This window comes from Psychrobacter sp. ANT_H56B (assembly GCF_008369245.1).
In the GTDB taxonomy this organism is placed as follows: Bacteria; Pseudomonadota; Gammaproteobacteria; order Pseudomonadales; family Moraxellaceae; genus Psychrobacter; species Psychrobacter cryohalolentis.
Genome location: NZ_VOBF01000008.1, coordinates 1 through 57,671, shown reverse-complemented (window position 1 = coordinate 57,671; position 57,671 = coordinate 1). Strand labels below are relative to the sequence as shown.

Genomic DNA, 57,671 nt, shown 5'->3' with positions numbered 1-57,671 from the left:
ATGGCTAACGAACGTACTTTATCTATCATCAAACCTGACGCAGTCGCTGGCAATAACATCGGCGCTATCTATGACCGTTTTGAAAAATCAGGTCTAAAAATTGTTGCTGCTAAAATGATGCAACTTGATGATAAAAAAGCGGGCGGTTTTTACGCTGAGCACGCTGAACGTCCATTTTATAACGACCTAGTGTCATTTATGACTTCAGGTCCAGTATTGGTGTCAGTATTAGAAGGCGAAAATGCGATCGCTAAGCATCGTGATATCATGGGCGCTACTAACCCAAAAGACGCCGCTGAAGGCACCATTCGTGCTGACTTCGCTAGCAGCATCGATGAAAACGCGGTTCATGGTTCAGATTCTGCTGAATCAGCTGCACGTGAAATCAGCTACTTCTTCAATGAAGAAGAAGTGTGTGCACGTACGCGTTAATAGCAGTTATTATTGATAGCCGCTTTTATGCATAATAGCTGTTATGCATAATAACAGTGCTAATTAATAATTAGTGTAGCGAAACGGCTTATATCTTTTGGTATAAGCCGTTTTAGCTATTATAATAGTCTCACTATGTGTTGAAATTTTAGTGTTGAAATTACAACTTTTCTCCCTCATTATTAGTTTTATATAGCGTTATCAATCCTTTATCAGCATATTGCTTTCAGTTTTTGGTAAAAAATGCGCTCATAACGGATTGCTCATGCACTCATATATTGAGTACGTCTAGCAACACCCATCTCAACAATTGCATCGCTCATACCAGTAGATGCAAAAAGGTTATTTATTATGTCAACTGCTCAAAGCCCTATTCAAACTGACGTCCAACATGTACCTGCTAAGACTACTAAGAGTATAAAATTAGTAGACGAGGCGCAGGCGAAAACCAATCTACTAGGTATGACACAAGCGCAACTGGCGGAATACTTTAAGAGTATTGGTGAAAAGCCGTTTCGCTCGACGCAGGTCATCAAGTGGATATATCAGCAGGGTGTCACTGACTTTGAGCAAATGACCAATCTAAGTAAATCTTTACGTGATAAATTGTCAGCCAATGCCTGCGTCATTCCGCCAAAAGTGATTCATCGTCAATACAGTGATGACGGCACGCGTAAATGGGTATTTGAAGTCACGGGTGGCTCGTTGGTCGAGACCGTACTAATTCCCGCAGATGACAGCAAATTAAACGGTCGTAAAACCTTGTGTGTCTCCTCGCAAGTCGGCTGCGCGCTGGACTGTAGCTTTTGTAGTACGGGTAAGCAGGGCTTTGAGCGCGATTTGACGGCGGCTGAGATTCTTGGACAATTATGGGTGGCAAATGCTTCTTATATGACTGATGAAAATGATAGTTTAGAAAATGTTGATCATAGTTTATGGGAAAACAACGTTACCAACGTCGTCATGATGGGCATGGGGGAGCCGTTACTAAACTATCGTCCTGTTGTCAGCTCGATGGAATTGATGCTCAGTGACCATGCTTATGGTTTATCAAAGCGCCGTGTCACTCTATCCACCTCAGGTGTGGTACCAAAGATGTATGAGTTGGCACAGGAGCTTGACGTGGCTTTAGCAATTTCATTACATGCACCAAATGACGAGTTGCGTAATGAATTAGTGCCGATTAATAAAAAATATCCATTAGAGCAGTTAATGGCAGCGGCGAAAAATTACGTTTTTGACGTGAACCCGCGCCACAAGAAACACGTGACCATTGAATATGTGATGCTAGATGGTGTCAATGATAGTAATGAGCATGCTGAGCAATTGGTCGCATTGTTGGGTGATTTACCAAGTAAGATTAACCTGATACCGTTTAACCCGTTCCCTCATGCAAATTACGATAAGTCGAGTAATAATCGTATTCATGCTTTTAGTAATATATTAAGTGAAGCTGGTTTTGTTTGTACCATTCGTCAAACGCGCGGCGATGATATTGACGCCGCTTGTGGGCAATTGGTAGGGCAAGTCGCTGACAGAACGCGTCGCTCAGCCGCTTGGCAGCAAAGTATTAAAGACCGCGAAAATATCTGATGAGATAGTGAGACTGACTGCGCAATTTTTTTCTGGAATATAGATGTTGAGCTGTCTTTTTTGCATCAAAACGGTAATAAAATGTAGTCGCCAATGCTGACGCTAAGGGAACAAGACAATTAATGACAACTAAATTGTACTTATGGAGGCTAAATCTATTAAACTGATGCCTCGATGATCGAACGCATTAATTCAGCGCATTGAATCACAGTTTTATGATGGCGGCTATAATGACTTCTAAAAATTCTTGTCAGTTCAAGTATCAAACATCTCTTTCTCATGCAGCGAGGCAGTTGGGCGCTACAGTTTTTGTTAGAAAAAGCGCTCATCGTGTATTGCTTGCTGGCACGCTAAGCGCTTTATTGATTTCTGGTTGTCAAAGCACGCCAACTAACGATCTAATAACGGGCACGCCTTATCAAACCTCAACGCAACCCAATGACAATCGCAAATTGGATCAGCAAGAAATTGCTCGCGTTCGAACGACACTTGCTGCACAATATATCCGCAAAAACGAGCTTGATGCTGCCCAAAGACAGCTCGAAAAAGCCTTTGCTGCCGATAGCCGTCATGCACCCGCCTATGATATGATGGGCGTTTTGTTGCAGCAAGAAGGCAGCCGTCTTAATCTTGAAAAAGCGGATCAATACTTTAAAAAAGCCATTGCGCTCGATAAAGATTTTGATCAAGCTCACAATAATTATGGCGTGTATTTATCGCAAATGAAGCGTTATAAAGAGGCAGCTGAGCAGTTTGAAATCGCTGGTGCTGCCCTTGGTTACGAAGGTCGTATTGGGGCGTTAGAGAACTTAGGTCGTACCTACCTTCAGCTCAATGACCATCCTGCAGCGGCAAAGGCTTTTTTACGTGCTCTAGATGGCAATCGAAATAGTATCATTGCCCATATTGAACTGGTTGATTTATTACTTGAGCAGCAGCGTATTGAGCAAGCACAAAGGCTCTATGATGAGACATTGATGCTGGTGCAAGGGCAGGGCACTAGTCCGCGCTTGCTCCTACAAGGTATCAAATTGGCGGCAGCACAAAAAAACATCAAGACACGCCAACAATTGGCACAGCAACTTTTATCTGCTTATCCATTAAGTGATGAAGCAAAACAACTAAAGACTTGGCTTAACAATCCAGAGGCACCATGGAAATGACCACCCCATCATCAAACACAAACTTTAACGCTCAGGGATCATTTGGTGCCATGTTGCAGCAAGCTCGCAAAGCTAAGCAAGTAAGCTTGGACGACGCGGCAAATGAATTGTTTATTTTAAAACGTCACCTGCAAGCGTTAGAAAATGAAGATTTCGCAGATTTACCGCAAGTGGCGTTTGCGCGCGGTTTTGCGATCAACTATGCCAAATATTTGGGTCTCGACCCAGTCAGAATAGCCAGTAGCTTTGATGCCGCTTACCCAAATGAACTGAAATCGCGTTTGGCTAATAATACTCAGTCGCCATTGCAGCCTATGGGTACGCTACAGCGCGATACACACAATCGTATTCGCTTTAATCCGCTACTAATTATCGCAGTGATCGGTGTCATTATTTTAGCGATTTTCCTATTCCGTATGGTTAGTAATGCCAGCAAGGAAAATACCGAGCAGCCTATATCTAGCTCTGAAGATATCTCAGCAGTAGAACAAGCACAAGGCGCAGCTATTAATACCGATGTTACAGGTGTTAGCGCTTCAGGTTCAGCACTAAACTTGGGCGGTGGCGACGTTGCTCCTGCCACTTTGGATGTTAAGCTGACGGATGCTGCTGTCGTCACTATTACGGATGCTACTGGTAGCAGCTTGATCGCGGGCTCGCAGAATGCGGGTAATTATCAGTTATCAGGTATGCCACCTTTTAACGTACAGATTGATAATATTAATAACGTGCGTTTAATGCTCAATCAGCAATCTGTCGCTTTAAACAGCTATGCAAATGGTAGCCAAGCCAGTTTTGAATTGGCACCTTAATTTATTGATTGGTTCAGTTTTTAAAGTAAATATTATTACCTTGGTTTTATTGTTATTCTCGTTTTTACTGCTTTCATGAAAGGGTTTGTCTATGTCAACGTCAGCGCCTATTAACCGTCGTCTTACGAAGAAAATATATGTCGGTGATGTCGCGATTGGTGGTGATGCGCCGATTAGTGTGCAAAGTATGACCAATACCGATACCTGCGATGTGGCAGCGACTGTTGCCCAAATTGAGCGCTGTGTTGAAGCAGGCGCTGATTTGATGCGAGTTTCTACTCCCACGATGGATACCGTTAAAGCGTTTGGTGAAATTCGCAAGTTGGTCAGCGTACCCTTGATAGCAGATGTGCATTTTGACCACAAAATTGCTTTAGCCGTTGCGGCAGCGGGTGCAGATTGTTTACGTATTAACCCAGGCAATATCGGTAGTGACGCTAAAGTACGCGAAGTAGTCGCCTGTGCCAAGCATTACAATATTCCTATTCGTATCGGTGTTAATGCTGGCTCTTTAGAAAAAGACATTCAGCGTAAGTATAAAGAGCCAAATGGCGCAGCGATGCTCGAATCGGCAATGCGTCATATTGATATATTAGAACGTCTTAATTTTGATCAATATAAAGTATCGGTTAAAGCCAGCAACGTATTTTTGACCATGGATGCCTATCGTTTGATTTCAGCACAAATTGATAATCCTCTGCATTTAGGTGTGACTGAAGCTGGTGTTTATCGTACTGGTTCAGTCAAATCTGCTATCGCGCTGGGTGGTTTATTATTAGACGGTATCGGTGATACGATACGTATCTCCTTAGCTGCAGAGCCAGAAGAAGAAATTAAGATTGGCTTTGATATCTTAAAATCGCTCAATATTCGCTCTAATGGTGTCAATTTCATTGCTTGTCCAAGCTGCTCACGTCAAGAGTTCGACGTGATTAGAGTGATGACCGCGTTAGAGTCGCGTTTAGAGGATATTCGTGAACCAATGAACTTATCGGTGATTGGCTGTAAGGTAAATGGTCCAGGTGAAGCGAAGGAAGCTGATATCGGTATTGTTGGCGCCGCACCAAAGTCTCTGGTCTACCGTATGGGCGAAAAAAGTCATCTGATTGATACAGATAATCTGGTTGATGAGATAGAAGGTATGGTACGCGCCCATGCAGAAGAATTGGCAAAAAAACGCGAAAACGAGATTATACGTGTTAGATAATAAAGCGTTTTATTAATAAAAATTATAGAGCTGTTTGTTAAAAATTAAAGGACATAACCGTACCATGATTAAAGCGATTAAAGGGTTTAATGATATTTTGCCTGCACAGTCTGCAAAATGGCTGTATCTAGAGTCTATATTGGCTAATGTGCTAGGCAGATACGGTTATGAGCATATTCGCTTGCCTATTGTTGAGCAAACCGATTTGTTTGCTCGCGCGATCGGCGGTGCTACGGATATCGTTGAAAAAGAGATGTATAGCTTTACCGATAAATCTGATCCACCAACGCCGCTTACCTTGCGTCCTGAAGGTACGGCAGGGGCAGTACGAGCGGTAAATGAGCACAATCTACTACGCGGTGATACGCCTAAGCTTTGGTATATTGGTCCAATGTTCCGCTATGAACGCCCACAAAAGGGTCGCTATCGTCAATTTCATCAAATAGGTGTTGAAAGCTTTGGTAGTGCCTTACCAGACGCTGATGCCGAGCTGATTGCGATGACTCATTTGATGTGGCAAGAGCTGGGTCTAAAAGATGAGATGCGTTTGCAACTAAATAGTCTGGGCGAAATTGATGAGCGTCATGCTTATCGTGAAGCGTTGGTCACCTATCTGACCGATAAGCAAGAGCAGTTAGATGAGGATAGTAAGCGTCGCCTGACGACCAATCCGCTACGTATTTTAGACAGCAAAGAAGCCAGCACCCAAGCCCTATTGGTAGATGCGCCTAAGCTTGCTGACTTTTTAGGTGAAGAAAGCGTGGCGCATTTTGAGCAAGTACAAGCTTATTTAACGGAGCTTGGTATCAACTTTGAAATCAACCCGCATCTGGTGCGTGGTCTTGATTACTATAATAAAACTGTTTTTGAGTGGGTTACTGACAAGCTTGGTAGCCAAGCGACTGTCTGTGCTGGCGGTCGTTATGATGGCTTGGTTGGGCAGCTAAAATCTGCTGATAACCGTGATGGTAAAGGCGATAATAAACCGGTTAAATCTGAACCTGCAGTTGGTTTTGCCATGGGGCTTGAGCGTTTATTGCTTCTTATGGAAGTTGTCGCGCCTATTGCTGATATGCCTGCTTGTGATGTATTTGTGGTCGCCCATCCTGAGGTTTATAGTGCGGGTATTAGTTATGCTCAAAACCTGCGTTATAGCCGTCCAGATTTGCGCGTCAAAATGGCAAGTGCCACCAGCTTAAAAGCACAAATGAAAAAGGCGGATAAGTCAGGTGCTGCACTGACCATTATTATCGCCCAGCAAGAGCTGGATGATAAAACCATTAGCATCAAAGATATGCAAACTGGCGAACAAAAAACAGCAGCGCAAGATTGGCTGTCGGATAAAGATAACTTTTCTCGCCATAAATAGTAGTGAGCGTAGCATTAGCACTTTAATATAAATTGATCAGGTAAAAGTATATGGCTCTGACCCCTAATTCGCCGAATGCAGACAACTCAATGCAAGCGTTAAAGCAGTATGGCAGCTATATTGTCACCGCGATTTTATTGGCGTTAGCCGCTTATTTTGGCTGGACTTATTGGCAGGATAATCATGCACGTGTCGATACCGTTGCAGCCGATCAATATGCGGATATTCAACGTCTTAATGAAGAAGTTAGCTTGGCATCGCAAAATCCTGATCTAGAAGCGGAAGCAAAAGCATCGTTAGAGAAGAGTCGTACTCAGCTAAATAAGAACATCGATACTTTAGTTGGCACTCATGGAGAATCGGTCTATGCTTGGCAGGCTTTAATGATTAAAGCGCGTCAGCAAGTTGACAATGATGATTTTAAGGCAGCAGGCGATACCTTTAAAAAAGCATTGGCGATTGATTTGGGTGATGCGGGTCTAGAGGCAATTACCCGTTTGCGCTATGCGACCACACTTTTGGCAGCAGGCGATGCAAAAGCAGCATTAACAGAAGCCAGTCGTGATATGCCAAGCTCATTTGAAGCCAGTCAGCAAGAATTATTGGGTGATATTTATTTGGCACAAGACAATACAGAGTCAGCGATTAAATCCTATAATAATGCTTGGAGCTTATTACGTGAGCGTCAAGAAACTCGCGCAGTATTGGCATTGAAAATGGAAAGTTTGGGTATCGTCCCTGAGCCTATCGCTGAACAAACTGGCCTTATTCAAGAGTCTACGGCCACATCGCAAGCACCAGTGAGCGAAGATTCAGTAGCAGCCAATACCGGTGCTGGTGCATAAAATATTAGTGCTAAATATTCGGCAATAAAGACTTAGTATTAAAAAATTGAGTACTAATTTCGATAGAATAGACATGGTAATACCTCAAACCGTTCTACAAAGGAAGTAGCCTAATCAGTCGGAAGTAATATGGTGGTAACTAATACTTATTTGTACTAAGTTATTATCGTTTTTTATCACTGATTAAATGCTAATTTATTAATGATTAATTTATTTGTAGTGAGACCTATAATGACTCAAGCTATTCGCTTTAACAAAATCATCAAAGCCAAGACCATGCGCTCAACGGCCATGCATGTAGCCGTAATTGCAGTGATGGCAACTGCGGTCATTGGGTGTAATCGAGGTATCAAGCCAGTCGTCAACGACCCTGTAAAATTGGTACAAATCGTGCAACCTGTTAGCGTATTGCAGCCGGTTTTTAGTACCGACCTTGGTAATAAAAACGTCAGTAAAAAAGATCCGCTTACTTTGCAAGTCGGTTATGCCAACTCGCAAATCGTTACTGCCTCGCGCGGTGGTGATTTGGTGGGTTTTGACAAAGCTGGTCAGCGTTTATGGTCAGTAAATGTTGGCGACCAGATTACAGGTGGTGTTGCGATAGACGAGCTAAGCCAAACTGCTATTATTAGTACTCGTGGCGGTCTGGTTATGGCATTTGATAGCGTAACAGGTGCAAAACGCTGGCAGCAACAGCTTACTGGTTCAGTGCTAACGCCGGCGCTCATTAGCAATAACCGCGTTATCTTGTCAGCCAATGATGGTTTTCTACATGGCTTATCGCTGCAGACCGGTCAGTCAGTTTGGCAGTTTGCTACCCAAGTTCCAGCGATTAGTGTGCGCGGTAGCGCTGCACCAACGTTATTAGATGCTAAGACGGCGTTGCTAGCGACTGCCGATGGACGCTTGCATGCTGTCACGGTAGATAATGGTTTGCCGCTATGGTCAAGACGCGTTGGTGTGGGTACAGGCAGCAGCGAAGTTGAACGCATGAGCGATGTTGATGGTATGCCAATTGTAGATAACAATCAGTTATTTGCCATTAGTTATAGTGGTCAGTTACTCGGTATTGATTTGGCATCGCGCCAAGTGATGTTTGTTAATGAGCTTGCCAGTTTAAAAGCGCTTGCAGTCAACAATCAGCAAGTGGTTGCGACAAGCTTAGACGGTAAAGTGGTTGCTTACAACCGCAGTAATGGTGCTGTTCTATGGGAAAGTGAAGAATTGGCCTATCGCCATTTGACTAATCCTGTGATGATTGGCAACTATATCGCAGTAGGTGATTTTGATGGGGTTGTGCATTTATTTGACCCAGCCACTGGTAAGATTGTCAGCCGTGTACAGACCAAAGGCGCATTGACCAATTTGCAAGTGCAAGGCAGCCGTTTGATAACTCAAAGTACTTCAGGTCAAGTAGCGATTTGGCAGTTGGCACGCTAATCTTAATGACTTGCAGTCCTATTTAATGAGCATTTTTCTATATTGCTCATTAAATAGGTCACTTAATAGTAAAATGAACAGAAAACGCTGCATAGTCAGTGTTTAATGCCTTGTAAAATTGCTTGTTTACATATCGGCTTTCGCGTACGCTATGCGACCGGTGCATTATTGGCGTTATCTATATATAATAGTGACAGATAATATCCATATATGATGCATTCCTCTGAATATCATTTATTCATTGTAAGATAGCCAAGAACTATTTTCTGGCTATCGTTTTATCTTATCATTCATTTAAATTTTCGGTCAACGGCTGCTACTTTTTGCTTTTTTATAACGGTAAATTTACGTTGTAAAAGAGATTGTATCTAAGTAGTTGCACTGTCCGTCATTGTGCCTTTCACTGAGAGTAACCCATGAGTATCAAGCCTGTGGTCGCCTTAATTGGTCGTCCAAACGTCGGTAAATCCACCTTATTTAATCAGTTCACTAAAAGTCGGCAGGCATTGGTTGCTGATTTGTCAGGATTGACTCGTGACCGTCAATACGGTGATGCGACCTACGAAGACAAAGCTTTTATTGTCGTTGATACCGGTGGTATTGGTGAAGCGGACGATGGCAGAGGCGATATTGATGATTATATGTCTGAACAGTCGTATACTGCTATTCATGAAGCCGATATCATTGTATTTGTGGTTGATGCACGCGCAGGGATGATTGGTGCTGATGCTGAGATTGGTAAGTTTTTACACACCCTTGGCAAGCCTGTATATGTCGTTGCCAACAAAGTCGATGGCGTGCATGATTCGGCGCCTGCTGAATTTTATGCATTAGGTCTAGGCGAACCATATCCAATGGCGGCAAGTCACGGTCGCGGTGTCGGCAATCTGCTTGAAGTATTAACCGCTGATATGCCTAGTCAAGAAAATGTGGTTGAGCCAAGAGGTTTGAAACTTGCTATTATCGGTCGTCCAAACGTCGGTAAATCGACGCTAGTCAACCGTTTGCTTGGTGAAGACCGTGTTGTCGTCTTTGATATGCCTGGTACCACTCGTGATAGTATCTATATCCCATATACGCGTGAAGGTAAAGATTACGTATTGATTGATACGGCTGGTGTTCGTCGCCGCGGTAAAATCGATGAAAAAGTTGAGAAATTCTCAGTTATCAAAACCTTACAAGCGATTGAAGACTCTAATGTAACCGTTATTGTTATTGATGCTCATGAAGGTATTGTCGATCAAGATTTGCATATGATTGGCTATGCGCTGGACGCAGGTCGTGCGCTAGTGGTTGCGATTAATAAGTGGGACGGTTTGACTGCCGATCAAAAGAACTATATCAAAATTGAGATGGATCGTCGTTTCAACTTTATCCCTTATGTAAAAGTCCATCAAATCTCAGCATTACATGGTACGGGCGTGGGTAATTTATATCCGTCTATTTTGCGTGCTTATCAATCGTCAATGTTTGAGGTATCAACTAACCGTTTGACGCAGATTTTGCAAGATGCTGTTACTGCCAATCCACCGCCAACGGTCGCTGGTCGCCGTATTAAGTTGCGTTATGCGCATATCGGTGGACACAATCCGCCCGTTATCGTCATTCATGGTAATCAAACTGGTTCGTTACCTAAGAGCTATCAGCGCTATCTTGAAAATCAATTCCGTCAGGTATTCAAGTTAGAAGGCACGCCACTAAACGTGGTCTTTAAACTGAATGAAAACCCGTATGCTAATAAAAGCGATACGCCAACCAAAGCCAAAACCCAACAACTGCGTCAACGTGAACGTAATCGTGCGCAGAAATTTACCACCAAAGATAAGCCGAGATTTACCAACAAAGATAAAAAGCGTTAATGTAATCATATTTGCGCTTTTGGGTAGTAGTAGCTAGCCGATAAAAATCCTTTGATACTATCTATCAGGCTTTTTAAATGTGCTTTGTCATGACGGCTGTATCAGTTGTCATGGCATTTTGCAATTTAGGGCACTATTCATTAATTGCCTTAAAATATCAATTTTCACTTATAACCGCTATAAAATACCTGTACTATAATCAAAAGTTGTCTAACTCAGTTGAGTGATATGAACAACCGCCCGCATCAAACACTTCCTACGCTTATCTGGCACTCTATCATGCAGACCATGGTTTTGGCTGTTTTGGCAGGTCTATTAGTGTCCTTTATTTATGGCTTTGTTCACTATTACAAAGACACGCGCCAGCATATTCAGGATTTAGCGACATTACTGACTATCAGCGCATCGATAGCAGATTCCACCGATATCGTCGATGAACAAATACATTTTTTATTAGAAAAAGAGCAAGGCATTGAGAGTATTTTATTTTATACCACCTCTCAGCCTATTGTTGAAGCCAATCAATTAAGAGATGATTGGAAAAATGCGCTATTTGCTAATACAGTCAGCTTTAACTATCCAGTTGTTGGCGATCCTACTAATAAAATTATTTCACCTAAAGAAGATGCTTTGGTTGGTTATCTGAATATCACTTTAGATGTGGCGACGCTGCGTGAGAATTGGATTAAAAAGAACCTACTGCTATGGCTTATGACAACGCTATTGGCGATTATTTGGGCGTTGTTTATCCTGCGTAAGCTGAATTGGCCGTCAAAAGATATCGCTAATCTGACGGCAGCTTGCGATATAGTTATAAAAAATCCAGATATTGAGCAGTTACCTCTGATTCAACAGCGTTTTGAGTTTCAGGAGTTGGTACAGATTAAACAGGCTTTTATTATCCTATTTGATCGCCTACAAATTGCAAAGCAAGATTATCATGCACTTGCGGCTTTCGAGCAACAACTGCATCATAAAGATGTGTCGCTTGATGTGCAGCTACATAATTTTCAAAGTATGATTACCCATGAGCTAAAAACTTCATTAAATGCGATCGTTGGCGGCTTACAGCTACTAGATGATGAAAAGTTAAATCACGAGCAAAGAGACGCGGTTGATATTATTCGAGAGGGTAGTGAAAAGCTGGTCTTAACCTTAGATCAAATTATTCAGTTAAATCAAATCCAGAAAGGTCAAATCAGCCTACATGTGCACGAATTTAATCCATTGCAACTAATCGCTGACTTATTGGCAGAGTTTGAGCCAACTATTAAGAAAAAGGGCTTAACGTTAATCAGTCATATCCATCATAATGATTATATCCTCGAAGGCGATGCTGAAAGAATACAGCAAATTTTAGCGATACTGGTCAGTAACGCCATGAAGTTCACACCAGCAGGTCAAATCACTATTACGTCGCAACTGACCCATTTTGATAACAGCAATCGCTGGCAGATTATCGTAAAGGACACTGGTATCGGGATTGATAGCAGTTTTATTGAAGATATTTTTAATCCATTTTTTCAGGTGGATTCCTCGCAAACTCGTCAATACGAAGGGTCGGGAATTGGTCTGCCAGTGGTTAAGCAAATGGCTCAGCTGATGGGGGCTAGCATTGAAGTGGATAGCACTTTAGGTATTGGTACGAATTTTACAGTTACTATTCCCATGTCTAATCAACACCATTCTCAACAACAGCAACATCTGCGTGGCTTAAAAATTATTTATTACTATTATCATGAGAAAGGATTGTTGGTAGATCAATTACAGCATTTGGGTGCTGATGTGGCCTGCTATCAACATGAGCAACTGGTTATCGATGAGGTACATGCAAAGCAATTTGACATGCTGATGTTTGCAGAAGATGTGTTCCCCAGAAAAGCAGCTTTATTAGCGAGTCATATTCGTGCGGCTGAGACAGAATATCGAACGTTACTGGTGTTTTGGTATCCACAGCAGCAAGCAAAACATTTAGCCGATTTTGAGTTTGGTCTAAAGGCTGCAGGTATAGACTACTGCGAAGTTGCCAAATACGAAGACAAAGCGTTAAGTGATTTACTAAAAAGCTGGCTGACATGGTCATAAAAATAGCTAGAAATATAAAATTTTAGACATAAAAAAGACGCCTCGATATGAGACGTCTTTTTTATGTTGAACTTCATGATAAAAGCATTATTTCAAAACGATATCATTGTGCTTAAAATAAGTTCTGGGTCCAACGAGAAAAACGTTGCCAGATACGGCTCATAAAACCTGATTGCTCAATGTCGCTTGTCGCAATCACAGGCACAGAAGCCACTGCTTTGCCATCTATCACAGCCATCATTTTACCGATTTCTTGACCTTTTTTGATAGGCGCTTCTAAGCTTTCAGGAATATCGACCACAGTAGTGATTTTATTCTTTTGAGTCTTAGTGGTCAAAATCTGCAAATTATCACCAGTCGCTACTTCTATCTCTTTTGCTTCACCAAACCAGACAGGAACTTTGCTGACAAACTGACCAGCAGGTGCTTGAGTAACCGTTGTGAAGTGTCCAAAACCCCAATTGAGCAACTCACGCGACTGATCAGCACGTGCTTGCTGACTTTCAGTGCCCATAATGACAGAGATTAGGCGCATACCTTCACGGTTGCTCGAGGCTGCTAAGCAATACCCAGCTGCATCCGTATGTCCTGTTTTTAGACCATCAACAGTAGGGTCGGTAGCGAGTAGGGCATTACGATTACCTTGAGTAATACCGTTATAGGTAAACTCTTTTTCTGAATAAATACTGTAGTAATCGCCGCTGTTTTTGATAATGGCGCGTGATAGCTTGGCCAAATCTAAAGCAGACGCTTGGTGACCCTCATCAGGCATACCAGTGGAGTTGACGAAATGGGTATTCTTCATACCAATCTTTTGCGCTTGCTCATTCATCAAGATAGCAAACGATGCTTCGCTACCAGCGATATGCTCAGCCATTGCTTTTGAGGCGTCATTACCTGATTGGATAATAATACCGCGTAGCATATCGATGACACTTGCGCTCTTATTCACCGGTACATACATGCACGACTGGCTACTACTGCCACGGCACCAAGCACTTGGACTCATCAACACCTGATCGGTTTCTTTGAGGTCGCCTGAAGCTAAGCGCTGTTCAATGATATAACTGGTCATCATTTTGGTCAAAGATGCTGGCGGCAAGGATTGATTGGCATTTTTCTGTGCCAAAATTTCACCCGTGTTATAGTCCATTAATACATACGCAGTATTTGCCATCTCAGGCGGCTGTATGGCTGCACTTGCCATCACTGCACCCATAGAAATACTGACACCCACTACCAGCTGCACCAGCTGTTTTTTCACACGCTTTACTGTCATAGATTGTTACACCGCATCATAAAACCAAATGTATCTGTCGCTTGTCCCCAACACCACTACCTTTACACAATCTTTGGCAGACTATGTCAAATCTCAGGTTAAACCATGGATTTTTTGAGAGTAGAGGAGACTAAAGCAACGGACATAAAATTAACGCCTTATCTTAGCAAAATGCCGCCCGATGGGGAAACGATAAATACAATAAAATAAGACGTTATTAAAAATAGAGTGAATAATTTTATAAACTTCACTCATAAAAAAGCTTGCTGCTATCCTTATTATTTAATAAGGATAGCAGCAAGCTTTTTGTAGCGAGTCAACTAAATAAACACTCAGCACTGGCTTATATAATACCTATTTGACCACTTTATACAGATATTAAAGAGATAAGAAAGTAGATTGTTATCGTTAATTATGGCGATCTTTACCTCTTTAACCTCTTAATATGGCTTAAAAACGTATTTCGATAACATAGCGTATCAATAAAGGGCTACTACTAATATTCAGCATTCGCTAAATCTTCACACAATGCTTTATTGTCTTGCTTAGAAAATCCCATCGTCCAGCTACGAATACCTTGCAGAATTTGACGATAATCTTGCTGAGTAGATAAGTACTGGATAGCTGCTTTTGGGTCTTCTAATGATGGCATCAACTCATGAAGCTGCACGTTATAAGACTTATAAAAACGTTGCTTTTGCTTACCATTTAGCATCGGCGGGCATATCTCTGACAGCACTTGCATAACCGCAATTTCATGTTTTGTGATATTGATACCAGATAAATCTAAAGGTATGGTCGTCGCAGAATTGGGTGCAGCATTTGTGGCTTGAGACAGCATCGCAATAGATGTTATCAATGCTGCTAGCCCGACTTTTGAGGCACTTCTTGCCAACACAGAAGTCATAGATAATATCGATTGATTTTTCATTCAGTATCACACTCGCTTATCTTTATTTAATGGTGCTATGTTAATGGGTAAAAAAACAAATGTCACATAAAATATTGATTTATGTGTAGAGATATTGTGAGCTAAATCAGCTCTCCAGCAACATAGCCGTATTATAAACCGGTAAGTTACCTCAACATAAAAGTATAAGTTGTAAATGTTGTGGGTTGTAGCCTACTGTAACCTCAGCGCAGGTTTCTAATGCTGAAAAATAGGGGTCTTGCTATGGGAAAATCATTCAATAAACTACGTTATTATGCAAATTATGTATAAAGAGTGGGTTCGTCTCAATAGTCTATTAGGGTATAATCGCCCGAAATAATCATAGCTATTTACTATGTAAACAAACATAGATGGGCAGTATAAATAACTGATATAGCTTTGATTGTTATGCTTTTAAATAGAATGATATTAGTAGCAATAGCAGTGATTATAGCAACTTTACGCAAATAACGTAGATAAGTGGATGAACGGTCATTCATAAATAGATTGAGTAAATATGAAGATTTTAATGAGCAATGACGATGGTGTTTATGCACCAGGTTTGGTGGCACTATATGAGGCATTATCTACTATTGCCGAGGTCATGGTGGTTGCGCCAGCTAGCGAGCAAAGTGGCTGCGCTAGTGCCTTAAGTATCACCACACCCTTATATACTCATCAATTGCCTTCTGGTTTTATTGCTGTCAATGGCACACCATCGGACTGTATTTATCTGGCATTGAACGAAATATATTCTGACACAGATTTTGATTGTGTGATTACGGGGATCAATTCAGGTGCCAATCTTGGTCAAGACGTTTTGTTTTCAGGCACTTTTGGGGCGGCATTAACTGCTCAGTTATTTGGCATACCCGCTATTGCGACCTCATTGGTAGGCGGTGGGGCAAAAAGCAGTGAACAGGAATGTGAGCGTCATTATCAAATGGCAGCAAGTGAGATTGTGAAATTATTGACAGATACGCCAATATTGGATATTTGCAAAAATTTGCCCTATCACGTATTAAACGTTAATATTCCTGATGTGAGTAATGCTGATGAGATTAACGGTCGCAAAATGACAGCTTTGGGGCATAGGAAAATAGCGCGTCCTGTCCATCATGTGGTAGATCCACGCGGGCGAGATGCATATTGGTTATCACTACGCAAGCGTCAGGATATATTGGCAGATAATACGGATCATGATTCGTCTGGTACTATTATGACTGATGATCAAGCGGTTGCCGCAGGTTACATCAGTCTGTCGCCTGTACGTTTGCACCATACGCCAGCTGCCACACTCGATATGCTATCAGCGTTGGTCTTATAAATTGAGTGAGTTATTATTGCTTATTTTTTAAATAGCAGTCTTATAAATGCTGGTCTTATAAAGTGTTAATTTGATGATGAGCGCTATGATAAGTAGCAAGACATTAGAAAACTCATTTATTATCCAATGATTAATGATGATATCTGAGACATTAAACGGTATAACAGTTAGCAAAATGCTTGTGAGTCACACAAGGAGTTTGTACGTAACATAAAGAATAGGAAATCTTGTATGAAGAAGCTTATTGCTGGATCGCGATTTATCACAGTGGCATTGCTGGGCACGATGGCTGCTGCCACAGTAACGATGGTAGGCTGTGCCACCAAACCCACTTACCAATCAGCCAACCAAGCGGGACCGAAGATTATTACCAATAATCAAGGGGTTCCTAACTATCATCGGGTGCAGCGCGGCGATACGGTCAGTCAAGTGGCAGCGCGCTATAATCTCAATTACCGTCAAATTGGTTCACTGAATGGCTTAGACAGTAAATACACCATTTATAGTGGTCAGTGGCTCAAACTATGGCAAGGTGAGCCGGCAAGTGCCAATAATAGTAATCGCTACAATGCTTCGAACAATAACTCTGCCCCTACACAGCCAACCTATACACCGCCTGTAACCAGCACGCCCAACTATTCACAACCGCCCGTCTATGAAGTGACTGCCAATGCAACGTCAGGCTATGAGTATCCGACTCGCAACCAAATCACCCGTAATTTTGACGCTGCATCTAGCACGATGGGCATGTGGTTTGCTGGTAACGTAGGTGATCCGGTGCAAGCAAGTCAATCAGGTACGGTTCTTTATTCGGGCAACGGTCTGCCAGAGTATGGTAACTTGATTATGATTCGTCATAGTGACAACTATATCACTGCTTATGCACATAACAGCCAGCTGTTGGTTAAAGAAGGCGATAGCGTTCAGCGCGGTCAACGTATCGCGAATATGGGTAATAGTGGTCAGACCAATCAAGTGGGTTTGGAATTTCAAGTACGCTTAAATGGCAACCCTATCGATCCACGAGCGGTACTAGGGCGTTAAATTTATTATTGTTTGGCGCTTAAATGGAATTATCTAAGCCACATTGCACTTTACTTACGGATACTTGAGACCTCTTATGCGATTAAATAAACACTACCTTGCCTTTTTCCCTGCCTTAGTAATGGTTGGTTGTACCAGTCAGCAGGCGATGCAGCAACCTAATAAGCCAGTTCGTCAAGGTAATGTGCAAATTACCCAGACTCAAACCATTCAAGTGAAGCCGACTCCAGCACCGGTCATTAAACCAACACCCGCAAAGCCAAGCTACAATAGTTTTTCTGATTGGAAGTCTGATTTTTCTATGCGTGCCATTTCATCAGGTCATGATGCTGCTACGGTTCGTCGTCTGCTCGATTCTGCTTATTTAAATCAACAAGTCATCTCGCTTGATTCAGGACAGCCAGAGTTTTCAAAAATGCCATGGGAATATGTCGATTCTGCGGTATCAGATGGTCGCGTCAGTACTGGTAAGCGTAAGTTCGCTGAGCAACGCACGTATTTATCGCAGTTACAGTCGCAATATGGCGTCAATGCAGAAATCATTGCCGCGATTTGGGGCATGGAGTCGTCATACGGCGTAGTAACGGGTAATAGTAGTATTCCAAGCTCGCTAGCCAGCCTTGCTTATGATGGGCGCCGTCAAGAATTTGCCGAAACTCAGCTATTATCACTAGCAACACTATTACAGCGCGGCGATGTGTCTTGGTCACAGCTTGATGGCTCTTGGGCAGGCGGTATGGGGCAGACGCAGTTTATCCCTGATACGTGGCTTAAGCATGGGGTTGACGGTGATGGTAACGGTCACCGTAACCCATGGTCGACGGGCGACGCCTTGGCATCTACTGCTAATTATCTGAGCAATTCAGGTTGGGTACGTGGTTTGGCACCATTTTATGAAGCAACCATTCCGTCATCATTTGATTACACACTGGTTGGTACTAAGCAGCCTGCTGCTAGATGGGCGTCGATGGGCGTCGATACCATAGCCGATGTGTCCTTGGATGGTAACACTCAAATGGAGTTGTGGCTGCCAGCGGGTAAAGAGGGTCCAGTACTGCTACTCAGTCCAAATTTTGATGTCATAAAAGTCTATAACAATTCATCAAGCTATGCCCTTGGTGTTAGCTTATTGGGTAAAGCGCTGATTGGACAAGGCGGTTTACAAAAGTCATGGCCACGTTATGAGCGCCCGTTATCGACGTCGCAAGTACGCAATTTACAACAGCGTTTGACAAGCTCAGGCTATGATACAAAAGGCTCTGATGGTATCGTAGGTACCAATACTCGCAATGCGTTCCAGCGCTGGCAAGCAGCCAACGGTCAAACGCCAGATGGTTTTATTACTCAGCGTAGCGCGTCTTCACTGGCGGGGTGGTGAGATAGGTTGAAATCACTATTTTTGGATAATCGTTGTTTTCAAAGGTTGTTTAAAAATAACGATGTTAATAAATAAAAAAACTCCGTTTTATAACGGAGTTTTTCATTGTATAAGGATAACAGCAGCAGTTTTGATGTTTAGGTATTTAAATAGTAATGTTAAATTCAAACAATTCAAACTCTGCACTCTCAGCGATAATACCTTCATCTACGCTTGCTGTAATCGCACCAATCACGGCACTCACTTTTTGCTGGCGCTTGTCCTTATTAAACAGTCGCCAATCACCAAGGACATAGCGAGTTTTACCCTCATTACTTTGGTGGATTTCAGGACGATGGGTATGACCATGTAGTAGGGCGTCAAAGCGATAAATAGCTTTATTCACTGCTGCTTCATTAACATCCATGATATGTGCCGCTTTATTGGCATTATTTTGCTGACTCTTTTGCCGCATATTATCAGCAATCGCCAAGCGTTTTTCTAACGATTTATTGAGCAAATACCACTGCGTCAAACGATTACGCATTACTTTACGAAAAAACTGATACTTTTTATCATCAACGCATAGTGCATCACCGTGTTCTAAGCGATAGTTTTGCTGTCCAACGGTTAAGGTATACGGCTCATAAATAAGCTCGCCACCGAATATATTACAAAAAGGCTGCCCTAACAAAAAATCGCGATTGCCGTGCATGACCAAAATCTCGCAGCCAGCTATCCGCAGTTTCTTTAATTTAATGATAAGTGGTGTGAGCCAATGTTTTTGTCGTTCCTCTTCGGATAAAGACAAATAAAAATCATCCCCAAGCCAGACTTCAAACCAGTCACCTAATATAAATAGGCGTTTTAGCGCAGGCAGAGCAAGGCAATCATCAAGCAGCGCTAAAAAAGCCTGCACTAAGGCAGGCTCTTCAGGCGATAAATGCAAATCGCTAATCAATACTTGTCGCACCTCATGAGGGCGGGTGGTAATTAGATGGCTGAAACTTTGCATTTATCCTTATCCTCATAACTTTAAACAGTAACGACTCATAAGCTTTCACTGATTCATCGCTACTGAGTAATAACTATTGAAGAATGATTACTGAGTGATGATGGTGGCTGAATTGATAACCACTGGCTCTTTTGGTACATCAGCATGCATGCCGAAACGACCGGTTGGGACGCCACGCATTTTTTCGATGACGTCCATACCGCTTGTTACTTTACCAAATACGGTATAACCCCAACCTTGCATGTTTTTGCCAGAATGGTTTAAGAAATCGTTGTCTTTTACGTTGACAAAAAATTGGCTAGTCGCTGAATGCGGATCTTGCGTACGCGCCATAGCAATCGTGCCAGCGTCGTTCTTCAGACCGTTGTCTGCTTCGTTTTCTACAGGCTTGTTGGTGGCTTTTTCATTCATGTCAGCGTCCATTCCACCGCCTTGAATCATAAAGCCGTCAATGATGCGATGGAAAATCGTGCCATCATAATGACCAGATTTTACGTAGTTTAAAAAGTTTTCAACGGTTTTTGGTGCTTTTTCTTCATTGAGTTCGATAGTAATGTTACCCATTGAAGTCTCTAATTCTACTAATGGCATGTTGCTCATGGTTGTCTCCTGAGTGTTGGCGTTGGATGTTGAATTGGGCTGAGTTTGTGAAGCGATCGTACTATTAGTACTAGCGCAACCTAGTATAAATAAAGGGGCAAATAAGCTGGCAAACCCGAATGTTTTGATCGCATGCATAGATCTTCCTTTTAGCTTATAACAGTCAATCTTAATTTAGGTGCTAGTCTAACGGCTTTTTTATGCGATGTCATGTATCAGGCTGTTAATGGCTTCGCAAAAGCTGATAGAATGACGCAACTTTGTTTTTCTACAGTCCGTTTAAGATAAAAACCATAACTAATTTGTATGATAACCAATTATAAATTGCTTAGGAGCAATGATGAATGAGTGACAACACCAGTAGCAACGCCGTAAAAGATGAACGAAAAAACGACTTTATTCGTAATATTATTCGTGATGATGTTAATGCGCAAAAATACCAACAGATTGTCACTCGTTTCCCACCTGAGCCCAATGGTTACTTGCATTTAGGTCATGTTAAATCCATCTGTCTAAACTTTGGTGTGGCTGAGGAGTTTGGCGGTATCTGCAACCTGCGCTTTGATGACACCAACCCAACCGCAGAAAAGCAAGACTTCATTGATAACATTGAGAATGATGTAAAATGGTTGGGCTTTGAGTGGGCAGGAGAGGCGTACCATGCTTCAGGATATTTCGACCAACTTCATGCTTGGGCGATTCAGCTGATCAAGCAAGGCGATGCTTATGTAGATTTGCAATCGCCTGAGCAAATCAAAGAAAATCGTGGCTCATTTAATGAAGTAGGCACAGCGTCGCCACATCGTAATGCCAGTGTTGAAGAAAATTTGCAACTTTTTGATGATATGAAAGAGGGCAAATATGCTGAAGGTAAAGCAGTGCTACGTGCCAAGATTGATATGGCAAGCCCTAATATGAACCTACGTGATCCTGTTATCTATCGCATTATGCATCAAGCACATCACCAAACGGGGGATAAATGGCGCATCTATCCGATGTATGACTTTGCTCATCCATTATCTGATGCGCTCGAAGGCATTACCCATTCATTATGTACGTTAGAGTTTGAAGACCATCGTCCATTTTATGACTGGGCAATAGAAAAAGTTGGCTTTGAGCAACCACCGCATCAATATGAGTTCTCTCGTCTAAATGTTGACCATACATTGACCAGTAAACGCAAATTAAAGCAGCTGGTTGATGAAAATATCGTTAGCGGTTGGGATGATCCACGTATGCCGACGATTGCTGGCATGCGTCGCCGTGGCTATACACCAGAAGGTTTACGTGATTTCTGTGAGCGTGTTGGTGTAACCAAAGTAGACAGTGTTGTAGACTTTCGCTTATTAGAATTTAGTATTCGCCAATCATTAGAGACGACCACAGGTCGCGGTATGGCAGTGCTTAAGCCATTAAAAGTGACCATTACCAACTTTAGCGATGCTGTTAGCAGTTGGGAGTCGCAAAAGGCCGACACCGTTCAAGCTCGTTTTGACGATGCCTCGCAGACTTTATGGTTAACTCAGCCCAATCATCCCAATGTCGATATGGGTGAACGTGAAATTCCATTTACTGAGACCATTTATATTGACCAAGGCGATTATGAAATTGAGCCGCCAGCAGGTTATAAGCGTTTATCACCAGAGAAGAATGAAATTCGTCTGCGTAATACCTATGTATTGGCCGTGACGGAGCATATTTTAGATGATAACGGTAACGTGGTTGAACTTAAAGCAACCATTGATCCGGCGACTTTGGGCAATAATCCTGAAGGTCGTAAAGTTAAAGGCGTGATTCATTGGGTATCGGCTAGCCAAGGCGTTCCAGCAACGGTGCGCATGTATGAGCAGCTATTTAGTGTCGAAGACCCAAGTGGCGTCGCTGACGTCCATCAAGCCTTGAATCCTAACTCATTGACTGAGCTAAATGCTGTAGTTGAGCCATCATTGGTCAATGCAGATGCTGGGACGCGCTTCCAGTTTGAGCGTGAAGGTTACTTTATCTCTGATAGCGAAGATCATAGCAGTGACAAGCCTGTCTTTAACCAAATCGTAAGCTTACGTGATAGTTATAAACCCGCTTAATTTATCATTAGCGCAGTTCATATTTATTGTAAGAAAATACTGAACAATAGTGGTTTGCAATGTTGCCCATTTCTAGTACGCTAGGGATGGGCTTTTTTGTGAATAAGTATAAATTTTAATCGTAGATGGTGAGGGTATTAAAATGGCAAAATTTTTAAACAGCAGTGGCACGACTTATCATTTAGAAGAGTTGATTAAAAATGCGTCTGATAGATTGATTATTATTAGCCCCTATCTAAAGCTTAATGAGCGTATCAAAGAGCTGTTAGAAGATCGTAATCGTCTCAAAATTGATATCCGTATCGTTTATGGTAAGAATGATTTGCACCCAGAAGAAATAAACTGGCTCAAAAATCTGACTTTTATTCGCACCAGCTTTTGCAAAAACTTGCATGCAAAGTGTTACCTGAACGAAAATGAGTGCATTATTACTAGCTTAAACCTTTATGAATTCAGCCAAGTAAATAATAATGAAATGGGCGTACTGATTTACCGTAATGAAGATGCCAAACTCTATGCCGATACTTATGAAGAAGCCCAGCGCATCATTCGTATCAGTGATGAAGTCAGAATGTCACTTGAAAAAATAATTGAGCCTAGTAGTAGCGTTGATAACAACCTTGGTTCTGAGAGTGCTTCTCGAGTCCCTACTGAAACTAATTCTGCTAAACCTACAGAAATAGCAACACCTAATTATTCTAAGTTAACGACGGCAAAGCTTGCCAAAGAGCTGGGCTTTAAAACCCAAGAATTAAACGATAAATTACTGACAGCGGGATATTTGCAAGAGCAAGAAGGTGAGTTGTTATTAACAGATGCTGGGCGTGCCGCAGGTGGTACGAGTAAGCGTGGAAAGTTTGGTGAGTTTTGTCTGTGGGATTCAGGGATGGTGATATAAAAGTCTACTTAACTTCTCACTTTTTAGCTCATTACTTTGTTTTCAAAGAATAATTTTGCTACATTCGTGTTAGTAATAAAAGGAATAACCGCATTACAATCCGTCACAAGACATTCATAACCAGTTTGTTAAGATAAAGTCAGTTTTTTTGTTGAGATGCTTGGTAGATATTTTAACCGCTGAGTATGTCGTTGATAATAAGAGAGCGCGTAGATAGCATTCGATAATAGCGCTCGTCACAATCATAAATAAGGAATCAAGCATGGCACATTTACGTTTAGGCGATACCGCACCAAATTTTGATGCAACCACCACCGATGGTGATATCAATTTTCATGAATGGGCAGGTGATAATTGGGTAGTTTTCTTCTCACATCCAGCCGATTTTACCCCAGTATGTACCACTGAGCTTGGTCGTGCTGCTGCCCTAAATGGCGAGTTCCAAAAGCGCGGTGTGAAGCCAATTTGTATCTCTGTTGACGGTATCGATGACCATCATGCCTGGGCAAAAGATATCGGTGAAACTCAAGGTACTGAACTGAACTTCCCAATCATTGCTGATCCTAATAAAGAAGTGGCTGAGCTGTATGACATGATGCATCCAAATGCAGACAGCACGCATACCGTACGTAGCGTCTTTATTATTGACCCAAGCAAAAAGATTCGACTAACGCTGACCTATCCTGCTAGCTGTGGTCGTAACTTTGACGAGATCCTTCGCGTGATTGACGCACTGCAATTGTCTGATGAATACAACATCGCAACGCCAGTAGACTGGAAAGATGGTGATGACGTTATCATTCCGCCAAGTGTTAAAAACGAAGATATCGCTGCCAAATATCCAAAAGGTCACACAGAAATTAAGCCGTATTTACGTATCACTCCTGCACCTAATAAATAATAAGCTGGAGCATCTGAGCTTGATGAAGAGATGATTTAAAAAGCCCCATAATGCAAAATTGTGGGGCTTTCTGCTATTCAGCTTAACATCAAAGCATCAGCTAAATAAGGCTTTGCTATGATGAACAGAGTACGCTATAACTAGTAAATCAAGTATGCATGATTTAGAGATGAATCGTTATCGTTAATATTTGAGTTAATAGAGCATTTGATACTTGATGACACAACAATCATAATAAAGTATAGCAGCGCTAAGCCGCTTTTAAGCCCACCTTACAAGGAGTTTTTATGAAAAAATTATATGTCACCCGTACAGCACCTAATCCACGCAAAGCACTTATTTTGCTAGCATCAAAAGGTATCGATATTGATGATATGGATGACCTCGATGTGATTGATATCGATTTTGCTGCCAACGAGCAAATGTCAGAGGCATTTACCAAAATAAATCCCATGCAAACCGTGCCTGTTTTGACATTAGATGATGGTACTATACTCAATGACTCGCAGGCAGTGTGCGAATATCTCGACCGTGTTTATGGTGAACGCTCGGTGATGGGCAATGATGTGGTACAGCGGGCGCAAGTATGCTCTATGCGCCGTATCTCCGAATTTGAGGTGCTATATAACTTTATGCTCGCCTTTCAGCATAGCCACCCATCAAAAGCCCAGCGTGTTGAGCAAGTACCAGAGTTTGTCGCGCCATCTATCGCACGTGCTGTCAAAGCATTAGCATATTTTGAAACCCTGTTGGAGGGTCATGAGTATCTGGTCGGTGACCAGCTGAGCTTTGCTGATATTGTGCTGTATTTGGGTTTAGATTTTGGCAAAGTCCTGCAAGTAAATCCCAATGAACAGGGCGACAATCTTGCCCGTTTTTACCAAATGATGAACGAGCGTTTTAGCATCAAAAACATGGCAAAAGCCAAACCTGTTCATGAAGAAGATTAAAGTAATAAATTTTTTAAAAATGTAATGATAAGCAGCAACAGCTTTGCGTAACGAGGATAATTCCTAACGACGCAGGGCTGTTTTGCTATGGTTAACATTAAAAATAAGATAAGCATATATGTGAAATTTACTATGAATCTATAAAATTAAACACTTCGTTACACCCATATCACTTATGAGCGCTATAGTGGTCAGATTATTACCCTTTTATAAGCATCTTTTTAAATGCCCTTTGAATAATTTGACTGATATCCCTCTTATAATTGTGACAGTCAGATTTTGTAGATTAAATGGGTCAAAAAGTTGAATTAAAAAGCATAACTGCAAGGTATGATCTTCATGACACTATCTTTTAAATCCGCCCTATTGCCAAGTATGCTAGCGATAAGTCTGGCATTAAGTGCTTGCCAAGATGCTTCTGTTCCAACGGATGCAAACCTCGAGTCAGCTGATACCAATGTTAGCACTGCAGATGCTGATATAGTGAATAATAATGCCACGTTAGCTAAGGCGAGCGAGATGAGTGCTGAAGAACAAATGATTGAAAATCTTGCGCGTTATCGTTGGACACTACTTGATATCGATGATAAAAGTGGTGGACCTGTCATAACGACGCTTGTAGATATTAAGAACCAAGTAATGCTGTCGTTTAAACAAAACCAAGGTCATAACACCCTGAATTATGGTGTAGGTTGTAACACTATGAGTGCAGGTTATGAGTTGAAAGGTCATACGTTAACGACAGAAGACAGCATGAGTACCAAAATGCTATGCGAAAATCTAAACAAGGCAGAAAATCGTTTAGATACTTTGATGCAGGGTACTAGTGAGCTCAGTGTCACTGAGGGTGATAGCCCAGTCCTAACGCAAGTGACCAGCAATGCGGTCACTTTGACTTGGAAAGGTAGGTTGACGTCACAAGCCAAGTACAATAGTAAAGGTGAGACTGTATTTTGGGCCGTAAATGCTAATGAAACAGTGTGCTCTGATAATAGCTTAGAGATGTGTTTGCAAGTGAAACCAGTCACTTATAATGATCAAGGTATTAAAGTCAGTGAAGGCAAGTGGTCTGCATTTAATGGTGAGATTGATGGCTATGAGCATGATGGTAAGCATGATGAAGTGCTACGCCTACAACGTTATCAATTAGACAGCGATAAGGTATCAGAAGGTGAAGAATATGCCTATGTATTGGACGCCGTTATTGAAAGCTCAGTCGTAGAATAGGGCTGATTGGTTATTAACGAATGAATACATCAAGTAGTGACATTAAATATTGATAATAAAAAACACGCGCCATTTGAACGCGTGTTTTTTTATGCTTGCTTAATTGTTTTAACGCAAATTACCTAAGTCTTCTTCAGTTAAACGCCAGCGTCCCTTTTTCTTAGACGCACCGCGCCCGCGCATAGCACTGTTTAATATCAATTTGTTCATTGAATGGCTTGAGTGCGCATGACAGATGGCGCAGGCAAGACCGTCTGCCGCATCTTGTTGTGGTACAAAATCCAGAGACAGTATCCGGCACACCATTTCTTGTACTTGCTCTTTTGCTGCTGCGCCATAGCCGCAAACGGCTTGTTTGATTTGGCGTGCAGTATATTCTGAAACTTCCAGATCTAGGGCTACCATTGCTGCAATGGCTGCGCCACGTGCTTGCCCAAGTTTAAGCGCTGAATCAGGGTTTTCTGCCATAAATACTTGTTCGATTGCCGTATAAATAGGCTCATCTGCATATTTTAGATGATGCTGAGTAATACGCGTCAAGCCATTAAAAATACGTTTTAGGCGTTCAGGCATCTCTTTGGTATCTGTACGAATGGTACCTGAATCAATATAGGTGAGCTTATCGCCCGTTTGTTGAAGGATGCCATAGCCAGTCATGCGTGAGCCTGGATCAATCCCAATAATAATTGCCATAGTGTTCCGTCTTACTTACATTTTGTTTTATGGCTTAAAAATTAGCCGTAAGTTTGATAGTATAGCAATCAATCCCCATATACATCATATGTTAGCCATTTTAATTTGCATGGCGCTCAATTTATTGGTTTTTATTTTATAGGACGACACTTTATGGGTCAGATAGTTGGTATTGCCATCGTATGGTTTATTATCGAGATGCTGCTTTGGTATTTGCTTGCTCAATTTACGAGTGGCTGGTTGGTGTTTATTTGGTTTATTATCGCCGCCGTCATCGGTATTTCGCTCCTGCGCAAAGGCATGGCAGCTCTCAACCCAATGGCCCAGCAGATGAAAGCAGGCGGTATGATGAATCCGTCGATGCGTCCGCAAGAGTCAACTATGATCAAAAGTGTGGCTATGGCAGCGGCCGGTATTTTACTGCTCATTCCCGGTGTGCTGAGTGACTTGCTAGCCTTGCTGGTTATATTGCCACCCGTGCAGAAAAAGCTCAAAGACTTTGCCAATAATTACGTCATGAACAATCAACAAAAAATGATGGAAATGATGGCCAAGCAGATGGGTGGACAAATGGGCGGCGGACAAAATCCATTTGGTGGTGCTGGCGGCATGGGTGGTCAAAACCCGTTTGGCGGCGCAGGTGGTATGAATAATCAGAACCCGTTTGGTCAACAGCAAAAACCGTTTGGTGATGTGTTTAAGCAGCATACAACGATTGATGGGACAGCAAAAACCATTCCTAAAGACGTGAAAAAAATCACTAAATCTGCTAATGACGAGTAGTTGAATTAATAGACAAGCATAGAAAAAGCCCCTTTTGTCATTGACGAAAGGGGCTTTTTAGTAGCTGTAATTCATTCTTTATAAATATAGTGCTTATAAATAAAAAAACTACTAACCGAATATAACAACCGAAGTGCCGCCGCAAGATGGTGACCCATGAACCGTGAAGTTCAGGGCGGATGCGTCACTGCCTCGGCAGGTTTCCTGATACACCGCAAGCGGTGCAGGCATACACAATGAAGCAATAGGTACCACATCCTGGTAAAGCATTATCGGCTCAGGGAATAAACATCTGCTAGCCAACACTTCAGAATACAATTATATTAACCAATGGTTTGAGTGATTGCAAGTACGATTTACAGATTGCTACGTGAGTTTGATAATTAGCATTATTACCATGAAATTATTATTACATCCCAATCTATTCATATAGTAATCAAATGTTGACTTAGAAGCTCACTTTTCAGCTATTTCAAGATGTGTGCTAATATAGACAACTTTAGACATCCTAATACAGCATTATAGGCGTTCATTCACTTGAGGAGCGGTAATCCATGACCAATACCCAGCAACAATCAGAATCTATCGACGATAATCAGGCACAATTAAGCAAGCAGCAAGATGGTGATAATAATAAGAAAGTGCCGCGTGTATTAATGATATTAGATGGGTTTGGGCATCGTGAAGACGATAAAGACAATGCCATTGCTGCCGCTAATATGCCAAATTTAGATAATATTTATGAACAATATCCGCATGGATTGATATCAGCGTCAGGAGAAGATGTTGGTTTGCCAGATGGTCAGTTTGGTAATTCAGAAGTTGGGCATATGAATTTGGGCGCTGGGCGCGTGCTTTATCAAGATTCAACTCGTATCTCAAGTGAAGTTGCCAGTCGTGATTTTTATAAAAATGAAGCCTTGGTCAATGCAGTAAAAGCCGCCAATACATTGGGCGGCAATGTGCATATTATGGGCTTGCTGTCAGATGGTGGCGTCCATTCTCATCAAGACCATATTGAAGCAATGTGTCATTCCGCATTGGTACATGGTGCCAAAAACGTCTTTGTGCATTGCTTTTTAGATGGACGTGACACGCCGCCTAAGTCTGCTGATAAATATATCAATCGTCTTCGTGATCATATCGCAAAGCTGAATGCCCATTATGAGAGTGGTCGTGTACAGATTGCCAGTATTATCGGGCGTTACTATGCGATGGATCGTGACAATCGCTGGGATCGCGTGCAAAAAGCTTATGAGCTGATTACTGAAGGTAAAGCGGATCGTTTAGCAACTCGTGCTGATGGGGCAGTGCAAGCTGCGTACAAAGCACGTGAAACCGACGAATTCATTAATCCAACGGTCGTGATTGGGCGTGACGAAGTGCCTTATACCGTTGATGACAATGATGCCCTTATTTTTATGAATTTCCGTGCTGACCGTGCTCGTGAGCTGGCGCAAGCTTTCGTATTACCGGATCATGAGTTCTCAGGATTTGCCCGCAATAAGCAGCCAAAACTTGCGGCATTTGTGATGTTGACCAAGTATTCTGATGTGTTAGCAGATAATCCTAAAACCAGCATCGCTTATTATCCAACCTCATTGACCAATACACTTGGCGAATATTTGCAAGATAAGGGTAAAACCCAGCTGCGTATTGCTGAAACTGAAAAATACGCTCATGTAACGTTCTTCTTTAGTGGCGGGCGTGAAGATGAATATAAAGGTGAGACACGTATCTTAGTGCCATCGCCGGATGTGGCTACTTATGACTTGCAGCCTGAGATGAGCGCGCCTGAAGTGACTGATAGATTGGTGGAAGCGATAGAATCTGGTAAATATGACGTGCTAGTTGTCAATTATGCCAATGGTGATATGGTCGGTCACACTGGTATCTTTGATGCTGCGGTGCAAGCAGTAGAAGCGTTAGATATCTGCGTTGGGCGCGTGGCAGAAGCAGTACGTGCGGCAGGAGGCGATATGCTGATTACAGCAGATCATGGCAACTGTGAGCAGATGCAAGACTATGAGAGTGGTCAAGTCCATACTCAGCATACTACTGAACACGTGCCACTGATTTATGTCGGTGAGAAAAAAGTACAAGTCCGTAGCGGCGGTAAGCTTAGTGATGTTGCACCTACTATTCTGGCCTTAATGGATATCGAAGCGCCGAAAGAGATGACAGGCGAAAGTCTGTTGGTTGCCGCTCAATAATCCAATTATAGTAAGGCGCTAGAAATTTATACTAGTAGCGTTACATTACTTTCAAAGTAAATTAATATTAAAAGGGAGAGCTATTGATCAGCTCTCCCTTTTTTGTTGCTACATTTTGTCTAACATTTCACCTAAGTTACTTGCAATACTCTCCTATTCTTATAAGGGTGCTTGATGCTATCTTATGGGCTATTATTCAATAATAACCATATAACAATCCTATAATAATGATGGCTTAACTTTGGACAAATTTTCAGGTGATTTTTATGCATTTTAACAATCCTATCAGTCGTACACTTCCATTGACCTCTAAAAGACTCGAGCAGTCAATGAGTACGATATCTAGCTACACTAACGTCTTAAAGCCGACGCTTATCGTGGGTTTTCTGGGCTTAAGTATGATTGCTATACCAGCGCAAGCGGCTGTCAAAGATACTGCTGCAGGGCGCAACGCAAGTCGTACGGCAAGCTTACAACTCATCAGTTTAAATGCTGATAATGTGCCATTAGATAACGGCGCAGATGATTTATCAGATATAGCTGATATGCTTGAATCTGCTGATCAAGCTGACGATTTAATTGATAGTGTGGCGGATGAAACTGTGCTGAACAATGAATCGCCTATTATTAATACCGACATTCCTGCTGAAGTCGCTCAAGTGTCATTAAATGCTATTTCTCCTGAAACGTTGAAGACCTTTGTTGCTTTGATTGATTTGGTGCGTCGTGAATATGTCGATACGGTTAATGATGAAGAGTTGTTTAATAATGCCATGAGCGGTATGTTAACCAAGCTCGATAGTCATGCGGAATTTTTGGACGCTGAAGCCTATGAAAATCTGCGTGCTTTTACGGAAGGTGATGTCGGCGATATTGGTATCAAGGTTGAGTATCAATCAGCCTTGGGCTATTGGGTCATCACTGAGGTACTTGATGATTCACCTGCCGATAAAAAGGGTATCGCAGTTGGCGATTATCTACACCAAGTCGATGAGTTTAAGCTTGGCGAAGATGAAGAAAGTAACGATATCGAGCAGCTTTTAACAGGCATTGCCGGTACGCAAGTAGATGTGGTGACATCCAAGGCAGGACGCCGTAAACATGTCACCACTTTACAACGTAATAATAGCCATCCTCAAATTATTGAAACTCGTTTTGTAGATGGTATGGCCATTGTGAGGTTACCAGCATTTCAAAATAATAGCCGTGAAAAACTGCTACAAAGTTTGATCGATTTAGATAAGCCTGTCACAGGAATACTACTAGATTTACGTGATAATCCAGGTGGCGTATTGGCATCCGCTGTGAGCGTTGCTAGCCTATTTATGACAGATACGGATGTGGTACAGATAAAGAGTCGCCAAGCAGATTCGCGTACATTATCGACTAGAGGTGCAGCATTGCTTGAGGCGTTACCAGTAGTAGTGTTGCAAAATCGCTATTCGGCGTCAGCGGCAGAAGTGTTGACCAGTAGCTTGCAAGCGCAAAAGCGTGGCACTGTCTTAGGTGAGGTCAGTTACGGCAAAGGCTCTGTACAATCGGTGATACCGCTTAACGATGAGCAAGCGGTCAAGCTCACGGTTGCTAACTACATGACTGCTTCAGGTAAAAAGATAGATGGTATTGGGGTAGAGCCTGATATCGCTCTATCGGGCAGTGAAAGCACGTGGGAGCAGCAAGCGCTTGATTTATTACGAAAGAAAGCGCTTACTTCAGGTATTCGATTTGTACGTTCTGAGAAAAAGCCAGATCCTAAAAATAGTATTATTAAAAACAATACAGCTATAAAGAATGTTATTGAAAAACCAACATCTAATGTAAAGCTCTAATCTAGTCACAATTTTAAAGCAAATCGCATTATTCAGCTTGATCTTCTGCAATCTCAAGTTTGGTCATACGATAGCGTAAGGATCGAAAAGTGGTTCCTAATAGTTCAGCGGCTTGGGTTTTATTCCAGCCAGTTTGCTTAAGGGCAGTGATAATAAGTTGTCTTTCTTGCTCTTGGAGATAGTGCTCTAACCCTTGTGCTGGTAGCTGACCACTGACGCTGCTTTTTATCGCGATACTGTTTAATATATCAATATTGCCATCAATACTACTGTCGATATTGGCTACAGAATCGGTCTTATCACTATTTGTATCCTTGTTTACTGATTCAGCGCGCTCCGCCATTGCTGTCACTGATTGCTGCTCTATTCCTATTGGGGAAGACGATGAGTCAGATATCGTACCGGATATCGAAGGTTGCTTCATTGCAGCATAGTGATGAGTCATCGTACGATAAGGATGCAGATTAGCTGTTGCTTGCTGTGTCGAGACACTTTTGATAGATGATGGTTCTCTATAGTCTTTATCTATATTTTCTTCAGATGCGTTATTTTCATTGATTTTTTGAGGCATATGCGCCTGTTGATGGTCGTTTAAGTCAGATAAGCCGAGATGGCTTATATCAATAGTTGAGGTTTCAGCTAGAGTAACGGCACGCTCAAGTACATTACGCAGCTCACGAACGTTACCCGCAAAATTATGCTGCTGTAGACGCAGGCAAGCCTCTGAAGTTAATAAAGGCTTCAACTCCAACTGCCACTCTTCAGCAATCAGCGCTAAAAAATGCGTGGCTAATACCGGTATGTCATCGCGCCGTGCATTCAATGTTGGTAATTTAAGCTCAATTACGTTGATGCGGTAATATAAATCCTGACGGAACAACCCTGTCTGTACCAGTTGGTTTAAATCTTTATGCGTGGCTGACAAGATACGAATATCGACAGGTACTTCTTTGGTATCACCAATCGGGCGTACGGTTTTCTCTTGAATGGCCCGCAGTAACTTCACTTGCATAGCCAAAGGCAGGTCAGCTACCTCATCTAAAAACAAAGTACCGCCATTGGCTTGCTGAAATAGCCCTTGCTTGTCCGCAACGGCACCGGTAAAGCTGCCTTTTTTATGACCAAAAAACTCTGATTCCATCAGCTCTGATGGTATCGCCCCGCAATTGACTGGCACAAAACTGCCGTCACGCCGCGGGCTTAAGTCATGAATGAGCCGCGCAACGACTTCTTTACCTGTACCTGAAGCCCCTGACAAAAATACCGGCGCTTGTGAGCGAGCCAATTTTAAAATCGTGTTTTTTAAAGGATGCATTACCGCCGAATCACCAATCAGGCGCTCATCAAGCATCTGCTGTTCAGGTGAGCGTTGCGGCGTGGACTTGGCAGTCAAATCTTGTTGTATTACCTTTAGCGCGTTTTCAACCAATTGCCGTAAGCGTGGTAGCTCAAGCGGTTTATTGACGAAATCAAAAGCCCCAAGTTTTAGTGCTTCAATCGCTAAATCCATACTACCATGCGCTGTAATCACAGCAATGGGCTTACTGGAGCTGGCACTGATATGTTTGACCAACTCTAATCCCGAACCATCAGGGAGTTTTAAATCGGTTAGACAAAAATCATAGTTATTGTCTTGCCAGTACGATTTCGCTTGCGACAATGTATAGGCAACATCACTTTTGATACCCATTTTGGTCAGGGTGATTTGCATCAAACGGCATAAATCTACTTCGTCATCAACGACTAGCGCGGTGGTTGTCATACATCATCTCATTGTTTTCAAGTGCTACAAAAGTATATAAAATAACGCTCTAAGGGTTTATCAGTCTCAATAACTGCATTGGTTACAGGTATTTTTTAATGAACAATATAAAGCCTTTTGTTTTACATTTTCTTTCAATGTTTTTTGAAAAGCAATTTTTTCTTCTTTAGATAAAAGTTGGACTAACGATGTCATTATGAACAGCAGGAAAAATCAGCCTAAAGCAGGTTTTTTGATGCTCAGGCACATACAGTAAGCGTGCCTGATTGGCTTCACAAAAGGCTTGTGATAAATATAGCCCAAGCCCTGTGCCTGATTGTTCGGTGGTAAAAAACGGATTAAATAAAGAGATTAAATCATCTGCATTAACACCAGTACCGCCATCCAAAACATCGATTATAACATCGTTATCGGCACAATAAATTTCGATTTCCACAAAGGCATGAGGGTGGGCGTAACTACTATAGCGTAAACCATTATTGATTAAATTGATGAGTACCTGCTCTAACTGATGAATATCAAAAGAGATGGTAGGCTGGGTAAGAACATGTAAAAAGACATCATGTCCTTTAAAATAATTGTCTAAAAATACAGGCATCCAATCAGCAAGGATAATGGTTTGTTGATTAGCCGTTTGCTGACGCGACAGTTTTAATACGTCTTCGATAATGCGATTAACGCGTTTTGTTTGCGAAAATATCATTTTGTAAAGCTCATGATTGCCAGTCATGTGGCTATTTATATTATTATTAGCGAAAGGATTTAGGGCATTGTCAGTGTCCATCTCGCTTTCTATAACATCTTCTATTAGCAACTGGCTAGCTTGCGAAATAGCTGCCAAAGGGTTTCTGATTTCATGAGCGATACTGGCGGTCAACTGTCCAAGTGAGGCGAGCTTTAATTGTTGCGCACTGGCTTGTTCACGGCGTAAATCCTCTAATATAACGAGTTTACTGTCGTCTTTTAACGGAATAATATCGACACGTAGCTTGCCAATGATAGAAGAGTTTGCAACAGCAGGCAGCTCATAAATAAAAGTACGCGTTAGTCCTGCGGCTACCGATAAGCAGGCATTAAACAATTGCAGATGTTGTTGACCAAGTTGCTGCTCAAAAGCGGCTACTGGTTTTGACTGATTGTCATGACGGCTTGGGATGCTAAGTAGCTGATAAGCCGCAAGGTTGGCTAAGACCACTTGTTTGTTATCAATGACGATGACACCATTGACCATTTGAGAGATGACTTCTTGATTGATACTATTTAAACGCTCGACTTCTTTGGCATGGCGAACCGCCACTTTTTCAAGCTGTACCAAGCGCTGCGATATCGACCAGCTTAGACCGCCTACTGCCAAAAAGCTGGCTGACATGAGTAGGGCATTGCCTAAATTTGCCAAACTCATACTATTGGCAATGGCATAAAAAAACTGCTGATAAATCACAAAAATAATGGCAAGCAAAGTAATAATTAACGCTTGTGAGCCATGTAATAACATAAAGCTTGCGGCTACCACCACCATATATAGCATGGTCAGCTGCAAATCAGGTGCGCCGGCGGTATATAGCAGTAAGCTTAGGATAATGACATCTAGCGCCAACCCAAAAGCCAGCTGTCGGCGTATATGCTTGCCAACGGTATAAAATAATCCTAGCAAGATTAAACTTAGTAAAACGTAAAAACTGAGCACGGTTTGCTGCAAGAAACTTGGCAATGATGGGTTGCCATCCGTGCGAACCGTAATATATACCATCAGCATAAAAAACAAGCTGACGATAAAGCGATAACTGCTATAAATCATCCCCAGTTTGCGTAACTGCGGCACAGGCAAAATATCATCTTGCTCTAGATAGTCAGTAATAACAGCGATAAGCTTGGAGGCAGATTTGGCAGGATTCATGGATTAATAACTAATGTGTTTAATGAGAGAGAGGAACTTGATAATTAGGGCTGAATAAGACCATGACGAATCGCTAAATGCGTCAATTTCACATCACTATCGACATTTACTTTTTCATAAATGCGATAGCGATAGGTGTTGATGGTCTTCACACTGACAAATAACTGGTCTGCAATTTGTTGAGGGCTTTGACAGTTGACCACCATCATTGCTACTTGCTTCTCACGATCACTGAGCAAATCAAAAGGGGAATTGGCATTATCAGATAAAAGTACGTCAGCTAATTGTTCAGCGACGTCTTGGCTAAAATAGCGTCCACCTTGATAGATTTTTTTGACCGCTCGTATCATCTCATCAAGCGGTGTGCCTTTAGTAATATAGCCATTGACGCCCGCTTTAATCAACATTGAGGGATAAGGTTGAGCTGACATACTACTAACCGCCAAAATTTTGATACCCATATCCAGCTGAATCAAGCGTTTGGTTGCTTCCAGACCGCCGATATTGGGCATATTGACATCCAGTAATATCACATCAGGACGCAGCTGTTTTGCCATCTTTATCGCCATATCACCGCTGTCTGCCTCACCGACGACTTCGATATCTGCACTATCTGCCAGCATACGGCTAATACCCATCCGCACCAAATCATGATCATCTACTACTAATACTCGAATCATTGTTATACTCTTTTCTATCTATCAGAATAAAGGGCGCACTGCTAAATTTAAGTCATCTTAATCAATCTATTTGACCAATAACACTCATTTACGCATAAAAAAGCCAATATTAATTGCTTTATTTGGACAGTAGAGACGCAATAAGGTGTCTACTAGCGTTAATGTAATGCTATATTGCGCTAATGTTAACTAATATTGCTGTAACATCAAGTAAGTGTAGTAAAATTTGAATGTGGCACTGAAATGCCATCTAATTGATTTAGTACATTAAACTTAAATGCAAACCATGATACACTAAAAATACAAAAACTCTATGTGAGTATCTACAAACACACCTATAAACGCTACGTACGTAGTTGGCGTCAGTCAGTATGTTACTGATGACAGCACGTAAGCAGGAGGCAGAATGAAGCACCTACCATTAACCAAACAGCAATTAATCGCTGCTATGATTTCATTGAGTTTGGGCAGTGTCGCACAAGCCGCACTTACAATTAATGGTAGCGCCAGCTCTGAGTCTAGTGCTCGCCTGAGCTGGGGCGGTGCCGATAGCTTGTCTGAAGCGCGCAGTATCATGTCTAGGTCTGGCAGCAGCTCTACGATTAAAAAAATAGATAACGGTTCTGGTACAACCAGTATTACCAATACGACCAGTTTTGGTAGTAATAATAACAACAGTTATAATAATGCCAATAGCTACAACACCACTTATCGCGGTAGTTTTGGCAACAGTAATATGATTCCGATCAGCACCGATTCGCGCAGTGTCGCGGTTATTGATGCAGAAACCGGTGAGTCAATTTATCAAAAAGATGCGGATATCGCGCGTCCAATGGCCAGTATTACCAAGGTAATGACGGCTATCGTGGTACTTGATGCCGGCTTAGATATGCGTGAAGAGCTAACACTTGATCCAGAAGATTTCGTTGGTCCAAAGCGTGCCAGCTCTAACCTAAAGTCAGGCGATCGTCTCAATCGTGCTGAGATGCTATTAATGGCATTAATGAAATCAGAAAATCCTGCAGCAAAAAGTCTTGCCCGTAATTATCCGGGTGGCTATAGCGCCTTTATACGCGCGATGAACCGTAAAGCACAAGAGCTTGGTATGAGTACCGCTTTCTTTGGTGACCCAACTGGTCTGGATAAGCGCAACGTTGCTTCCTCAAATGACTTGGTTAAAATGGTTCGTGCTGCTGGTAACTATGACGTGATTCGTCGTTTCTCAACCACTAAGAGCTATGATTTTTTTGTCTCTAACTTCTCAAGTGGTAACCGCACTTACAAAGCCAATAACACCAGCAGCTTAGTTCGTGATGGTAGCTATCCTATCGGCATCTCAAAGACAGGTTTTATCAATGAAGCAGGGCGTTGTGTTGTCATGGAGACGCGCGTCAATAATCGTCCTGCTATTATCGTAATTTTGGGTGCCAATAGCTCAGCAACGCGCTGGGGTGATGCCAAAAATATCTTAAATAGCTTGGCAACACGCCGCACGGTATAAGATTACAGTGTTAAATGAGTAGTATCAAAAGACATTTATAATAAAAAGGCTGTTATGCGATATAACAGCCTTTTTATTATGTCAAAAACGTGTTGATATTAAGGAGCATTACATGATTCAGGCATCGGTCTCTACGGTTTCTCATACTATACCTAAGCTATATTTGCTGACTAATGATGATGAGTTTAGCCTTTTATATCAAAAGTTAGAAGCCGCCTTAGCAACAGGATTGATTGCTCTTTTACAAATACGTCGTAAGCAGATATTGGCATTGCCTGACGGTGAGTCTGTTCTTTATAAAGAGGCGCTACAAATCGTTAATTTGGCTAAAACCTACAATGTGTCAGTTTTGATAAATGACAATATTGCTTTGGCCGAAAAACTTGGTATCGGCGTGCATTTGGGACAGCAAGATGGTGATCTTAGTGAGGCAACACAATCTTTAGCCCCGAATCAAATCATTGGTCGCACTTGTCATGGCGATGTAACGCTAATCAAAGCTGCGAAAGATGAAGGTGCAAACTATGCCGCCATGGGTGCAATCTTTGCTTCAACGACCAAGCCCAATGCTGCCACTATCTTACGCCAGCAACTGATAGAAGGTTGTCAGCAAGATATAAAAATATGCGTGATAGGCGGTTTAACGGCAGAAAACATCTCTGAGTTGGCAGGGTTACCTATTGCTTATATAGCAATCGTTGGCGATATCATGGATTTACCTGTCCATCAAATCGCAACGCGTTGTCAGCAGTGGCAGCAAGTACTTAATGAGTGGAATGTGCCTGCTGAATGAATACTATTTTAAAATATAAGTACGAATTTATTCAGCGTGCTGCATACATAAAGTTGCATAAGGCAATGCTTGCAAGCGCTGTGCTTCGATAGGCTCAGCGCATACCTCACATTCTCCATAGCTGCCACTTTCGATACGGCTTAAAGCGTGGTCTACAAAACCTAAGCTTTGCTGTGCCTCAACCATTAAGTTCTTGCGCATGTCATTCTGACGATAAGCAATCGCTTGATCTTCCCAATGTTCATTGAGATCATCTTGCGGATTTTGGATATGGTCCTCAATGTCAGCAATCCGAGTTTGGTACTCTTCTTTTAGTTGTAATAGGTTTTGTTTGGCAGCTTCAAAGTCGATACTCATTTATTTCTCCTAATGATTTATTGTTATGGCACAAGTACGCTATTGATCATAGATAGCTAAACGACTCAGTACCACCACAAAATGTTAATGAAAGTGTTATTAGTTTGAGAAGATAAATTTGCTTATCGCTAAATTTATCTTAGGCGACATATAAGTACAGACTATAAAACTGTTAGAATACACCGCCTTCAATACTTGTTAGGACAGTTTTCTAAAACTGCCAGCAATAGGATTTGATGAAATAAATTTGCTAAAGAGTATCCAATAAACCGTTGGCGAACCGTCATACAGATTGATAACAGATGATATATAGGAGCAGGTAATGAATTTTTTGCGTATGAGCGAGCTGAGTTTGACCGATAAAGTAGTGTTGATTCGTGAAGACCTTAATGTCCCTATTAAAGCGGGTAAAGTGGCTAGTGATGCACGCCTGCAAGCAAGTTTGCCGACGATTAAGATGGCGCTAGAAAAGGGTGCAGCAGTGATAGTCTGCTCGCATTTAGGACGCCCGACAGAAGGCAATCCTGAAGCCATTTATTCGTTAGCACCCGTTGCTGACTATTTAAGCGATAAACTATCCGCGCCTGTTACGCTTAATAGTGACTACCTTACTCAAGGCGTCGCTATCGAAGCAGGTGAAGTCGTACTGCTAGAGAACGTACGTTTTAATGAAGGCGAAAAGAAGAATGATGCAGCGCTTGCACAAAAATATGCTGATTTGTGCGATATATTTGTGATGGACGCTTTTGGCACAGCACATCGTGCCCAAGCATCAACAGAAGGCGTGACCCAAGCGATGCATAAAGCTGGTAAGACCGCCTGTGCTGGACCTTTATTGGCAGCAGAGCTTGATGCTTTAAGCCTAGCACTTGAAACGCCAGCACAACCTATGCTCGCTATCGTTGGTGGCTCAAAAGTTTCTACCAAATTAGAGGTTTTGCATAGTTTGGCTGAGCTTTGCTCACAGATTATCGTTGGTGGCGGGATTGCCAATACCTTCTTAGCCGCGCAAGGTCATAGTGTTGGTGCGTCACTTTATGAAGCAGATCTGCTTGATACAGCTCGTGAAATCATGGGTAAAACTGAGATTTTATTACCTGAATATGTCGTCGTTGCTGATAAAAGCGACATTGATTTTGCTGACTTCACTGGCTCATTACAACAAGCCACTGCGACCATCAAATCTGTCGACACGATTGGCGAAAATGACATGATATTGGATATCGCGCCAGATAGTGCTATGAAATTGGCAGAGGCAATTACCAAGGCGAAGACTATCTTATGGAATGGTCCAGTCGGCGTTTTTGAAGTGGATGCGTTTGGTCAGGGTACTCAGATAGTGGCAGAAGCAGTCAGAAATAGCCAAGGTTTCTCGATTGCAGGTGGTGGTGATACACTTGCTGCGATTGATAAATATCAAGTGGCTGATGGCGTCAGCTACATGTCAACGGGTGGCGGTGCGTTCTTAGAGTTTGTAGAAGGTAAAATCTTGCCAGCGGTTGCTGCTTTACAAATTAATGCATAACCTCTTAACGATACTTCAGCAGATGAGTAACATTAGCCGTACAACTTAGCCGCAGTATCTAAGGTACGCTGTACGGATAATATTTTGGCTACTATTCATATCTTATTGTTTTCAAGGCAATAAGTTTGAATTGTCATCGATTATTATTAAGTGGTAATTATTTGTTTCTATACTGAAAATTATTATTGCATGTCTAATTTGCACTCTATAAAATAGCGCAAACCATGTATTTGACATGCTTTATTTATGAGGGATTTGTTATGTTAAAACGTCATTTATTACTTGCTAGTGTTCTTGCTGGTACTTTTGCAATCACTGCATGTAGCCAAGAAACACAAGACAAAACGGAAGCTGCTGCTGAGTCAGCTGGCGAAGATGCTGCTGTTAACACAGAAGAAGCTGCTGCGAATACAGAAGCCGCTGCTGCTGAAGCTGAAGTAGCTGCCCAAGACGCAGGTACTGAAATTGCCGAAGGCGCTGAAACTGCTGGCGCTGCTGCGACTGATGCACTAGCAAATACTGGCGAAGCGGTTGTGGTAGGCGCAAATGAAGCCGTGTCCGCTACTGCTGGTGTGGTTGCCGATGGCGCAGCTGCTGTTGAAAATAAAGCTAGTGAAAATGCAGTAGAAGCAGAGCAGCAGTACTAATCAGCAGTTTTAATTTTAAGTATTAGTGATACACATCAGTTGCTTTATAAGTCACTAAAATACAAAAAAGCTTTGGTAATAGCCAAGGCTTTTTTTATGGACAAAAACAATCGATTTCATCTATAAATTTCTTCTATAAGAAGTGATTTATGGCTTGTTATAGATGAAATTGATCATCTAACCCTGCAAACAAGATAGAAAAATCAAGTAGACAAACAAATAATTGGCTAAGCGCTACGAAGCGCTGGTAATTTTTGCTATAATCACGGCGTAATAATGACGAGCAGAAAACAGAGTTTTTTGTTGGCTTATAGTGGAATACCCATTATAAAGCTAGGTCGCAGTGCAAACGTGACAACGTCTTATTGTTAAAAATGATGTTTTAATATCATCTTCAAAATACTATTTTTAGAATATAACCAGAGAGCGTTTTATGGCCTTAATATCGTTACGTCAACTTTTGGATCATGCTGCTGAACACGGCTATGGTGTTCCTGCTTACAATGTTAATAATTTAGAGCAGATGCGTGCCATTATGATGGCGGCTGACGCCTGTGACTCTCCTGTGATTGTACAAGCCAGTGCTGGTGCCCGTAGTTATGCAGGCTCTGCGTTTTTGCGTCATCTGATTATTGCTGCTATCGAAGAGTGGCCACATATTCCAGTCGTTATGCATCAAGATCACGGTATGTCACCTGCTATTTGCCAACGCTCAATTCAGCTTGGCTTCTCATCAGTGATGATGGACGGCTCGCTTGGTACAGACGGTAAAACGCCGATGGATTATGATTACAATGCCAGCGTGACTCGCGAAGTGGTCAAAATGGCTCATGCTTGCGGTGTTTCAGTCGAAGGCGAGATTGGTTGCTTAGGTAGTCTTGAAACTGGCATGGCAGGCGAAGAAGATGGCTCTGGCGCAGAAGGTGTGTTGGATCATGAGCAGCTATTGACCAGTGCTGATGAAGCAGAGCAGTTCGTTAAAGACACCAATGTCGATGCGTTAGCGATTGCTATCGGTACCAGTCATGGTGCGTATAAGTTTACGCGTCCACCGACAGGCGATATCTTATCGATTGAGCGCGTAAAAGAAATTCATGCCCGTATTCCTAACACTCACCTAGTCATGCATGGCTCATCATCAGTGCCACAAGAATGGCTAAAAGTCATCAATGAAAACGGCGGTAATATCGGTGAGACTTATGGTGTACCGGTTGAGCAAATCGTTGAAGCGATTAAGCATGGTGTGCGTAAAGTAAATATCGATACCGATTTACGTTTGGCATCAACAGGCGCTATCCGTAAATTCCTTGCAGAAAACCCTAGCGAATTTGATCCACGTAAGTACTTTAAAGCCTCTATGGTTGCGATGTCAGATATCTGTACCAATCGTTTTGAAGCCTTTGGTTCAGCGGGTCAAGCGCATAAGATTCGTCCAATCAGTCTTGAAGGTATGGTTAATTTTTACTAGTAAGCTGGCATGGTAAAAGAGATTGATTGGTTGATAGTTAGGTGATGGTTTAGCTCATTTTTATAATAGTCTATATAAGAGATCGTGGATTATGATTGGATTGATTAATGGACAGGTGCAATACTTAATGGCACCGACTGCCTGTATCATGACCACCTCTGGTGTTGGCTATGATATTGAGCTACCATTGCCGTCATTTTGCCAATTGCGTCTTAATGAGCAGGCGAGCATTTGGACGCATTTTCATGTGCGTGAAGATGCGCAGCTGCTTTATGGCTTTATCGATCGTAAAGAGCGCGATGTTTTTCGCCAGCTAATTAAAATCAATGGTGTTGGGGCAAAAATGGCATTAGCAATGCTATCTGCAATGTCAGCTGCTGAGCTGAAAATGCATGTCGAGCAAGACTCAGAATCGGCATTGACACGTATCCCAGGTATCGGCAAAAAGACAGCGCAGCGTTTATTAATTGAGCTAAAAGATAAGCTGAAAAATATCGAAGTCGACAGCAGCAATTTAGAATTTGCTATGCAGCCGGTACCAATATCTGCTGAAGGAAGTATCATTGCTGAAGTTGAAGGCGCATTGATTAGCTTGGGCTACAAAGAAAAAGAAGCTCAGCAAGCTATTAAGGCGGCAAAAAGTAATGGCGAGACATTTGCAGATACACAGAGTTTGTTAAAAGCTACCTTGCAGCAATTTCAAAGTTTTAAATAAGAGTATCTTTCAACACAACATTAATTAAAAAAACAGCGATTGAAAATAAGCGACATTAGATGTCGCTTATTTTCGTTTTAACACCTGCTTTATCATGTTTCGCATGACTTATGAGCAGCGTTTGGTTATGCTATTTATTACCTAATCTTATTAAAAATAATGCTTTAAGCATAATGGCAAAAACTATGATGCAAGATCGTTTGATTAATCCGCTAGAAGGGGCGTCAGATGCCCCTGATGCCAATATTCGACCAGCATTATTGGCGGAATATATCGGTCAGCCCGTCGTACGCGAGCAGATGGAAGTCTTTATTCAAGCGGCACGGGCGCGTGATGAAGCGTTGGATCATACACTCATCTTTGGACCACCAGGCTTAGGAAAAACGACCCTTGCCAATATTATTGCTCGCGAGATGGGTGGCAATCTACGTTCTACTTCAGGGCCTGTCCTTGAGCGCGCTGGCGATTTGGCAGCGATGCTGACCAATTTGGAAGCTGGTGATGTCCTATTTATTGATGAGATTCACCGCTTAAGTCCGGTAATTGAAGAAATTCTTTATCCAGCGATGGAGGATTTTCAGCTGGATATCATGATTGGTGAAGGACCAGCAGCACGCTCTATTAAGCTTGATTTGCCGCCATTCACTTTGGTCGCAGCAACCACCCGAGCCGGATTATTAACGTCACCATTGAGAGATCGCTTTGGTATCGTGCAGCGACTAGAGTTTTATAATATTGCTGATTTAACCACCATTGTCAGTCGTGCCGCGCGGTTGATGCGCGTGCCAATGAGTGAGGATGGGGCCGTTGAAATTGCGCGCCGTGCACGTGGTACGCCAAGGATTGCCAACCGTCTATTACGACGTGTACGTGATTATGCTCAGGTCAGAGGCGATGGCAGTATTAATGGCGCAATTGCTGGTAGTGCGCTCGATATGCTCGCAGTCGATAGACGTGGTCTCGATCATTTGGATAGACGTTATATTGAGATATTGCACGAGCGTTTTGACGGTGGACCTGCCGGCGTTGAAGCGGTGGCAGCAGCGATGGCTGAAGACCGCGGTACGTTAGAGGATGTGATTGAGCCATACCTTATCCAACAAGGCTATGTACTTCGGACTGCACGTGGTCGAGTATTAACGCAGATGGCGATTGATCAGATGTTATAAGGTTAGCCTAAAAAAATGTGCCTATATTTAATATTCTAATTAAATGTAGGCACATTTTTTTTGCTTTATTTTTTTATAGTATCTATTAAATAGTGGATGAAGGCTCAAGCCAAACGCTTACGCCTATCTGTTTTTAATAAGTACTTGTTATTGTTAGAAGTCTTTTAGTCAAAGCTATTAACGGTTTAGGCTAGGATACGCCACACGACTGCCAAAATCGCTAAGAGGTAAAAAATAGGTGAGAGCCAACCAATAACTTGTGTTGCAAGGGCTATGAAAATAGTAAAGCCCGCCAGCGCCAACCAATCTCGGCGACGGTCGTTTAGCATATCGGCACGGATCTGTTGAATCTCACGCAGTTGACTGTCTTGACGTGATCCTTGTGAAGCAAGGCTCTGTAAACCTTGATCTAGTAGTCTTGGGATATCAATGGTCGATAATAAAATCTCAGGCAACTGCTGACGCAAGTGTTGTAAATTACGCATCGGATCGAGCTGCTCCTTAATCCAACTGCTTAAGATTGGCTTGGCAAGCGACCAGATATCAAGATTAGGATACAAGTCGCGACCAAGTCCTTCGACATGCACTAAAGTTTTGAGCAGTAGCATCAACTGCGGTGGAATACTCATATGATGGCGGCGGGCGATATCTAATATTTGCATTAATACACCGGCAAAGTCGATATCGTTAATGGATTTTTGTAACATCGGACCGACAGTGCGTTTCATATCACGCATCAATGCATGCTTGTCAGCACTTGGCGGTATCCAGCCAGCTCGACTGACGATATCAACCATCGCTGTAAAGTTGTTATTCATCACGGACAATAACATTCGCGCGACGATAAGCTGATCGTCCTTTGATAAGGTGCCCATGATGGCGCAATCAAGCCCGATATAACGCGGCTCATGTCCTAAGTCCACGGCGGCCATATTTGCAGTCAAGGTATTGACTGGCGGCGTCTCGACAAAAACATTGCCGGGGTGCATATCGGCATGGAAGAAGTTATCACGGAATACTTGGGTAAAAAATATCGTTAAGCCTTTTTCTGCCAGTGCTGCACGGTCATAGCCTAATTGATCAAATACCTCAATTTGCGAGATTGGAACGCCTTGTATACGCTCCATGACCATGACGTTTTTATTGGCATCATAGACTTCTGGCACATACATCAATGCCGAGCCCAAAAAGTTGTTGCGCATCTGTGTTGTATTGTCTGCCTCTAATGTCAAGTCTAACTCGTTGAGCATGACTTGACGGTAGTCTTCAACAATATCGATGATGTGTATGGCACGAGCTGCTTCGATACGCGCCGATGCCCAATTAGCGAGTTCTCGTAGCAATTCAAAATCTGCAATAATGGTCGTGCGAATATCAGGACGAACCACTTTGACTACCACTTCACGCCCATCATGCAGCGCAGCGGTATGTACTTGGGCAATAGAAGCAGCTGCTAGAGGCTTGACGTCAAAACGCGCAAATAAAGAGCCAATAGATTGACCGAGACCGTGTTTAGGGTCTTGGATTTGCGCAATCGCGATATTAGAATCGAAAGATTTGACTTTATCCTGTAATTGGATAAGTTGCGCAATAATCTCAGGTGGCACGAGATCACGGCGGGTCGAGAGTAATTGTCCAAGCTTTAAAAATAGAGTCCCCATATCTTCAAGCGCGTATTTAATCGCATTAGGCTGATGCTTTTTGCCCCACGCGGCTGGATGTATACGGATTAAACGCACCAAAGGCTGTAGTTGCGGCGCCTCTTCGACAGAAAAATGGGTGTCAATACGATAGGTGGCGGCGATACGCCATAGCTCAAGTAAACGGGCGCGATGGGATAATAGCATGTGATATAAGTACTCTAGATAAAGTCAAAAATAAGGTAGGCGTTGTAGAAAAGGCGATTATCTACTATGAGTTAAACGTGCTTGCTCATCTTTGATGGCGGTCAATCTGGCTTCTTCACGCTCGACATCGGCGCGCAGTTGCAGTAATTGTTGCTTAAGCTCATTTACTTCTGCTGCTTCGGTAGGGTCAGAAGCAACATTGCCTGCCACATCATTTGCCCAATCGCTGACATCATTAAAAGCGCGTTTGGCGCTATGACGCCAGCTGCCTTTAAGCTGTGATATTAGTAGATGCAATTGGCTCGCCATCGATTTACCAATAAATGGTTCAAGTTGTCCCGCAACATCAGGATCAAAGCCTGCAACCAATTGATTGAGTTGCATAAGTACTTTGTAATCGCCCTCAATAGGCAAGTTGCCTTCTGTACCGCGCATGAGATTCAGTAGCTGGGCAGGATTATCAACGGTAATAATACAATCTGGGCGGCTATGACCAAGACGCGCACGATCCATACTGGCTTTTTGACGCTCCTTCATAGCGCCACTTTGCTCAAACACACTTTCAGTCGTCACTGGCTCAAAACGCAAGCGCTCTTCAGTGAACAGCACATCTAAATTCACCTCAGGCGTGCCCATGTTGAGACGCAGCACTTTGCCAGCAAGTGGCGCTAAACCCGCTTTGGTAATCTCATCACTGGCAATAGCCATATTAATCAGCTTTTCAGCACCGGCCAAAAGTAGAACAGTCAGCATAAGGCTCTCGCATAGTCAGTTGAGCGCCTTAAAAGAGCGCATTATTTATAAATATAAGCTGCCATCATTTTACATAATGGCATTTTTATCGCTATGTATTGTAATTTAAAACTTAATCTTATGCTTTAAAGCCGCGATGTACCGCGACGATACCAGCTGTCAGATTATGATAATCACAATTTTCAAAGCCTGCTTGCTCCATCATCTGCTTTAGTGTCTGCTGATCAGGATGCATACGAATCGATTCAGCTAAATATTTATAGCTTTCTGAATCGTTAGCAACCAGCTTACCCATCATCGGTAGCGCTGTGAATGAATATAAATCATAGGCTTTTGATAATGGCTCAAAAATAGGTTTTGAGAACTCTAGTATTAATAAGCGACCACCTGGCTTAAGCACGCGGTACATCGATTTTAATGCAGCATCTTTATCTGTAACGTTACGTAGACCAAAGCTGATGGTCAGCAGATCAAAGCTATTATCATCAAATGGCGCTAGGGTTTCAGCGTTCGCCAAAACAAAATCGACATTATTACAGCCAGCATTAATCAAGCGCTCACGACCAACTTCTAGCATTGCCGCATTGATATCAGACAACACGACTTTACCGTTGCGACCGACTTCACGGCTAAAGACTTTGGCTAAATCACCTGTACCGCCAGCGATATCTAATACATGTTGACCGGCACGCACGCCAGATAAGCTGATGGCATAACGCTTCCACAAGCGATGAATACCAAATGACATCAAGTCATTCATGATGTCGTATTTTTTGGCGACAGAGGTAAATACATCAGCCACACGCGCTTGTTTTTCTGCTTTATTAACGGTCTTATAGCCAAAATGGGTTTCTTCATGACCATCAGTATCAGACGTATGTGGATTATTGATATCGTCACGCTGGTTAAAAAGCGTTTGCTTAGGGGCTTGAGTATTTGTCTGTGCAGCGTCATTTACAGTGCTATTTTGGGCGTGGTTTTCAGTATTAGCATTTGGCATAGTGGTTTGTTGCCCTTGTGGCGTTCCTATAGGTAAATCTTCAACATGAGTAAAGTCATTGTTAATAACGTTATTAACACTTGTGGCGGTATTTTGACGTGCTTTTACTTGAGCGGTAATATTTTGGTTATGAGTGATACTGTCTTGAACCAATTTATCTTGTATACGGCCATCAGTAGTCGTTTTATTATTTACATGATCAGTCATCGTGGTGTCCTATGATTTATTTTTATGCTTGTTTTTAGTCAGATAAAATACTAATAGTTGTTGAGACAATAGCGCTTATCATACAGCAAACGCAGCGGGCTTACCGTCATTATCCATGGCATGAACTTCATCAATAACTTCAAGCTCGCGCGCGCAAAACGGTTCAATAAAGCTGCTCACACTTTTTAATGGTTTCATGGCTTTAAAGCCTGAATCGATAAAATCATAAAGCGGCTGAAAGTTATAGCGATACGCGGTGCCTTTAGCCATCGCAAAAGCTTTTTTGAGCATAAATGAATTCAAGTCTTTGTCAGTACGATAGCAAACATCTTTTAAGTTATTAATCTGTACACGGCGCTCATCAGCTTCATCAACCGTACGGTAAGCGAGTAGCATGTTTTCTTCATTGACGGCTAACTCTTGTTCGAGTAACCACTGCGCCAAATGCAAGTCGAGCTCAATCGCCAATATTGACGCTTGAATGCCCATGCTACCAGCTTCTAAAGATGACTCTTTGGCAAGACGCTCAAGTTTCTTGGCTTTAGGGAGGATGCGCCCTAATTGTTCTGCCAGTACTTTAAATTCATCACCACCGTACAGCTGCGTTAAAAAATAATCTGCCATTAGCTGGTTTTTTGGTTGCTCAAACAGCATGCTATGCGTACGCTTGATACGGGCTTGTTGCCATGATTGCACTTCATTAAGTTTCTTATTCAATGCAGCGTCTTCATGATGTGGCAGCGCCCAAAAGCGGTCAAGGTGCTGTTGTAAGTTGGCTAAAGCAGACATGGCAGGTCATCCTATAAAAATAATAATAGTCATCAAGTTGATAATAAAAGCTGGATAATAAGGGGGCTGGTTAGCGCTAAGTTTTCTACTTATAGGCAGCTATTAAACCATGCTCTCAAGATTTTGTTCACCTTAAAAGAAAATAAGACAGAATACAAATGCCAAACTGTTACATATAAAGATTGCACAGCGCTTTCAGGTAGTCAATTTATAAGACTTTATAACACAAATTACATAGCCACGTTATTTACTGAAAGGGCGCAGTGCTATGATAAAACAACTTAGCTATTTTAGACGATTATTTTAAACCAGTTATTTGATAAGACTATAGCGAGCATAAACATGAGCAAAAAAAAGAATAAAACAGATAAGTCAGCTGAAAATGTGAGCGCGCCATTTAACGAGCAAGTCGTCGAGCAGCGTCTTATGCCCAACCCTTTAAGCAAATTTTCAATGGATGAAGATGCGCTGCGATTGGCATTGGTTACAGCCCAGTTCGCTCTGCGTGCGACGCGCCAGCCAGAATCACCGAGTACTGATAAAGCCATTGGGCTATTAGTATTAGTCAATGGTATGGAGCAGGCAGGTAAGGGGACGGCGGTAACGCAATTGCGCCAGTGGGTCGATCCGCGCCTGCTTAAGGTAGAAGCGACCATTGGTTATTGTCCTTTAGCACACCAACCGATTTGGCAGACGCATACCAAAGCCATGCCGCGCCACGGTGATGTGATGGTATATTTTGGCAACTGGTATGCAGATTTATTGTATAACGTGATGCGCATGGCAAGTGCAGAGAGCGAAAAGTCAGAAAAAAATAAGAAGAATAGGGATATTGAAGCGTTACCAATTGGTCAATGGCAAGACTATTTACGCCAGCAGCTAACGGAATTGCAAGCTTTTGAGCAAGACCTTGTGGCAAATCAAACGCAGCTACTAAAGTGCTGGTTTCATGTCGATATCGAGACTTTGCAGGCGAGGCTTAATGATGACGAGCCAGATCCAAAATTTCTGTACCAAATTGATTGGCATGATATGACGATAGTGGCTAAGTTCAATGAAGTTGCTGCCGAATTATTACGCCAGCAAGGCGATTGGATTATCATCGATGGCGCAGATAAATCGCAAGCAGCCATACATTTTTGTCATGAAGTCTTACATGCGATGCAAAAAGCCTTAGTTAGCAGCCGAGTAGAAAACAGTGCAGAATCAGATCAAGCACAAGATTCAAAGGATACTCATAATAATCAAATAGAGTATCAGTCAATAAAGTTTGAGCGAGTAAAAATACCTAAGGTACTTACTGATATCGAAGATTCAGATATTGATAAATCTGACTACAATGATGCATTGGCTAAGAAGCAGGTACGCTTGGCAGAACTGTTACGTGCGCGTCAAGGTCAGCATGTGGTGTTTGCCTTTGAAGGTATGGATGCAGCAGGAAAGGGCGGCGCTATTAAAAGACTGGTGGCGCCACTAGATCCACGCGAATATCAAATTTATAATATTGGCGCGCCCATGTTATATGAGCTACAGCATCCTTATTTGTGGCGTTTTTGGCAAAAGCTTCCGAACGAGCAGACAGACCGCATCAGCCGTGTTGGTATTTTTGATCGTACTTGGTATGGGCGTGTCTTGGTAGAGCGTATCGAAGGCTTTGCGACGGATGATGAATGGCAGCGCGCTTATGATGAAATCAATCGCTTTGAAGCTGCCTTGGCAGCGTCAGGTACTTTGGTCATCAAGTACTGGCTGGCAATAGATAAAAAAGAGCAGCTTAAGCGTTTTGAGGAACGTGAAGAAACTGCATACAAACAATTTAAATTGACCGACGACGATTGGCGTAACCGTGATAAATGGTCAGATTATGTACAATCGGCGGCTGATATGCTGGCACGTACGGATACTAAGAACGCCCCTTGGTGTGTGATTGCTAATAATGACAAGCGCCAAGCACGTTTAGAGGTGTTAGACCACGCTATCGAGCAGCTATCCGCGTTGCTTGCTGCCAGCTAAGTCATAAAGTGCTACATAGATAAGTTTTCTTAAAGCCTTGGAACGAGTAGCAAATGCTAAGCGGAAATTATTTATCTTATAGAAGCACTTTTAATCCTATTCTTAAGCAGCTACCTATTCATTTATAGCTATTAATTTCCGCTGTTATCACTTGAATTGACTATGGCAATTCAAGTGTATGTTGGCTAAAAATAACCCTATAACGTCTGATCTAAAGTATATATTTCTTAAATCTTATATTCACAGTTACAAATCTTGTAATATCATCATGCATTATGCGTCTATATTTAATATAATAGGCGCGTAATGAGCGTTGCTATCTATTAAAATAGCTTGGTCTTCTGTTTATTTGTCTTTAATATCAATGTATTATTCACGATAAATAGCTTGTATAGAAGAACGCTATTATCATAAAAACGTAAGCCGCAAGATGCTTTAATCAGACGATTTGGCAATACCACTTGCGGCTTTATGACATTTTACTTAGGCGTTTTATCTTAGTTTCTGATTGTCGTTAAGCTCAATTGCTTATTTGCAAATGGCTATAACCGCTAAGATAAGATAATAAGGAAGGTGTCAAAGCATTGAGGCAGCTGTCTCAACAAAGTATTCTAAAATTGTATTTCAAATAACCACGTTGCGCGCATGTTATTGTATTTTTGGGTGATAATAATCACATCATTAATAGCTGCGTAATGTCATCATTTGTCAATAATTTCAATCAGCTTACGCAGGACGTATCAACGTATGGGTATTAGCAGCAGCTCTACAGAACCAACAAAATCAGTCGGCTCTATGAGAATCAATCTATTTTTTGCCATTTTAATGATTGGAATGACCGCCTACTTTTTGTGGTGGGGTCTAGATTACACCATGCACCAGCAGACGACGCTATTTATTGTCGCCACTGCTTTTGGTGTTTTTATGGCATTCAATATCGGCGGTAATGATGTCGCCAACTCTTTTGGTACCTCAGTCGGTGCAGGGACCTTAACCATCCCACAAGCGCTAGGTATCGCGGCGATATTTGAAGTATCAGGCGCCGTGCTGGCAGGCGGTGAAGTAACCGATACGATTCGAAGCGGCATTGTCGATTTAGATGGTCTTTCAGTAACGCCCAACCAGTTCATTTATGTCATGCTTTCAGCGCTCATCGCTGCTGCATTTTGGCTGTTGTTTGCCACCAAAAAAGGTCTGCCGGTTTCCACCACACACGCGATTATTGGCGGCGTAGTTGGTAGCTCAATTGTATTGGGTATCACCTTAGGTGGTACTGAAATGGCATTGTCGACAGTGAATTGGGGCAAGATTGGCACGATCGCCATCTCTTGGGTTTTGTCACCGCTACTAGGCGGCGTTTTGTCTTATCTGTTATATGGACAGATTAAGAAAAACATCATTGAGTATAATGATAAAACAGAGGCGCATATTGCTACTCTGAAAGACAGTAAAAAGACGTTAAAGCTGACGCACAAAGAGTACTTGGATGGTTTAACCGAGTCTGAGCAGTTGTCTTATACGTCAGCGATGTTGCGTGACCAAGAAATCTATAAAGATGATGATTGCGTCGTTGAAGATTTAGAGACGAATTATTACAAAGAACTTTATGAGATTGAAAACGAGCGCAGCAACCTTGATACCTTAAAAGCACTCAAGCAATGGGTGCCTATTATTGCGGCTGCAGGCGGCGCAGTCATGGCCTCTTTGGTCATCTTCAAAGGTCTAAAAAACGTCAATAATGGTATGACGACGTTGCAAGGCTTTTTAATTATGGGGATGATCGCAGCATTAGTATGGCTTGCGACTTATATTTATACTAAGAGTATCCGCGGTAAGCACAAAGAAGATTTGACCAAAGCCACGTTTATTATGTTTAGCTGGATGCAAGTCTTTACTGCATCAGCGTTTGCCTTTAGTCATGGTTCTAACGATATTGCCAACGCTGTTGGTCCATTTGCAGCGATTATGGATGTTATCCGTACCAATAGTATTTCAACAGAAGCAGCAGTACCACCTGCTGTGATGTTAACCTTTGGTGTGGCATTGATTGTCGGTCTTTGGTTCATCGGTAAAGAAGTGATTCAGACTGTCGGTACCAATTTGGCAAAAATGCATCCTGCTTCTGGTTTCTCAGCTGAGTTGGCTGCAGCTGCGGTTGTGATGGGTGCGTCGACGATGGGCCTACCAGTATCGAGCACGCATACCTTGGTCGGTGCTGTACTTGGCATTGGTATCGTCAATAGAGATACCAACTGGGCGCTGATGAAGCCAATTGGTTTGGCATGGATTATTACCCTTCCTGCAGCAGCAAGTATGTCTGCAATCAGTTATATAGTGCTGATAAATATCTTTTAAAAGTTGAAATCAAAGTCATTTAATTTTTTATTAATACAAATAAAAAACGCTTATCGATATCATATCGGTAAGCGTTTTTTTATAGAAAAATATAGGTGTCATCTATATATTAGTCAGTACCAAACTGCTTACGCTTCTTAGCAAAGAAGCGGTCTAAGCGATCCATAGCATCTTCTAAGTCGTGTAAGTTAGGTAAAAACACCAAGCGGAAATGGTCGTTTTTATCCCAGTTAAACCCTGTGCCTTGTACCATTAATACGTTTTCTTCTAACAATAAATCCATCATAAACTGCATGTCATCTTTGATAGGGTAAATCTCAGGATCCATCTTTGGAAAGCAGTAAAACGCACCTTGTGGCATGGTACAAGAGATACCTTTTATCGCATTAAGACGTGTCACTGCCAACTCGCGCTGCTTATATAAGCGCCCTTTTTTAGACGTTAGGTCCTTCATGCTTTGATAGCCACCCATCGCTGTCTGAATCGCATATTGTCCTTGAACGTTAGAACACAGACGCATAGATGCAAGCATATCTAAACCTTCGATAAAGTCAGCCGCATGTTCTTTACGACCTGAAACCATCATCCAACCAGCACGAAAGCCTGCGATACGATGTGATTTTGATAAACCATTATAGGACAACACCAGTACTTCATCGGTCAAAGTGCTCATCGGCGTATGTTCCATATCATCATAGAGAATACGGTCATAAATCTCATCCGCCATGATGATTAAGTCATGCTCTTTTGCGACCTCGACGATTTGCAGTAGTACTTCATCACTGTACAGCGCGCCTGTCGGATTATTGGGATTAATAACTACGATGCCTTTGGTTTTGCTGGTGATTTTAGATTTGATGTCTTCAATATCAGGATGCCAGTTATCTTCTTCATTACAGCGATAATGTACCGCTGTACCGCCTGCGAGATTGGCAGCTGCCGTCCACAATGGGTAGTCTGGCATCGGAACCAGCACTTCATCGCCATCATTCATCAGCGCTTGCATGGTCATGACAATCAGCTCAGAGACGCCATTACCTAGATAGACATCACGAACATCAACTGCCGATAGCAGTCCCTTTGATTGGTAATATTGCAATACCGCTTTACGCGCTGAAAAAATCCCTTGCGAGTCTGAGTAGCCCGTCGCTTCCGGCAGATTCATCGCCACATCACGCAAAATCTCATGCGGTGCTTCTAAACCAAAAGGAGCAGGGTTGCCGATATTTAGCTTTAAGATACGCTTGCCTTCGGCTTCCATTTTATTGGCAGTTTGCAGCAGAGGACCGCGAATGTCGTAACAGACGTTTTGTAATTTATCGGATTTTTTTATTGAGTTCATAGAGTGACCACTCATCAGGTTATTTGGTGAATTTTTGCGGGGAGTAGAAGAGGTAGTTGTTGTTGGTGTATTCTGACTAGTGCTATGAGCTTGCTCACCTGTATCGACAGCTTTATCGTTATCAGACGATATACTGTCAGAATCGTCATCTGATTTGCTGTCACTTTCAAGCTCACCGCGCAATAAATACCCTTCGCTACAACCTAAGAGTCGCGCAAGGGTAGGTAGCTTAGATGAGACAATCCCATTGGTCCCACGCTCCCAATTAGAGATAGCACCGCGGCTGACTTTAGCGCCAGCAGCAGTCATCGCTTGTGCCAGCTGCTCTGCCGTCATTCCTTTGTCACGGCGCAGCTGTACCAGTCGTTCAGCCTGTGTGCTTTTAGTCTTGTCATCAGCCGTCATTATGTAAGCCTTTTTTGTTTTATGAATCTTTCATTAATCAGATAACGAAATCAACTCTCTTGGATAAGTATTAAGCTAATGCTTTAAAAAAAATACTTTCAATTAACTGTTAATGCAAGATATTATTGCATATAGAAATTAAATGCAAGTTCTTTGTATATTATAGATTTTCACGATGTAAGAAAATCTTGCATTGCAGAGATTTATAATCCATTAAGAGACTTCAGCTCAATAAGAAACGATCTAACTTGTGATTTTTCGATATCAAATTGCCTACAGTATCTGGCACTGCCATTCAATGCAGTAAGTATTCTTGTTATAAACATCTTGAATAATAAGACGCTCGCCAACAGATAAAGCCTATCGTTTTTATAAAAAATAGCGATAAAGCCTCGATAAACCATTACTCACGATAGAGTAGACAATCAGTCATTCCATAAGGATACGTTATGCAAGACAATCAACTGAGCAAAGAAGAAATCAGCCAATTGACCGAGGCTGACTGGAAAGAGCGTTTAAGTGCTGAGGAGTATCATGTGCTGCGCGAGAAGGGCACAGAGCGACCATTTACGGGCGTTTACAATGATATCAATGATAAGGGCATTTATCGCTGTAAAGGCTGCGGTGCTAACTTGTTTGAATCAGACAATAAGTTTGATGCAGGGTGCGGTTGGCCAAGCTTTGATCAAGGTATCGATAATAGCGCCATCGATGAGCACGTCGATGATTCGCTAGGCATGCGCCGTACTGAAGTGACTTGCAGCAATTGCGGCGCGCATTTGGGCCATGTATTCCCTGACGGTCCAAGTGAGACCACTGGCATGCGCTATTGCATCAACTCGTTGTCTATCGATTTAGATAAGTCTGAAGAATAGTGACAGCGGCGTGTAAGCTAACGAAGTAGTAGTAAAGAGAGTAGGGAGTAGTGATATCTCCCTACTTATTATTAATATCACTAAGCTTATTAACCACAGTGTCTAACCTTTGATAGCAAACAAATAACTCATTTAAGGATGAATAATGACTACTATTTATGACTTTAGTGCTGAGCGTATCGACGGAACGACGCAAAATTTCTCTAACTATAAAGATCAAGTGTTGCTAATTGTTAATACCGCAAGCAAGTGTGGCTTTACGCCGCAGTTTGAGGGCTTAGAAGCACTGTATCAGCAATATAAAGATCAAGGTTTGGTAATTATCGGTTTTCCCTGTAATCAATTCGGCAATCAAGATCCTGCTAATAATGATGAAATTGGCGCATTTTGCCAAAAGAATTATGGTGTCAGCTTTCCAATGATGGCAAAAGTCGACGTCAATGGTGGTGATGCTCATCCTGTGTTTGAATGGCTAAAAAATCAAAAAGGCGGGCTTCTCACAGACGGTATCAAATGGAATTTCACCAAGTTTTTAATTGATAGTAAAGGGCAGGTAATTGCTCGTTATGCACCAACGACCAAACCTGAAGCGCTCAAGGCTGATATAGAACAAGCGCTAGCTGCAAAGTAAGTAGTAAAGTGAAAAAGATTAGCTATTCTGCGAAATTATAAAATCAATTAAAACAGATGCTTATAAATTTAATCAAGAAAATAAGCAAAAATCTGTGATAAATATCAAAATAGTGTTTGACAGCCATGTGTAAATCTATATAATACACACCCACAGCAGCAGAGCTTAGTGACAAACTTAGAGCTCAGTTGATGTTGAATAAATTGCTTAGCAATTGTTCGAAGGGTGATTAGCTCAGTTGGTAGAGCGTCTGCCTTACACGCAGAATGTCGGCGGTTCGAATCCGTCATCACCCACCACTATTTAGTATAGCGTTACTCTAAAGTAGTAGGCTAAGTGGTTAAATAAACTAAGTACGACCTAAGCAGCGGTAGTTCAGTTGGTTAGAATACCGGCCTGTCACGCCGGGGGTCGCGGGTTCGAGTCCCGTCCGCTGCGCCATATTTAAAACGAATTTAAACTGTTAAGTTTAAGCAAGTTTCGCCTCAAACATTAGATTGTTTGAGGTTTTTTTGTGTTTGGATTTCATCGCGAAGCCATTATTTATATAGGCTGTATGCTTTTCTTCTGTGATTAGAGCTATATATTACTAGAGCCTTAACATTGTTAGTTAGTGTTGAGTTTTAAGACTTGTTTGGCTATATTTCAAGGTAGATTGACTATTAATCACGAATGGTGTTTACCGATGGTTCAAACATACTGATATTATCTACATCCAGCTTGAACGCGTGTGTAGCAAAACGAGACGTTACTTGAGACTTTCAAAGTCTGACATTAAGCTATGGATGTCTAGCAAATATAAATCAAATCAAAAGTCTAGTTCATATCAATTGATATCTAAACTGCTTAGTTTAAATACTTATCCGCGGCATAAATCTTGGGGCTGTAGTAGATAAGCACTATGCTAGACTGCTTTTATGAAGATAACCCGTTGTAAACTAAGTAAAAAAGTACAGCGACGACTGTTAGAGTTTTTCACGGCTGAAGTAACCGCTAGAACAGCC

46 protein-coding genes, 2 tRNA genes, 1 other RNA gene and 1 pseudogene are annotated in these 57,671 nt (G+C 42.1%); 35 read left to right on the top strand and 15 right to left on the bottom strand.

What is annotated here, in order from left to right; translation table 11 throughout:
- The 10 genes from ndk (at position 1) to FQ082_RS10065 (ending at position 12,805) form a co-directional block, all read left to right on the top strand.
- Positions 1-432: a nucleoside-diphosphate kinase gene (gene ndk, locus FQ082_RS10110; protein WP_055124481.1), complete on the top strand. Its 432-nt coding sequence runs from the start codon at positions 1-3 to the stop codon at positions 430-432.
- Positions 433-783: 351 nt separating this feature from the next.
- Positions 784-2,025: a 23S rRNA (adenine(2503)-C(2))-methyltransferase RlmN gene (gene rlmN, locus FQ082_RS10105; protein WP_262498200.1), complete on the top strand. Its 1,242-nt coding sequence runs from the start codon at positions 784-786 to the stop codon at positions 2,023-2,025.
- Positions 2,026-2,255: 230 nt separating this feature from the next.
- Positions 2,256-3,188 (top strand): type IV pilus biogenesis/stability protein PilW, encoded by a 933-nt coding sequence (pilW, locus tag FQ082_RS10100; RefSeq protein WP_262498199.1) that lies wholly within the window; start codon positions 2,256-2,258, stop codon positions 3,186-3,188.
- Complete coding sequence (locus FQ082_RS10095) at positions 3,185-4,000, top strand: helix-turn-helix domain-containing protein (RefSeq protein WP_149493065.1); 816 nt, start codon at positions 3,185-3,187, stop codon at positions 3,998-4,000. Before pilW ends, FQ082_RS10095 begins: the two co-directional genes overlap by 4 nt.
- Before the next feature lie 91 nt (positions 4,001-4,091).
- Positions 4,092-5,207, top strand: coding sequence for a flavodoxin-dependent (E)-4-hydroxy-3-methylbut-2-enyl-diphosphate synthase (ispG, locus tag FQ082_RS10090; RefSeq protein WP_011279968.1), 1,116 nt, complete (start codon positions 4,092-4,094; stop codon positions 5,205-5,207).
- A gap of 64 nt (positions 5,208-5,271) precedes the next feature.
- The gene (hisS, locus tag FQ082_RS10085) at positions 5,272-6,576 is read left to right on the top strand and encodes a histidine--tRNA ligase (RefSeq protein ID WP_149492992.1); all 1,305 of its coding nucleotides are present in this window, start codon (positions 5,272-5,274) and stop codon (positions 6,574-6,576) included.
- A gap of 50 nt (positions 6,577-6,626) precedes the next feature.
- The gene (locus tag FQ082_RS10080; protein WP_149492991.1) at positions 6,627-7,421 is read left to right on the top strand and encodes a YfgM family protein; all 795 of its coding nucleotides are present in this window, start codon (positions 6,627-6,629) and stop codon (positions 7,419-7,421) included.
- Between the two features lie 231 nt (positions 7,422-7,652).
- Positions 7,653-8,861: an outer membrane protein assembly factor BamB gene (gene bamB, locus FQ082_RS10075; RefSeq protein ID WP_149492990.1), complete on the top strand. Its 1,209-nt coding sequence runs from the start codon at positions 7,653-7,655 to the stop codon at positions 8,859-8,861.
- Between the two features lie 416 nt (positions 8,862-9,277).
- Positions 9,278-10,720, top strand: a complete 1,443-nt coding sequence (gene der, locus FQ082_RS10070) for a ribosome biogenesis GTPase Der (RefSeq protein WP_011513006.1) — start codon at positions 9,278-9,280, stop codon at positions 10,718-10,720.
- A gap of 228 nt (positions 10,721-10,948) precedes the next feature.
- Positions 10,949-12,805 carry a sensor histidine kinase gene (locus FQ082_RS10065; protein ID WP_149492989.1) on the top strand — a complete coding sequence of 619 codons (1,857 nt, stop codon included), beginning with the start codon at positions 10,949-10,951 and terminating at the stop codon, positions 12,803-12,805.
- Positions 12,806-12,917: 112 nt separating this feature from the next.
- Here FQ082_RS10065 and FQ082_RS10060 read toward each other — a convergent pair whose 3' ends face one another.
- Together FQ082_RS10060 and FQ082_RS10055 are read right to left on the bottom strand one after the other, a co-directional pair.
- Entirely contained in the window at positions 12,918-14,084 is a 1,167-nt protein-coding gene (locus FQ082_RS10060) for a D-alanyl-D-alanine carboxypeptidase family protein (protein WP_149492988.1), read from the bottom strand.
- 496 nt (positions 14,085-14,580) lie between these two features.
- Positions 14,581-14,991 carry an MCR_0457 family protein gene (locus tag FQ082_RS10055; protein ID WP_262498198.1) on the bottom strand — a complete coding sequence of 137 codons (411 nt, stop codon included), beginning with the start codon at positions 14,989-14,991 and terminating at the stop codon, positions 14,581-14,583.
- Positions 14,992-15,532: 541 nt separating this feature from the next.
- On the opposite strand from FQ082_RS10055, the gene surE reads away from it, so the two are divergent.
- The 3 genes from surE to FQ082_RS10040 all read left to right on the top strand — a co-directional run bounded on the left by surE (position 15,533) and on the right by FQ082_RS10040 (position 18,764).
- Positions 15,533-16,342, top strand: a complete 810-nt coding sequence (gene surE / locus FQ082_RS10050) for a 5'/3'-nucleotidase SurE (protein ID WP_149492986.1) — start codon at positions 15,533-15,535, stop codon at positions 16,340-16,342.
- Positions 16,343-16,573: 231 nt separating this feature from the next.
- Entirely contained in the window at positions 16,574-17,386 is an 813-nt protein-coding gene (locus FQ082_RS10045) for a M23 family metallopeptidase (RefSeq protein ID WP_149492985.1), read from the top strand.
- Positions 17,387-17,462: 76 nt separating this feature from the next.
- Positions 17,463-18,764 (top strand): lytic murein transglycosylase, encoded by a 1,302-nt coding sequence (locus tag FQ082_RS10040; RefSeq protein WP_149492984.1) that lies wholly within the window; start codon positions 17,463-17,465, stop codon positions 18,762-18,764.
- A 145-nt stretch (positions 18,765-18,909) separates the two neighbouring features.
- Here FQ082_RS10040 and FQ082_RS10035 read toward each other — a convergent pair whose 3' ends face one another.
- Both FQ082_RS10035 and FQ082_RS10030 read right to left on the bottom strand, forming a co-directional pair.
- Positions 18,910-19,758 (bottom strand): UDP-2,3-diacylglucosamine diphosphatase, encoded by an 849-nt coding sequence (locus tag FQ082_RS10035; RefSeq protein ID WP_149492983.1) that lies wholly within the window; start codon positions 19,756-19,758, stop codon positions 18,910-18,912.
- 87 nt (positions 19,759-19,845) lie between these two features.
- Positions 19,846-20,358, bottom strand: a complete 513-nt coding sequence (locus tag FQ082_RS10030; RefSeq protein WP_149493064.1) for a peptidylprolyl isomerase — start codon at positions 20,356-20,358, stop codon at positions 19,846-19,848.
- A gap of 344 nt (positions 20,359-20,702) precedes the next feature.
- On the opposite strand from FQ082_RS10030, the gene FQ082_RS10025 reads away from it, so the two are divergent.
- The 5 genes from FQ082_RS10025 to FQ082_RS10005 all read left to right on the top strand — a co-directional run bounded on the left by FQ082_RS10025 (position 20,703) and on the right by FQ082_RS10005 (position 26,418).
- Positions 20,703-22,442 carry a glutamine--tRNA ligase/YqeY domain fusion protein gene (locus FQ082_RS10025; RefSeq protein WP_149492982.1) on the top strand — a complete coding sequence of 580 codons (1,740 nt, stop codon included), beginning with the start codon at positions 20,703-20,705 and terminating at the stop codon, positions 22,440-22,442.
- Between the two features lie 142 nt (positions 22,443-22,584).
- Positions 22,585-23,340, top strand: coding sequence for a phospholipase D family protein (locus FQ082_RS10020; RefSeq protein WP_149492981.1), 756 nt, complete (start codon positions 22,585-22,587; stop codon positions 23,338-23,340).
- A 262-nt stretch (positions 23,341-23,602) separates the two neighbouring features.
- Positions 23,603-24,241: a peroxiredoxin gene (locus FQ082_RS10015; RefSeq protein ID WP_149492980.1), complete on the top strand. Its 639-nt coding sequence runs from the start codon at positions 23,603-23,605 to the stop codon at positions 24,239-24,241.
- A 287-nt stretch (positions 24,242-24,528) separates the two neighbouring features.
- Complete coding sequence (locus FQ082_RS10010; RefSeq protein ID WP_149492979.1) at positions 24,529-25,191, top strand: glutathione S-transferase family protein; 663 nt, start codon at positions 24,529-24,531, stop codon at positions 25,189-25,191.
- Positions 25,192-25,530: 339 nt separating this feature from the next.
- Complete coding sequence (locus FQ082_RS10005) at positions 25,531-26,418, top strand: META domain-containing protein (RefSeq protein WP_149492978.1); 888 nt, start codon at positions 25,531-25,533, stop codon at positions 26,416-26,418.
- 108 nt (positions 26,419-26,526) lie between these two features.
- Here the strand turns inward: FQ082_RS10005 and ruvC are convergent, their stop codons facing one another.
- Positions 26,527-27,111 carry a crossover junction endodeoxyribonuclease RuvC gene (gene ruvC / locus FQ082_RS10000; RefSeq protein ID WP_149492977.1) on the bottom strand — a complete coding sequence of 195 codons (585 nt, stop codon included), beginning with the start codon at positions 27,109-27,111 and terminating at the stop codon, positions 26,527-26,529.
- Between the two features lie 153 nt (positions 27,112-27,264).
- Here ruvC and FQ082_RS09995 point away from each other — a divergent pair, with 153 nt between their 5' ends.
- On the top strand, positions 27,265-27,894 hold the full coding sequence (locus FQ082_RS09995) for an FxsA family protein (RefSeq protein ID WP_149492976.1): 630 nt from the start codon (positions 27,265-27,267) through the stop codon (positions 27,892-27,894).
- A 121-nt stretch (positions 27,895-28,015) separates the two neighbouring features.
- Here the strand turns inward: FQ082_RS09995 and ssrS are convergent.
- Positions 28,016-28,211: non-coding RNA, 6S RNA (gene ssrS, locus FQ082_RS09990), on the bottom strand.
- Positions 28,212-28,448: 237 nt separating this feature from the next.
- Here ssrS and gpmI point away from each other — a divergent pair.
- Both gpmI and FQ082_RS09980 read left to right on the top strand, forming a co-directional pair.
- Complete coding sequence (gene gpmI, locus FQ082_RS09985) at positions 28,449-30,107, top strand: 2,3-bisphosphoglycerate-independent phosphoglycerate mutase (RefSeq protein ID WP_149492975.1); 1,659 nt, start codon at positions 28,449-28,451, stop codon at positions 30,105-30,107.
- A 266-nt stretch (positions 30,108-30,373) separates the two neighbouring features.
- Positions 30,374-31,936, top strand: coding sequence for a S41 family peptidase (locus tag FQ082_RS09980; protein WP_149492974.1), 1,563 nt, complete (start codon positions 30,374-30,376; stop codon positions 31,934-31,936).
- A gap of 28 nt (positions 31,937-31,964) precedes the next feature.
- On the opposite strand, the gene FQ082_RS09975 is transcribed toward FQ082_RS09980, so the two are convergent.
- From FQ082_RS09975 to FQ082_RS09965, 3 genes are all read right to left on the bottom strand, one after another.
- A complete protein-coding gene (locus FQ082_RS09975; RefSeq protein ID WP_149492973.1) occupies positions 31,965-33,698 on the bottom strand; it encodes a sigma-54-dependent transcriptional regulator in 1,734 nt (577 codons plus the stop codon).
- Between the two features lie 166 nt (positions 33,699-33,864).
- A complete protein-coding gene (locus FQ082_RS09970; RefSeq protein WP_149492972.1) occupies positions 33,865-35,595 on the bottom strand; it encodes a sensor histidine kinase in 1,731 nt (576 codons plus the stop codon).
- A 44-nt stretch (positions 35,596-35,639) separates the two neighbouring features.
- The gene (locus tag FQ082_RS09965; protein ID WP_011513027.1) at positions 35,640-36,275 is read right to left on the bottom strand and encodes a response regulator; all 636 of its coding nucleotides are present in this window, start codon (positions 36,273-36,275) and stop codon (positions 35,640-35,642) included.
- Positions 36,276-36,681: 406 nt separating this feature from the next.
- Here FQ082_RS09965 and FQ082_RS09960 point away from each other — a divergent pair, with 406 nt between their 5' ends.
- Positions 36,682-37,776, top strand: coding sequence for a serine hydrolase (locus FQ082_RS09960; RefSeq protein ID WP_149492971.1), 1,095 nt, complete (start codon positions 36,682-36,684; stop codon positions 37,774-37,776).
- Positions 37,777-37,888: 112 nt separating this feature from the next.
- Positions 37,889-38,569 (top strand): thiamine phosphate synthase, encoded by a 681-nt coding sequence (locus FQ082_RS09955; RefSeq protein WP_149492970.1) that lies wholly within the window; start codon positions 37,889-37,891, stop codon positions 38,567-38,569.
- 27 nt (positions 38,570-38,596) lie between these two features.
- On the opposite strand, the gene FQ082_RS09950 is transcribed toward FQ082_RS09955, so the two are convergent.
- Positions 38,597-38,926 carry a TraR/DksA family transcriptional regulator gene (locus tag FQ082_RS09950; RefSeq protein ID WP_149492969.1) on the bottom strand — a complete coding sequence of 110 codons (330 nt, stop codon included), beginning with the start codon at positions 38,924-38,926 and terminating at the stop codon, positions 38,597-38,599.
- A gap of 322 nt (positions 38,927-39,248) precedes the next feature.
- Here FQ082_RS09950 and FQ082_RS09945 point away from each other — a divergent pair, with 322 nt between their 5' ends.
- The 5 genes from FQ082_RS09945 (at position 39,249) to ruvB (ending at position 44,450) form a co-directional block, all read left to right on the top strand.
- Positions 39,249-40,451, top strand: a complete 1,203-nt coding sequence (locus tag FQ082_RS09945; protein WP_149492968.1) for a phosphoglycerate kinase — start codon at positions 39,249-39,251, stop codon at positions 40,449-40,451.
- A 260-nt stretch (positions 40,452-40,711) separates the two neighbouring features.
- Entirely contained in the window at positions 40,712-41,098 is a 387-nt protein-coding gene (locus FQ082_RS09940) for a hypothetical protein (RefSeq protein WP_149492967.1), read from the top strand.
- A 433-nt stretch (positions 41,099-41,531) separates the two neighbouring features.
- Positions 41,532-42,566, top strand: coding sequence for a class II fructose-bisphosphate aldolase (gene fba / locus FQ082_RS09935; RefSeq protein ID WP_020442949.1), 1,035 nt, complete (start codon positions 41,532-41,534; stop codon positions 42,564-42,566).
- A 91-nt stretch (positions 42,567-42,657) separates the two neighbouring features.
- Positions 42,658-43,281, top strand: coding sequence for a Holliday junction branch migration protein RuvA (ruvA, locus tag FQ082_RS09930; protein WP_149492966.1), 624 nt, complete (start codon positions 42,658-42,660; stop codon positions 43,279-43,281).
- Between the two features lie 188 nt (positions 43,282-43,469).
- Positions 43,470-44,450 carry a Holliday junction branch migration DNA helicase RuvB gene (gene ruvB / locus FQ082_RS09925; protein ID WP_041772439.1) on the top strand — a complete coding sequence of 327 codons (981 nt, stop codon included), beginning with the start codon at positions 43,470-43,472 and terminating at the stop codon, positions 44,448-44,450.
- Between the two features lie 185 nt (positions 44,451-44,635).
- Here the strand turns inward: ruvB and FQ082_RS09920 are convergent, their stop codons facing one another.
- The 4 genes from FQ082_RS09920 to FQ082_RS09905 form a co-directional block, all read right to left on the bottom strand.
- Positions 44,636-46,297: an ABC1 kinase family protein gene (locus FQ082_RS09920; RefSeq protein WP_149492965.1), complete on the bottom strand. Its 1,662-nt coding sequence runs from the start codon at positions 46,295-46,297 to the stop codon at positions 44,636-44,638.
- A 57-nt stretch (positions 46,298-46,354) separates the two neighbouring features.
- Entirely contained in the window at positions 46,355-47,050 is a 696-nt protein-coding gene (locus FQ082_RS09915) for an SCP2 domain-containing protein (RefSeq protein ID WP_149492964.1), read from the bottom strand.
- A 118-nt stretch (positions 47,051-47,168) separates the two neighbouring features.
- A complete protein-coding gene (gene ubiE / locus FQ082_RS09910) occupies positions 47,169-48,257 on the bottom strand; it encodes a bifunctional demethylmenaquinone methyltransferase/2-methoxy-6-polyprenyl-1,4-benzoquinol methylase UbiE (RefSeq protein WP_149492963.1) in 1,089 nt (362 codons plus the stop codon).
- Between the two features lie 78 nt (positions 48,258-48,335).
- Positions 48,336-49,046, bottom strand: coding sequence for an FFLEELY motif protein (locus FQ082_RS09905; protein WP_149492962.1), 711 nt, complete (start codon positions 49,044-49,046; stop codon positions 48,336-48,338).
- A gap of 342 nt (positions 49,047-49,388) precedes the next feature.
- Here FQ082_RS09905 and FQ082_RS09900 point away from each other — a divergent pair, with 342 nt between their 5' ends.
- Together FQ082_RS09900 and FQ082_RS09895 are read left to right on the top strand one after the other, a co-directional pair.
- Positions 49,389-51,059: an ATPase gene (locus FQ082_RS09900; protein WP_149492961.1), complete on the top strand. Its 1,671-nt coding sequence runs from the start codon at positions 49,389-49,391 to the stop codon at positions 51,057-51,059.
- 747 nt (positions 51,060-51,806) lie between these two features.
- On the top strand, positions 51,807-53,414 hold the full coding sequence (locus FQ082_RS09895; protein WP_011513041.1) for an inorganic phosphate transporter: 1,608 nt from the start codon (positions 51,807-51,809) through the stop codon (positions 53,412-53,414).
- 109 nt (positions 53,415-53,523) lie between these two features.
- Here FQ082_RS09895 and FQ082_RS09890 read toward each other — a convergent pair whose 3' ends face one another.
- Positions 53,524-55,161: an aminotransferase class I/II-fold pyridoxal phosphate-dependent enzyme gene (locus tag FQ082_RS09890; RefSeq protein WP_149492960.1), complete on the bottom strand. Its 1,638-nt coding sequence runs from the start codon at positions 55,159-55,161 to the stop codon at positions 53,524-53,526.
- Positions 55,162-55,610: 449 nt separating this feature from the next.
- Between FQ082_RS09890 and msrB the strand changes: the two genes are divergently transcribed.
- The 5 genes and pseudogenes from msrB to FQ082_RS09865 form a co-directional block, all read left to right on the top strand.
- Positions 55,611-56,036, top strand: coding sequence for a peptide-methionine (R)-S-oxide reductase MsrB (msrB, locus tag FQ082_RS09885; RefSeq protein ID WP_011513043.1), 426 nt, complete (start codon positions 55,611-55,613; stop codon positions 56,034-56,036).
- Positions 56,037-56,181: 145 nt separating this feature from the next.
- Positions 56,182-56,667 carry a glutathione peroxidase gene (locus tag FQ082_RS09880; protein WP_149492959.1) on the top strand — a complete coding sequence of 162 codons (486 nt, stop codon included), beginning with the start codon at positions 56,182-56,184 and terminating at the stop codon, positions 56,665-56,667.
- 223 nt (positions 56,668-56,890) lie between these two features.
- A tRNA-Val gene (locus FQ082_RS09875) sits at positions 56,891-56,966 on the top strand.
- 65 nt (positions 56,967-57,031) lie between these two features.
- Positions 57,032-57,108: transfer RNA gene (locus FQ082_RS09870), tRNA-Asp, on the top strand.
- A 476-nt stretch (positions 57,109-57,584) separates the two neighbouring features.
- Positions 57,585-57,671 (top strand): annotated as a pseudogene (locus FQ082_RS09865) (IS1595 family transposase); the annotation flags it as partial.

Coding starts and splice junctions, on each gene's coding strand:
- ndk (WP_055124481.1), top strand. CDS start 1: ATGGCTAACGAACGTACTTTATCTATCATCAAACCTGACGCAGTCGCT.
- rlmN (WP_262498200.1), top strand. CDS start 784: ATGTCAACTGCTCAAAGCCCTATTCAAACTGACGTCCAACATGTACCT.
- pilW (WP_262498199.1), top strand. CDS start 2,256: ATGACTTCTAAAAATTCTTGTCAGTTCAAGTATCAAACATCTCTTTCT.
- FQ082_RS10095 (WP_149493065.1), top strand. CDS start 3,185: ATGACCACCCCATCATCAAACACAAACTTTAACGCTCAGGGATCATTT.
- ispG (WP_011279968.1), top strand. CDS start 4,092: ATGTCAACGTCAGCGCCTATTAACCGTCGTCTTACGAAGAAAATATAT.
- hisS (WP_149492992.1), top strand. CDS start 5,272: ATGATTAAAGCGATTAAAGGGTTTAATGATATTTTGCCTGCACAGTCT.
- FQ082_RS10080 (WP_149492991.1), top strand. CDS start 6,627: ATGGCTCTGACCCCTAATTCGCCGAATGCAGACAACTCAATGCAAGCG.
- bamB (WP_149492990.1), top strand. CDS start 7,653: ATGACTCAAGCTATTCGCTTTAACAAAATCATCAAAGCCAAGACCATG.
- der (WP_011513006.1), top strand. CDS start 9,278: ATGAGTATCAAGCCTGTGGTCGCCTTAATTGGTCGTCCAAACGTCGGT.
- FQ082_RS10065 (WP_149492989.1), top strand. CDS start 10,949: ATGAACAACCGCCCGCATCAAACACTTCCTACGCTTATCTGGCACTCT.
- FQ082_RS10060 (WP_149492988.1), bottom strand. CDS start 14,084: ATGACAGTAAAGCGTGTGAAAAAACAGCTGGTGCAGCTGGTAGTGGGT.
- FQ082_RS10055 (WP_262498198.1), bottom strand. CDS start 14,991: ATGACTTCTGTGTTGGCAAGAAGTGCCTCAAAAGTCGGGCTAGCAGCA.
- surE (WP_149492986.1), top strand. CDS start 15,533: ATGAAGATTTTAATGAGCAATGACGATGGTGTTTATGCACCAGGTTTG.
- FQ082_RS10045 (WP_149492985.1), top strand. CDS start 16,574: ATGAAGAAGCTTATTGCTGGATCGCGATTTATCACAGTGGCATTGCTG.
- FQ082_RS10040 (WP_149492984.1), top strand. CDS start 17,463: ATGCGATTAAATAAACACTACCTTGCCTTTTTCCCTGCCTTAGTAATG.
- FQ082_RS10035 (WP_149492983.1), bottom strand. CDS start 19,758: ATGCAAAGTTTCAGCCATCTAATTACCACCCGCCCTCATGAGGTGCGA.
- FQ082_RS10030 (WP_149493064.1), bottom strand. CDS start 20,358: ATGAGCAACATGCCATTAGTAGAATTAGAGACTTCAATGGGTAACATT.
- FQ082_RS10025 (WP_149492982.1), top strand. CDS start 20,703: ATGAGTGACAACACCAGTAGCAACGCCGTAAAAGATGAACGAAAAAAC.
- FQ082_RS10020 (WP_149492981.1), top strand. CDS start 22,585: ATGGCAAAATTTTTAAACAGCAGTGGCACGACTTATCATTTAGAAGAG.
- FQ082_RS10015 (WP_149492980.1), top strand. CDS start 23,603: ATGGCACATTTACGTTTAGGCGATACCGCACCAAATTTTGATGCAACC.
- FQ082_RS10010 (WP_149492979.1), top strand. CDS start 24,529: ATGAAAAAATTATATGTCACCCGTACAGCACCTAATCCACGCAAAGCA.
- FQ082_RS10005 (WP_149492978.1), top strand. CDS start 25,531: ATGACACTATCTTTTAAATCCGCCCTATTGCCAAGTATGCTAGCGATA.
- ruvC (WP_149492977.1), bottom strand. CDS start 27,111: ATGGCAATTATTATTGGGATTGATCCAGGCTCACGCATGACTGGCTAT.
- FQ082_RS09995 (WP_149492976.1), top strand. CDS start 27,265: ATGGGTCAGATAGTTGGTATTGCCATCGTATGGTTTATTATCGAGATG.
- gpmI (WP_149492975.1), top strand. CDS start 28,449: ATGACCAATACCCAGCAACAATCAGAATCTATCGACGATAATCAGGCA.
- FQ082_RS09980 (WP_149492974.1), top strand. CDS start 30,374: ATGCATTTTAACAATCCTATCAGTCGTACACTTCCATTGACCTCTAAA.
- FQ082_RS09975 (WP_149492973.1), bottom strand. CDS start 33,698: ATGACAACCACCGCGCTAGTCGTTGATGACGAAGTAGATTTATGCCGT.
- FQ082_RS09970 (WP_149492972.1), bottom strand. CDS start 35,595: ATGAATCCTGCCAAATCTGCCTCCAAGCTTATCGCTGTTATTACTGAC.
- FQ082_RS09965 (WP_011513027.1), bottom strand. CDS start 36,275: ATGATTCGAGTATTAGTAGTAGATGATCATGATTTGGTGCGGATGGGT.
- FQ082_RS09960 (WP_149492971.1), top strand. CDS start 36,682: ATGAAGCACCTACCATTAACCAAACAGCAATTAATCGCTGCTATGATT.
- FQ082_RS09955 (WP_149492970.1), top strand. CDS start 37,889: ATGATTCAGGCATCGGTCTCTACGGTTTCTCATACTATACCTAAGCTA.
- FQ082_RS09950 (WP_149492969.1), bottom strand. CDS start 38,926: ATGAGTATCGACTTTGAAGCTGCCAAACAAAACCTATTACAACTAAAA.
- FQ082_RS09945 (WP_149492968.1), top strand. CDS start 39,249: ATGAATTTTTTGCGTATGAGCGAGCTGAGTTTGACCGATAAAGTAGTG.
- FQ082_RS09940 (WP_149492967.1), top strand. CDS start 40,712: ATGTTAAAACGTCATTTATTACTTGCTAGTGTTCTTGCTGGTACTTTT.
- fba (WP_020442949.1), top strand. CDS start 41,532: ATGGCCTTAATATCGTTACGTCAACTTTTGGATCATGCTGCTGAACAC.
- ruvA (WP_149492966.1), top strand. CDS start 42,658: ATGATTGGATTGATTAATGGACAGGTGCAATACTTAATGGCACCGACT.
- ruvB (WP_041772439.1), top strand. CDS start 43,470: ATGCAAGATCGTTTGATTAATCCGCTAGAAGGGGCGTCAGATGCCCCT.
- FQ082_RS09920 (WP_149492965.1), bottom strand. CDS start 46,297: ATGCTATTATCCCATCGCGCCCGTTTACTTGAGCTATGGCGTATCGCC.
- FQ082_RS09915 (WP_149492964.1), bottom strand. CDS start 47,050: ATGCTGACTGTTCTACTTTTGGCCGGTGCTGAAAAGCTGATTAATATG.
- ubiE (WP_149492963.1), bottom strand. CDS start 48,257: ATGACTGATCATGTAAATAATAAAACGACTACTGATGGCCGTATACAA.
- FQ082_RS09905 (WP_149492962.1), bottom strand. CDS start 49,046: ATGTCTGCTTTAGCCAACTTACAACAGCACCTTGACCGCTTTTGGGCG.
- FQ082_RS09900 (WP_149492961.1), top strand. CDS start 49,389: ATGAGCAAAAAAAAGAATAAAACAGATAAGTCAGCTGAAAATGTGAGC.
- FQ082_RS09895 (WP_011513041.1), top strand. CDS start 51,807: ATGGGTATTAGCAGCAGCTCTACAGAACCAACAAAATCAGTCGGCTCT.
- FQ082_RS09890 (WP_149492960.1), bottom strand. CDS start 55,161: ATGACGGCTGATGACAAGACTAAAAGCACACAGGCTGAACGACTGGTA.
- msrB (WP_011513043.1), top strand. CDS start 55,611: ATGCAAGACAATCAACTGAGCAAAGAAGAAATCAGCCAATTGACCGAG.
- FQ082_RS09880 (WP_149492959.1), top strand. CDS start 56,182: ATGACTACTATTTATGACTTTAGTGCTGAGCGTATCGACGGAACGACG.